This window comes from Mycobacterium sp. NGS68, assembly GCF_059812195.1.
This window is the reverse complement of sequence record NZ_JCALCE010000023.1, coordinates 57,015-97,532: the sequence shown is the minus strand read 5'-3', so window position 1 is coordinate 97,532 and position 40,518 is coordinate 57,015. Positions and strand designations below refer to the sequence as shown.

The following is a 40,518-nucleotide window of genomic DNA, read 5'->3' as shown; positions in this document are numbered from 1 at the left end:
GAACGACCCGTTCTAAGGGGCTTTTGCGTCTGCTCGCGCAGGAGTGCTCGCGCACGCCGCCTTACGGCCGCATCGCCGCGGGCGGATCGCCCAGCCACTGGTGTCCCCAGTAGCTGTCGGCGGTGATTTCCTCTGCCGTGTAATAGGTTTCGTTGACACGAATGCCGTCGGTGCCGAACTCGATGTCCCAGTCGCCCGGCGTGCGCACATAGAACGACACCATCTTGTCGTTCGTGTGGCGCCCCAGCGTCGATGAGATTCGCACCGCGTCGGAGGCGGTGACGCGGTCCAGCGCCGCGCCGACCGCGTCCAGCGTGTCGACCTCGACCATGACGTGAATCAGGCCCGGGTCTTTCAGGCTCATGGCCGGGCAGATCGCAAGGCTGTGGTGGCGTTCGTTGATCCCGAGGAAGCGCACGCGGATCGGACCGAACTCGGGCGGCAGCGGCACCCGGAACGCGCCGCGGGACCGGAAGCCCAGCACCTCGGTGTAGAACTTGAACATCGCGTTGGGGTCGGTGGCCGGCACGACGACGTGGCCCATGCCCTGAGCGCCAGTGACGAACCGGGCGCCGTAGGGCGTGATCACCGGGCTGTGGTCCAGCACCGCGCCGTGGAACACCTCGAGGCTTGTTCCGGCGGGGTCCTTGAACGCGATCACTTCTTCGACGCGACGCGCTTCGGCTTCCTGGAGCGAGAGCTTCGTGTACTCCACGCCAGCGCCGTCCAGCGCCGCCCTGACGCGCTTCAGCGCGGCGCGATCGCGGACCTCCCAGCCGACGGTCCCGACCCGTTCGGTTTCACCGGGGACGACGACGATGCGGGCCGCGCGCTCGTCCATCCGCAGGTACAGCGCGGACGGATCGGGCCCGGAGCCCTCGGCGAAGCCCAGCACGCCGAACGCGAACTCACGCCAGCGCTCGATATCGGTGGTCGAAATGGTGATGTAGCCAAGGCTTTTCAAATCATTCATGTCAGCCCCGACTAGATCAGAGCCCGCAGGGGACCCATCGGCGGTTCCACGCCCAGCGAGCTCAGCGCCGACGCGTGGTACACGGTCCCGGGCACGTGGATGGCGTGCATCTGGCCGACGTGCACGTCACGCCAGTACCGCTGCAGCGGCTTGTCCATCCGGGCCGCGTTGCCGCCCGAGCGCGCGAAGATCTCGTCGACCGCCGACACCGCGCGCCACACCGCGCGGACCTGGGTGCGACGCCCGGCCGCCCGGTCCGCGAACGACACCTCCTTGCCGGCGGCGACCATGTCGTAGATCCGATCGGCGTTGGCGAGCAGCTCCTGCCGGGCGGCGTTGATGTCGGCCGCCGCCTCGCCGATGGCGTGCATGACGTACGGGTCGTCCTTGATCGCGGTCCCGGTGGCCCCGACGCGCTCGCGCTGGTAGTCCAGGTGCGCGGCCAGCGCCCCCTCTGCGATGCCGATGGTGGCCGCCGAGATGCCCAGCGGGAACATCGTCGACCACGGCATCAGGTACAGCGGCTCGGTCATGCCCGCCTCGCGTTGCGCGGTGCCGTCCATCACCTTGGTCGCGTCCATGGTCCGGTACGCCGGCACGAACGCGTCCTTGACGACGACGTCCTTGGAGCCGGTTCCGCGCAGTCCCACCACGTTCCACGAATCGTCGATGATCTGGTAGTCCTTGCGGGGCAGGATCATGTGCAGCATCTGGGGCGGCATCAGCGGCCGGCCTTCGGCGTCGCCCAGCATGGCGCCGAGGATGATCCAGTCGCAGTGGTCGGTCCCCGAGCTGAACTGCCAGCGGCCGTTGAAGACGTAGCCGCCGCCTTGATCGTCGACGGGCCGGGCGACACCCTGCGGCGCGTACGGCGACGCCATCCAGGTGTCGACGTCGTCGGCCCAGATCTCCGCGGGGACCTTGGGATCCGCGTATGCCAGTTGATAGGGATGCACGCCGACCACACCGACGATCCAGCCGGCGGCCGGATCCAATGCCGCGGTGGCCATCACCGTCTCGGCGAACTCGCGGGGGTGGGCCTGGAAACCGCGGTACTGCTTGGTCTGCAGCAGCCGGATCAGTCCGGCGGCTTTCATCATCTTGACGGTCTCGTCGGTGAGGCGGCCGATGTTTTCGGCCTCGGCGGCCTGCGCGCGGAGCTGGTCGGCCAGCGCGACCACGTGGTCAAGTACCCGCTCGGTCATGGCGTCGTCCTTACGTGTGTGGGCTTCCTAAAGGTGTACCGCAGTGCGCTGCCGGCCTTGCGACCGCTCCCGGTGACCGGGACGGGCCCCGGGCGCGACGGCATGCAGGCCCTACCGTGGGCGCCTGTGAACGGTGAACAACCTCTCGACGCGGTGGTGGTGGGCGCCGGCTTCGCCGGCCTGTATGCCCTGCACAAGCTGCGCGCCCAAGGGTTGTCGGTGCGCGTCGTCGAGGCCGCGCCGGAGTTGGGCGGAACGTGGTACTACAACCGGTATCCCGGCGCCCGATGCGACGTCGAAAGCGTGGACTACTGCTACTCGTTCTCTGACGAACTGCAACAGGAATGGAACTGGACCGAGAAGTACGCCACGCAGGCGGAAATCCTCGCGTACCTGAACTGGGTCGCCGACAAGCTCGACCTGCGCCGCGACATCGCGTTCGACACCCGCGTGGTGTCGGCCGTGTTCGACGAAGAGACGCATCGCTGGACGCTGGCCGCCGACGACGGCCAGGCGCTTACGGCGCGCTATGTCCTGATGGCGACGGGACCGCTGTCCGCCGCGCTGACCCCGCCCTTCGACGGCCTGGATACCTTCGCGGGCGAGATCTACCACACCGCCGCGTGGCCGCATGAGCCCGTGGACTTCACCGGTAAGCGGGTGGCCGTCATCGGCACCGGATCGTCTGGCATCCAATCGATTCCGATCATCGCCGAGCAGGCCGCACACCTCTACGTGTTCCAGCGCACCCCGAACTACAGCGTGCCGGCGGGCAATAAACCGTTGTCCGCCAACGAGCTCGCCGCCATCAAGGCCGACTACGCGCAGCGGCGCAGCCTGTCGTGGCGCAGCGGCGGCGGGTCACCGCACATCACCGCGCCCCGGCCGACGATGGAACACACGCCGGCGGAGCGCCGCTCGGCGTTCGAAACACGCTGGCAGCTGGGCGGTGTGCTGTTCTCCAAGACCTTCCCGGACCAGATGATCGACCCGGACGCCAACGAAGAGGCGCGGCGGTTCTACGAGGAGAAGATCCGCGCCGTGATCGACGACCCCGCCGTCGCCGAACTGTTGATTCCCAACGATCACCCGATCGGGACCAAACGAATCTGCACGGACAGCAACTACTTCCAGACCTTCAACCGGCCCAACGTGAGCTTGGTCAGCGTGCGCGACACCCCTATCGAATCCGTCGACGGCACCGGCATCAACACCTGCGACGCGCACTACGATCTCGACGCGATCGTGCTGGCAACGGGTTTCGACGCGATGACCGGCGCGCTGGCCAGGATCGACATCGTCGGACGCGGCGGCACCCGGCTGCGCGACGAGTGGGAGCACGGACCGCGCACCTACCTGGGACTGGGCGTCGGCGGGTTCCCGAACATGTTCCTGATCTCTGGTCCGGGAGCGCCGGCGGTGCTGGCCAACATGGTGCTGCACGCCGAGGCGCAGGTGAATTGGATCGCGCGGGCCATCACCCACCTCGACGAACACGGTTACGCCGCTATCGAAGCCACCGCGGATGCCGTCGACAATTGGGGCGACGAATGCGCGCGGCGCGCCGAAGCGACCCTGTTCACGAAGGCGAACTCCTGGTACATGGGCGCCAATGTGCCGGGCAAGCCGCCGGGTTTCATGTTGTTCGTCGGGGGATTTGCGACGTACAACGACATCTGCGACGAGGTGGCCGCTGCCGGATACAAGGGATTCGACCTGGTAAAGAAGACGTGATGACGGGATTGCTCGACAAGGTGGTGCTGGTGACCGGCGCGAGCCGGGGCACCGGACGCACGCACTGCCTGCGGTTCGCCGAGGAAGGCGCCGACGTCCTCGCGCTCGACGCGGCCGACGCCGCCGACGGGTTGGCCGGCCTGGCCGCCGAAATCGAGGGGCGGGGCCGACGCTGCGTGACCGGGCTGGCCGACGTCAGTGACCTCGACGCGGTGACGGCCGCCGTCGATGCCGGCGTCGCCGCCCTGGGCCGCCTCGACGTCGTCGTCGCCAACGCCGGGATCCACCACGCGGGCGCGCCGTCGTGGGAACTCGACCCGCAGGTCTGGCACCGCACGCTCGACATCAACCTCACCGGGGTGTGGCACACCGTCCGGGCGGCCGTCCCACATATCGGAGAGCAGGGCGGTTCGATCATTATCATCAGCTCCACCAACGGGCTTCGCGGCTCGGCCAACTCCGCGGCCTACACCGCCACCAAGCACGCGGTGGTGGGACTGGCACGCACCCTGGCCAACGAGCTGGGCCCGCGCTCGATCCGGGTGAACACCGTGCACCCCGGGGCGGTCGCGACCCCGATGGTGCTCAACGAGGCGACGTTCCGCCGGTTGCGGCCCGACCTGGAGAACCCGACCGCCGACGACGCCGCCGAGGTGCTGCGCGCGCGCAACCTACTGCCGGTGCCGTGGGTGGAACCGGTCGACATCGCCAACGCGGTGGTGTTCCTGGCCTCCGACGAGGGCCGTTACATCACGGGCACCCAGCTCGTCGTCGACGCCGGCCTGACCCAGAAGACATAGGCGCGTCGGCATGACGGACGTGGCCAAGTACGGTCCGTGGGCGGTGATTGCGGGCGGCTCGGAGGGCGTCGGCGCGGAGTTTGCGCGGCAGTTGGCCGGCGACGGCTTCAACCTGGTCCTGATCGCCCGCAAGCCGGGGCCGCTGCGGGACACGGCGCAACAGTGCCGCGCGCTGGGCGCCGAGGTGCGCACGCTGGCGTTAAACCTGCTTGACCCCGAGGCGGTTTCGGCGATCGCCGCCGCTGCCGCGGACGTCGAGGTGGGGCTGCTGATCTACAACGCGGGCGCCAACACCTGCCGCGCACCGTTTCTGGACGCCGAGCTAGCCGATTTCGGTCGCGTGGTCGACCTCAACGTGACGCGGGTGATGGAACTCGTCCAGCATTTCGGCCGACCCATGCGCGCACGCGGCCGGGGCGGGTTGCTGCTGGTCGGATCCATGGCGGGCACGTACGGGTCGATGCGGCAATCGGTGTACTCCGGCGTCAAGGCGTTCGGGCGGCTGTTCGCCGAGAGCCTGTGGCTTGAACTGCGCGAACACGGCGTCGACGTGCTGGAACTGATGCTGGGTGTGACGCGCACGCCGGCCATGGAACGGGCCGGGCTGAACTTCGACGCGCCCGGGGTGTCGGTCGCCGAGCCGGCCGACGTGGCCCGCGAGGGTCTGGCCCACCTGGCGAACGGCCCGGTGTACATCGCGGGCGGCAACGCCGCGGCCGTCCACCGCGCCGGCGGGCCGGACCGCGCGGCGATCGTCCTGGGCGCGCACCGGACCGTGCAGCGGCTGCTGGGCTCTGGCGAAACGTCAGACCCGGGTTAGGTCTTCGTCCTTGGCCGCCTGCTCCGCCGGTGCCGGCCAGGGCGAGGGGACCGGGCGTTGCCGGACCCGCTGCGGCCACCAGAACCACTTGCCCAGCAGCGCGGCGATGGATGGCGTCATCAGTGAGCGCACGATCAGGGTGTCGAACAGCAGGCCCAGCCCGATCGTGGTGCCGACCTGCCCGATCACGGTCAGCTCGCTGACCGCCATCGACATCATCGTGAAGGCGAACACCAGTCCCGCCGAGGTGACCACCGACCCGGTGCCGCCCATCGCCCGGATGATCCCGGTGTTCAGGCCGGCGTGGATCTCTTCCTTGAACCGCGACACCAGCAGCAGGTTGTAGTCGGCGCCGACGGCCAGCAGGATGATCACCGACATCGCAAGCACCATCCAGTGCAGTTCGATGCCGATCAGGTGCTGCCAGATGAGCACCGAAAGCCCGAACGACGCACCGAGGGAGAGCAGCACGGTGCCCACGATCACCGCCGAGGCCACCACGCTGCGGGTCAGGACCAGCATGATGATGAAAATCAGGCACATGGAGGCGATTCCGGCGATCAACAGGTCGTAGTTGCTGCCGTCGCGCATGTCCTTGAAGGTGGCCGCGGTCCCGCCGAGCAGGATCTTGGAGCCCTCCATCGGGGTGCCCTTGAGCGCCTCGTAGGTGGCCTTCTTGATCGCGTCGATGTGCGCGATCCCGTCCGCTGACAGCGGGTCGCCGTCATGGCTGATGATGAAGCGCACCGCGTGGCCGTCGGGGGAGATGAAGTTCTTCATGCCCTTCTTGAACTCGGGGTTGTCGAACGTCTCCGGGGGCAGGTAGAACGAGTCGTCGTTCTTCGACGCGTCGAAGGCCTTGCCCATGGCGGAGGAGTCGCGCTGCGCCCGCTGCTGCTGTTCCAGCAGACCCTTCTGGGTCGAATACATGGTCAGCATCATGGTTTTCATGTTCTTCATGTTCTGGATCATCTCGGGCATCAGTGCCACCATCTTGGGCATCAGCGTGTCGAGGTGATCCATGATCGGCATCAGGCTCTGGATGTCGTCGGTCATCGTGTCGACGCCGTCCAGCGCGTCGAAGATCGACCGCAGTGACCAGCACACCGGGATGTCGAAGCAGTGCTTCTCCCAGTAGAAGTACGCGCGGATAGGCCGGAAGAAGTCGTCGAAATCCGCCATGTGGTCGCGCAGTTCGGCGACGTCCATCGTCATGGCGTGCATCTTGCCGACCATGATGTGCATGTCGTCGGACATCTGCTTGGTGATGCTCTGCATCTTGAGCATGCTGTCGATGGTCGTCTGCATCTCGTCGGCCTGCTTCAGCATGTCGGCGATCTGATCTTCCTGGTACTTCTGCGTCATCTGCTGGCTGACGCCCTGCATGCTGATCTGGAACGGGATCGACGTGTGCTCGATGGGTGTGCCCTGCGGCCGGGTGATGGCCTGCACGCGGCTGATCCCGGGCACCCGGAAGATGGACTTGGCGATCTTGTCGATCACCAGGAAGTCCGCGGAATTGCGCAGATCGTGGTCACTTTCGATCATCAGCAGCTCCGGATTCATCCGGGCCTTGGAGAAGTGCCGGTCCGCCGCCGCGTAGCCGGCGTTCGCCGGGAGGTCGGCGGGCAGGTAGTTGCGGTCGTTGTAGTTGGTCCGGTAACCGGGCAGGGTGAGCAGGCCGACGAGCGCGATCCCGATCGTCATGACCAGGATCGGCCCGGGCCAGCGGACGACGGCGGCACCGATCTTGCGCCAGCCGCGAATGCGCTGGGCGCGCTTGGGTTCCAGTGTCTGACGGAAGCGGGAGGCCACCGAGATGACCGCCGGGCCCAGTGTCAGCGCCGCCAGCACCACGACCACCATGCCGATGGCCAGCGGGACGCCCAGGGTCTGGAAGTAGGGCAGGTTCGTGAAATGCAGGCAGAAGGTGGCGCCGGCGATCGTCAAACCCGACCCGAGCACGACGTGTGCCGTGCCCTCGAACATGGTGTAGTACGCGTCTTCTCGCGATTCGCCGATGGATCTGGCTTCCTGATACCGGCCGATCAGGAAGATCGCGTAGTCGGTGGCGGCCGCGATCGCCAGCGTCACCAGCAGGTTGGTGGCAAACGTGGACAGGCCGATGATCTGGTGGTAGCCGAGGAAAGCGACGGCGCCGCGAGCGGCGGCCAGTTCGAAAACGACCATCCCCAACGTCAGCAGCACCGTGACGATCGAACGGTAGACCATCAGCAGCATCGCGATGATCACCGCAAACGTCGCGAGCTCGATCATCTGCATGCTGCGGTCGCCGGCGATGTGCTGGTCGGCTTCCAGCGCCGACGGACCGGTGACATAGGCCTTGACGCCGTGGGGCGGCGTCATGCCCTTCACGATGTTCTGGACGGCCTCGACCGAGTCGTTCGCCTTTGATTCGCCCATGTTCCCGACGAGATACACCTGGACGTACGCGGCCTTGCCGTCATTGCTCTGCGCGCCGGCGCCGGTGAGCGGATCACTCCAGAAATCCTGAACGTGCTCAACGTGTTTGGTGTCGGCGTCGAGCTTTCGCACCATCTCGTCGTAGTAGGCGTGTGCGTCGGCGCCCAGGGAATTCTGACCCTCCAGCACGATCATCACCGAGCTGTTGGACTTGTATTCGCCGAACACCTCGCCGGCGCGCTTGGTCGCGATCACCGATTGCGCGTCGTCCGGGCTCATCGAGACCGAGCGCATCTTGCCGACCTCGTCGAGCTGGGGCACGACGGTGTTCAGCACGGCTATGAGTGCGACCCAGCCGAGGATGATCGGCACGGCGAACGTGCGGATGAAGTGCGCGATCTTCGGTCGCGCCGCGTGAGCGGCGACGGGCGCGGCGGGGAAGGGGTCAGGATCTGATGGTGATGAGCCGCTTCGCCCGGCTCCGCCGGGCTCGCGGTCACCACGGGGGGCGTCTTGAGTGGGAGCGCTCATGCGGATTTCACCAGGCAGGAGGTCAGGGCGTGGACGCCGTTGGATGTTTGCTCGTCTTTCACTTCGTCGTCGACGGTGATGCGGCAGGTGAGGCGATCACCGTCGCTCTGCGCCGAGATGTTCGGAAACACCGACGGGGCGGTGGTGCTCAGCACCAGCGTCCACGGCAGCGGCGCAAGATCGACGCGCCGCGGCTCCGCACTGAGGTCCAGGTAGTTCACATTGGCGTGGCTGGCCGACCCGAAGATCTCGTACTTGACGACCTTCGGCTTGAATGGCTTGGAGTCGTCCACCCGCGCGCTGGTCAGGGTGTCCGCGTTGTCCGCGGCGTAGAACGACTTGACGCGCACCACCGCAAAGCCGCCGACTGCCACCACCGCCGCGATCAACAGCGGCAACCAGGCATGCCGGACGATCTTGGCCATTTGCACCTACCCGAGCCTTCCTGGTTGCGCGACGAGTTTCGTTGCCCTACAAGTGATCCGATGAGTGCGTACGTCTGCGCAGCCGGTTCCCACCGACGCGCTGCCTACCCGCCGGTAACCGAACTACCAGTACATCATCTGCATAGTTTGCAGAGTATGCAAGTTTTTGTGTTTCCGGTCACGCCATCATTTTGTGAAGATGCTGTTGACCAGCGCGGCGGCGCGCTCCACGTACGGCATCGGCGTGTCGTGCTCCTCTTGGGAAGCGTCGGCCGGCGTGCTGCTGGACCAGCGCTCGATGCCCGAACGCACCGCGGTCAGCGCCAGCGCGGAGATCAGCGCGGGTATCTCGTCGTCGGACGGCATGCCCTGGCGTTTGGCCACGATGTCGGTCAGCTGCGTCTGGAAGCGTTCCAGGTCGGCAAGGAAGGCTGCCAGCACGCCGGGGGTGGTTTTGGCCAGGTCAAGCATGCAGACGGCCTGTTCGCGCTGCGGCGGCATGTCCCGGAGATGGTGTGCGGCCAGGGTGATCAGCTCGGCGAGCACCACCGAATACGGGGCGGGACCGGCGTGGACGAATTCGTCGGCCAACTCGGCCGGTAGGTCCGAGGGGCCGTAGGCGATCGCGGCCTCTTTGTTGGGGAAGTAGTTGAAGAACGTGCGGGTCGAAATGCCGGCTTCGGCACAGATGCCCTCGATGGTCACCTTGTCCCAACCACGCTCCTGCGCCAGGCGCACGACGGCTCCGCGGATGTCCGCGCTGGTCTGCCGCCGGCGGCGCTCGCGCAGACCGATCTGATTCGCCATGACATTCATAGTTGCACGAACTGCACGTTTTGCACGAAAACCGGACTTAACGCAACGTGGCGCTATCCGCGCAGCAGGAACGCCAGGACCGTGCTTTCGAACGCCGCCTTGGCCTCGATCATCGCCCAGTGCCCGCACTTGGGGAAGATGTGCAGCTCCGCGTTGGGAATGGTGCGCATCGGGATGAGCGCCATGTCGGGCGGGCTCACCCTGTCGTCGCGGCCCCAGGTCAGCAGCGTGGGCGCGGCCACCTTGTGCATTACGGCCCACGGCATCGGGCCGTCGGAGGCCTCCATCGCCGCCGTCATCGCGGCGAACGACGCCTTGGAGTACATCCGCCGCGCGGCCGCCAACGTGTCCGGATCGGTGGCCAATTGCCAACGCTCCTCGATCAATTCGTCGGTGACCAGGGCCTGGTCGTACACCATCGACTTGAGCCAGTCGACGAGTCGCTGCCGGGTGGGGTCGTCGGTGAACTCCTGAAGCAGCCGGATGCCTTCGCTGGGACCGGGACTGAAGATGTTGGTGCCGATCCCACCGATGGTGACCAGGCGGTCGATGCGGCCGGGGTTTCGGATGGCGAAATTGATGCCGACGCCGCCGCCCATGGAGTTGCCGACGATGCTGACCCGGTCCGTGCCCAGCGCGTCCAGGAACGGCACGACGGCGCGCTGGGCGGTGACCATCGGGTGGCCGCCGAAGTCGTCGCTGACGCCGAACCCGGGGAATTCCAGGATCAGGCAGCGGAAGCGCTCGGCGAACGCCGGCAGGATGCCGCGGAAATTGCGCCAACCGGTGACGCCGGGCCCCGAGCCGTGCAGGAACAGCAACACCGGGGCGTCCGTCGGCCCGGCGTCCCCGACATCGTAGTAGCGCAAAACGCCAGCCGGAGTGTCGATTTCACGCAGGTCTGCCTCGCCGACGCCGGATGCGGAAGTGTTGGTCACGGATGTCACCCTGCCATGCCGCCGACGACAGGATCAGCCGGCGTCCGCGTGGCGGGACAGGAAGTCCAGGACCGCCTGGGCGAAGAGATCGTTGCGGTCCCCGGCGACCATGTGGCCCGCGCCGCGGACGTCGACGAATTCGACCGCGGGGAACCGCGCGAGGAACTCGTCGGCGCGCTCCTGGCTCACCAGATCACTCACCTGCCCGCGCACCAGCAGCATGGGGACGCCGTCGCGCAGGATCGCGTCGACGGCGGCATTCATCCGGTCGGTGTCTGTCACCTCGATCGGCGGGAATCGTGAAGCGCCGCTGATGAATTGCGGGTCCCAGTGCCAGTACCAGCGGTCACCGCGCCGGCGCAGGTTGGTGCGCAGGCCGTCCAGGTCCGTCGGCCGTGGCCGGTGCGGGTTGTACTCGGCGATCGCGTCGGCGACCTCGTCGAGCGAGTCGAACCCCGAGGCGACGCGGTCGGCCATGAAGGCGTGAATCCGGCTGGCCCCGGACGGATCCATGTTGGGCACGATGTCCACCAAGACGATCGCGCCGGCGATGCCGGGCGAGAGTTCGCCCGCGAGCAGCATCGAGGTGAAGCCGCCCAGCGAGGCGCCGACCAGCACCGGCCGCGGCGGCAGCTGCTCCAGCACCTCGCCGATGTCGGTGGCGAAGCTCACCACCCGGTAGTCGCCGTCGTCCGACCAGTCCGATTCGCCGTGGCCCCGCAGGTCCACGGTGATCGCCTGCCACCCGCGCTCGGCGACGGCACCCGCCGCGCGACTCCACGACCGCCGGGTCTGCCCGCCGCCGTGCAGGAACACCACGGCGCGCGCCGCGGGGTCGCCGAGCCGATCGGACACGATGCGAACCCCGCCCGGCCCGTAGGTCGAGAACAGTTCGGGCGTCCCGGGAGCCACGGTCATCTTCGGATCGTAAGCAGTGTTCGGCCGGCGCCGCAGCGAACACCCCGCACAGGCCGCGTGCCCGAGCCTGCGCTGGCGGCGTCGACCCTGCGGTGAGGGCGGGGGCCGGGGTCGCTGCGGAGCCCTGGACGCAGTCTGGATGCCCCGGGCGCAGTCTCGCCGGGCCTGACGACGCCGTGGCCGCGGCTCGAAGAGGTCAGAGGCCGGGGATGGGCAGACCCGACTTGTTGTCGGCCGTGTTGAACAGGCCCGACGCGGTGGAACCGGAGTTCAGGGCGCCCGACGAGCCGTCGCCGCGGTTGATCACGCCGGAGTCGTCGTCGCCCGTGTTGCCGAGACCGGCGTTGAAGTTGCCTCCGTTGCCGGCGCCCGAGTTGGTTCCGCCCGAGTTGGCGAGGCCCGAACCGGAGGTGCCCGAGTTGAAGAAGCCGGAATTTCCGGTGCCGGTGTTTCCCAAGCCGGAGTTCGGGCCGGCGCCGTCCGACGAGCTGCCGATGTTGGTGTTGAGGTTGCCGGAGTTCCACAGGCCGGTGTTGACGCTGCCCGAGTTGTACGCGCCAGTGTTCGTATCGCCCGAATTCCAGGCGCCGCTGTTGGTGTCCCCGGAGTTGTACGCACCGGTGTTGTGATCGCCCGAGTTCCAGGCGCCGAGGTTGGTGTTGCCCGAGTTGTAGACGCCCGTGTTGTGGTTGCCCGCGTTGTAGGCCCCGGTGTTGGCGACGCCCGCATTCCACGCACCGGTGTTGTAGTCGCCCGCGTTGTAGAGGCCGGTGCTCGCGTGCCCGGCATTGGCCATGCCCAGGCTGTGGACGCCGGAGTTGAACAAGCCGATGCTGTTGTCGCCCGAATTCCCGATGCCCCAGTTTCCGTTGCCGGAATTGAAGAAGCCGACGTTGTTGGTGCCCGAGTTGCCGAAGCCGATGTTGCCGCTGCCGGAGTTCAGCCCGCCCGCGAGGTTGATGCCCACCTGGTTGTCGCCGGTGAGGCCGATCCCGATGTTGTGGTTGCCGGTGTTCCCGAAGCCGATGTTGTTGCTGCCGGTGTTCCCGAAGCCGATATTGGACGACCCGGCGCCACCGCCGAGACCCCGGTTTCCGGAGCCGAAGTTGGTGTTGCCGATGTTTCCGCTGCCGAGGTTTCCGGTGCCGATGTTGCCGTCACCGTAATTGGTGTTTCCGATGTTGCCGTTGCCCATGTTTCCGGAGCCGATGTTGCCGTTGCCGGAATTCGTGCTTCCGACGTTTCCGGCGCCCGTGTTAACGCTGCCCCGGTTTCCGGCGCCGGTGTTAGCGCTGCCGTAGTTTCCGTTTCCGATGTTTGTGTCGCCGTGATTTCCATTACCGACGTTCGCGGCGCCGGTGTTTCCGTCACCTAGGTTGAGGTTGCCGAGGTTACCGCTGCCGAGGTTTACATTGCCGTTGTTTCCGCCCGCCAACTTCAGCGTGGGGGTGATCGGAATCCCACCCAACAACGGGTTGGGCGTGAATTTTATGGTCACGGCCAGGTTCCCGATGCCGGTGTTGCCGAGGCCGATATTGGCGATGCCGTTGTTGCCCAGGCCCGCGTTGAGGTAGCCGGAGTTGTTCAGGCCCGCGTTGGCGATGCCGGTATTGCCGAAGCCCAGGTTCACCTTGCCCAGCAGCGCCAGCACGGACGACAGATCCGCGGCCGCGGCGGAGGCTCCCGCGTGGTAGCCGAACATCGCCGCCGCGTCCTGCGCCCACATGGCCTCGTAGCACGCCTCGGTGGCCGCGATCGCCGAGGCGTTCTGGCCGAACAGGTTGGCGGCGACGAGCCTGAGCACCTGAATCCGGTTGGCCGCGACCGCCGTTGGGTGAACCACCGCCGCCTGCGTCGCCTCGAACACCGACGCGACGGCCCTGGCTTGCGCCGACACGGCCTGGGCGCTCGTCGCCGCATCGGTGAGCCAGCGCAGGTAGGGCGCGGCCGCCGCCGCCATCGCGACGGAGGCCGGACCCTGCCACGCCCCGCTCGCCAGTCCCGACGTGAGGGAGTTGAAGGACGCCGCCGACGCCGCGAGCTCGCCGGCCAACCCGTCCCATGCGGTCGAGGCCGCCAGCAGCGGCGCCGCCCCGGCGCCGGAAAAGATCCGGGAGGAAGTGATCTCCGGCGGCAACAGCGAGAAATTCATCGCCACTGTCCTTTCGCAGGCCTTCCCCCCTTTCGCCCTGCACCCTACGACAATCGCGAGGGAATATCGCGCGTTCCGCCGAATCGGTTTCGCCCTCCGCCAAGGTGCCTCCAATTTGTGAAAATGATGCCGGTGTTACGGCGACGGCACCGAATTCGCGAGTAAGAAGCGCGGCAATTAGCGCACCCAGGGGGCGTGGTTGGCGCCCGGCCCCGCCGTCGGCGGGTGCAGCGGTACCAGCGGCGCCGGCCGGAAGAACAGCGAGCCCGCGGCGGCGCGATTGCGCAACGCGGCCGCACGCCAGGTGTGCACCGGGTGGGATGACAGCATGTTGGCCAGCCACGGGAAGAAGCCGGTCTCGGAGGTCGCCCGATCCGCCATCGAGTGGAAATCGACCGACCGGAGCAGATACTTCCCGGCACTCAGCACGCCGATGGCGCGCGCGGCCCCGCCGGGACGAAGCGCGTAGCCGTAATTGTCGGCGGTGTATTCCATCGACCGCGACAGGGAGTGGCCGAGGAACGGAATCTTCACCGCCAGCTGACTGAGCTGGCGCCAGTAGGACGCGTGCCCGGCGGCGATGTGGCCGACCTCGTGGCCGATGACGAAGGCCAGCGCGTCGGGGTCGCGGCTCTGGCCGCCGATCTCGAACAGGTCGCTGTACACCACGACATAGCGGCGGAAGCCGTGTCCGCTCGCGAAGGCGTTGATCTTGCCGTTGCCGAGGACGACGTAGGCGTCGGGCACCTCGGCCAGCCCGAAGCGCTGGGCCGCCTCGACGACCAGCCAGTAACCCTCGGGGAACTGCGTGGGCGACATCTTGACGCCGTTGACCCGCTGTCGGCCGTACATCAGGCCGCGGCCGAAGTACATCAACACCGGCGCGAACACCACCGACAGCCACACCAGGCTGGAGTGGCCGGTGAGCACCACGACCAGCGCGATCAGGTAGAGGACCACGCTGGACCCGATGACCAGGACGAGCAGCCCGATCTCCCACGGATGGCGGTGGGGTCGATCCGGCCAGGACGGAACGGGCTGGTGCTGGTGTCCCGGCAGTTGCACGGTGGTCATGGGCGCGTGGACTCCCTCTGTGGGGTTGTGATGTCAGGGCAGACTTCACAGTCCACGGGCGTCCTTGGCGGATTCTCTACGAATCCTTGGCGTCGGCTGGCGGTCGGGAGATCACGGCTCGGCCGGCCGGTTCGTCCATTCCCGGTCGGCCCGCCGCGACGTGCGGTACCACCCACCCGCGGCGCCGGTCCCGCCGTCGGTGGGGATGGTATGGCCGGTGACGAAACCCGCCAGGTCGCTGGCCAGGAACAGGATCACGTTGGCCTGGTCCTCGGGCAACCCCATCCGTCCCAGCGGAACCCACTGCGGCCACTGCGCCTGCTCCTCGGGCGACAGCCACTGCGAGTACGGCACCTGCAGTGATTCGGTGACGTCGGGACCGATCGCGTTGACCCGGACGCCGTCGCGGCCCACCTGGACCGCGAGGCTGCGGGTGAAGTGGATGACGGCAGCCTTGAACGCGGCGTAGACGGGGTCCTCCGGGTAGCCGCGCAGCCCTTCGACGGAGGTGACGTTGACGATCGACCCGGCGCGCCGGTCGATCATGGTTGGCAGGAAGGCGCGGGTCACCAGGAAGACGTGGTGCAGGTTCACCCGGTAGAGCTCGTCCCAGAGCCCGGGGTCGGTGCCGGCGAACGGGCCGGGGTGGCGCACCCAGTGGCCCACGTTGTTGACCAGCACATCCACCCGCCCGTGCCGGTCCAGCACGGTCTGCGCCAGCGCGTCGACCTGGTCGGGCTCCCGCACGTCCACGGTCAGCGCGGAGCCCCCGATCTCGTCGGCAACCGCGCGCCCGCGCTCGGCGTCGATCTCGGCGACGACCACCCGGGCGCCGTGCCGGGCGAACAGCCGCGCCGTCGCCGCGCCGATGCCGCCACCGCCGCCCGTCACCACCGCCACCCGGTCGGTCAGCAACTGGCCGGGCGTCACAGGTGACCGACCGCGAAGTCCGCGGCCTGACCGACCATGCCGTTGAACGGATAGGCGCCGTGCGCGCGGCTGGGCGGCCCGCCGGGAGCGCCGTCGCAGATGTTGTCGCCGGGGGCGCACAAATCGATGGTCTTGCCCGCGAACTGCGGCCCGACGAGCACCGGCGGGTTGCCGAACGTGCGCATCCAGTTCGGCGACGGCTTCCCGAACAGCGCGACCGCGGCGACGTGGTTCGCCGCATCGGGCGACACCCCATCCGACGTCATGTCACCGGTCAGGGCCGCGCCCTGGGAGTAGCCGCCGACCACCAGCCGGGTGTTGGGGCAGTTGGCCGCCATGAACTGGATGTGGCCGCGTTCGTCGCCGATCCCGTCGGTGAAGGTCTGTCGGAAACCGGGATTGCCGAAGGCGCCGCTGGCCGCGTAGTTGACGCCGTACACCCCGACCGATCTGCCCCCGGCCCGCCCGCGCACGGCGTTGACGAACGCCCCACCGATGCCGCCGACGCCGGGCGGCTCGCCGGTGCCGCGGGCGAATATCACCTCGATGTCGGGACACGCTTGCGCGGACGCCACCGGGGCGGGTCCGCCCAGCAGGCCCGACCCGGCCGTCACGGCGGCAACCAGCGCGGACGGACGGATCAACTACCGTTCCCTTCGCTGTGCAGGCGCACCAGCCGGGTGGTGCTGCTCTCGTCGAGGTCGACGATGCCGCTGCGGGAACGCAGGAAATCGCTGAATGACTTGAATCCCAACGACTTCTCGCTGAACGACGGGTCCATCCGCTTCATCTGGGCCTTGACCACGGAGTTGTGCAGCCAGTCGGCGTCGTCCTTCTCGTGGCTGATCCGCAGGGCGCGCTCGAGCAGCCCGGTGGCGGCGGCCTGCGTGTCGGGCTCGTCGCTCGGGGCGTCGTCGTCGGCCTCGGTGGTGCTGGCGTGGCGGCCACGCTTCTTGGGCTGGCGCGCCGGCGCGGCGGTGGTGGGTATCCCCGGCAGCGTGTCGTAGGTGACGAACTCGTCGCACGCGGCGGCCAGCGACTGGCTGCTGGCGCCGGCCACCCCGATGCCGACGACGTAGCGGCCGAGACGCTTGCAGCGCTGGGCCAGCGCGATGTAGTCCGAGTCGCCTCCGACGATCACCACGTGGGTCAGGTCGGGCAGCCGGAACATGTCCTCCACGGCGTCCACCGCCAGGCGGATGTCGGCCCCGTTCTTGCCGTAGACCGTCGCGGGGAACAGCTGCACCAGATCGACCGCGCGACCGACCAGCTGGTCGTGGTAGCGGGCGTTGACGTCGGCGGACCAGTCCGCGTAGGCACGGGTCAGCACCAGGGTGCCGAACGACGACGCGAAGTCCATGATCGCGCCGAGGTCGACCGTCGCCAGTTGCAGCCGCTCGGGTTCCAGACCTTTCGCCTTGTCGCGCTGGAACGCGTTGCGGCCGTGCACCCGGTCGTAGTGCGAGATGACGATGTTGTCGAAATCGAAGTACACCGCCACGCGCGTCGCGCCGGATTCGGTCATTCGGTCATCGTGCGCCTCGTCGTCGGATCTCTTCAAGCTAGGGTCGGGAATCGGCGATGCAGACGTTGGTCGGACATCTACGACACGGGAGCCCGAATGGATTTCGAACTCGATGCCGGGCAGCGCGCCTGGCTCGACGAGGTCCGCGAATTCCTGCATGCCAACGTCACGCCCGAACTGCGGGCCGAACTCGCCGAGCACGATCTGGAGTTCCCTCACGGTGAAGTAGCACGATTTCGCCGCGCGATCGGTTCGAAAGGCTGGTTCGGGCTGAACTGGCCGCGCGAGTACGGGGGTTTGGGGTTCGGCGCCCGCTACCAGCACCTGCTCATGAGCGAGTTCGAATACTGGGGCGTGCCGGGGCCGGACCTGACGGTCACCTCGGTGGCGCCGATGATCATGCGGCACGGCACCGAACGGAACAAGGCCGACTGGTTGCCGCTGATCGCCAGGGGCGAAATGATCTGCGCGGTGGGCTATTCCGAGCCCGACGCCGGCACCGACCTGGCCAGCCTGCGCACCCGTGCGACCCGCGACGGCCAGGAGTGGGTAATCACCGGCACCAAGACCTGGAACAGCGGCGCGCAGCGCGCCACCCACGAATGGCTGTGCGTGCGCACCGATCCCACCGGCGCGCGGCACCGCGGGATCTCGGTGATCATCGTCCCGATCGACAGCCCGGGCGTGCGGATCCGCCCGCTCTACGCGTGGTCGGGCTACCGCACCAACGAGGTGCACTTCGACGACGTTCGGGTCCCGCTCACGAACCTGATCGGTGAGGAAAACCGCGGCTGGACCTACATCACCGGCGCCCTGGATCTGGAGCGCGGCGCGCTGACCAACGCGGGCGACCTGCGCCGCGCGGTGGACGACCTGCGGGAACTGGCGCGCCGACCCCGGCGCGACGGCAGCGTGCCCGGCGATGACGCGGCGCTGCGCCGCAGGCTTGCGCGGGCCGAGGCCGACGTGGAGGCGGCCACGCTGATGGGCTACGAGGCGGCGTCGATCCTCGACAGCGGCGTCATCCCCACCGTGGAGGTCAGCGTCGAGAAGGTGTTCACCAGCGAGCTGCGCCAGCGCATCGCGGTGCTGGCGCTCGACCTGCTCGGCCCCGACGGGCTGCTGGCGCACCGCAGCGCGGACGCCCCGCTGGCCGGGAAGTTCGAGCGGCTGTACCGGGCCGCGCCGCTGATGCGGTTCGGGGGAGGCACCAACGAGGTGCTGCGCGACATCATCGCGCAGCGCGGCCACGGAATGCCGTCCTATGGGCGGTGATGGATGCGCGTGATGCCCACCGCCGAGCAGCGCGATTTCGGCACCGCGTTGCGTGCGCTGCTGGCCGCCCAGAGCCCGCCGAGCCTGGTGCGGGCGCTGCACGAGCCCGGCGCCGACCGCCGCACCCCGGCGCTGTGGCGGGCGCTCGCCGACGCCGGCGTGTTCGGGCTCGCGGTCGCCGAGGAGTACGGCGGCGCCGGCGGGTGTCTCGACGACCTCGCCGTCTTCTTCACCGAGGCCGGTCGCGCGCTGTGCCCGACGACCGTGCACAGCACGGTCGCGGCGGTCCTGGCCATCGACCTGCTCGGCTCCCTGGCCGCCCGGGCCGTGTGGCTGCCGGCGCTGGCGAGCGGTCAGGCGCGCGGCACGTCGGCGCTGTGGAGCGCGCGCGATGCCGCCGTCGTCGCACCCGTACTGCGCGCCGAACCCGACCCGGCGGGCGGGTGGCGGCTGAGCGGCACCGCGGACTACGTCGCCGACGCCGACGTCGCCGACCTGATCGTGGTGTCCGCCGCCGCGCCGGGGCACACGACCGTCTGCGTGGTCGACGCGCGGGCGCCGCGCGTGAACCTGCGGCCGCTGACCATCGCGGGCGGGCGTCGCGCATTCACCGTGCGCTTCGACGACGTGCCGGTGGGCGCGGACGCGGTGCTCGACCGCACGGCCCCGTCGGCGCTGCGCCGGGTGGCCAATGCGATGGTGGCCCTCGAGTCGCTCGACCTGGTCGGGGTCGGGCAGGCGGTGCTGGATCGCACGGTCGACTACGTCAAGCTGCGCCACCAGTTCGGCCGGTCGATCGCGTCCTTCCAGGCGGCGCAGCACCTGATCGCGAACATGCACATCGCCCTGGCCGCAGCGCGCTTGGCGGCGCACTCGGCGGTCTTCTGGATCGCCCGAGGCCGCACGGCGACCAGGGAGACGGCCATCGCGCGAATGCACGCCGCGACGGCGGCCCGCCTGATCACCCTGGACGCCCATCAACTGCACGGCGGGATCGGCTATGTCACCGAGACGGATCTGCATCTGTGGAGCGAACGGGCGCGGCTCGGCTCGACGCTCGGCGGCGGTGCCGACGTGGCCGCGGGATGGCTGGAGGAGGGCCTGAATGAGTGATGAGTCCTTGATCGACGCCGCAGCGGCGTCGCGGGTGGGGACCGTCGCGGCGTCCGCGACCGGGGAGGTGAACCGGCGGGACTGGCAGCGCTGGGCCGCGGCCGTCGGCGACCACAACCCGCTGTGGTTCGACCCGGACTATGCCCGCGCCAACGGCTATCGCGACATCGTCTGCCCGCCGCTGTACCTGCAGTACGCCGTCCTCGGTGTCGCCCGCCTCGACGCGCTGCGGCGCGACGGGTCGTCCGGCGCGATCTCCGGCGCACTCGCGTTTCCCCGCGCTCCCAAGCGGATGGCCGGCGGCGAGAGCTTCACCTTCCACCAGCCGGCCTATCACCGCGACGAGCTGGAGATGGTCCGCACCATCGAGTCGATCGTCGAAAAGCAGGGCCGCTCAGGACGATTCGTGCTGGTGACCTGGCGCACCGTGTATCGCAACCAGGACCGCCACCTGCTCGCCGAGGCGTCGACGTCCATGATCGCCCGCCCCTAGGAGTGTGATGACCGACCAACTGTTCTACGAGGACGTCGACGTGGGCTCACAGATCCCCGAGCTGACCGTCACCGTCGACGAAACCCAGATGTTCTTCTTCAGCGCCGCCACCTACAACGGTCACCGCATCCACTACGACAAGCAGTGGGCCCGCGAGGTCGAAGGGTACGACGACGTGCTGGTCCAGGGCCCGCTGCAGGCGGCGCTGCTGTCCCGCGCCATTTGTGACTGGATCGGGGGGCGCGGACGCCTGGTGTCGTATTCGGTGCAAAACCGTGCGGTCGCCTACCCGGGCCAGCCGCTCACCTTCGGCGGCACCGTCACCGCCAAGCGCATCACGGACGACGGCTACGGGGTACGGGGGCTGGTCGACCTCGACCTCGTCGGCCGCCGCGACACCACCGTGCTGATGCCGGGGACGGCGACGGTGCAGCTGCCGCGGCGGGAAACGCCGTCGTGACCGGGCTGCGGGGCGAGGCCGCGATCATCGGCATCGCCGAGCTGCCCGCGCAACGCCGCCCCAGCGGGCCACCGCTGTTCACGCTCGACCAGTACGCGCTGCTGGCGAAGTTGGTCGTCGAGGACGCCGGCGTCGACCCGGCAAGCGTCAACGGCCTGCTGACCCACGGGATCGCCGAATCGGCGATGTTCGCACCGGCCACCCTATGCGAATACCTCGGCCTGCCACTGGATTTCGGAGAGCGCGTCGATCTGGGCGGCGCGACGTCGGCCGGCATGGTGTGGCGGGCCGCCGTGGCCGTCGAACTCGGCATCTGCGACGCGGCCCTGGCCGTGGTGCCCGGTTCCACCGCCGTACCGCAATCCGCCGTCCGCCCGCCCCCGGCGCCGAATTGGTTTGGCGCGTCGTCGAACAACTACGGCTCACCGCAGGCGGAGTTCGAGATTCCCTACGGCAACGTGGGCCAGAACGCGCCGTACGCGCAGATCGCCCAGCGGTATGCCGCCGAGTTCGGCTACGACCCGGCCGCCGTCGCCAAGATCGCCGTCGACCAGCGCACCAACGCGTGCGCGCATCCGGGGGCGGTCTTTCACGGCACGCCGATCACCGTCGACGACGTGCTGGCCAGCCCGATGATCGCCGACCCGATCCACATGCTGGAGACGGTGATGCGGGTGCACGGGGGAGTCGGCGTGCTGATCGCCAACGCGGACATCGCGCGTCGCGGCCGGCATCGGCCGGTATGGATCACCGGGTTCGGTGAACACATCGCCTTCAAGACCCCGACGTACGCCGACGACCTGCTGCACACCCCGATCGCGCGGGCGGCGGACAAGGCGTTCGCGATGGCGGGCCTGAGCCACTCCGACGTCGACGTCGCCTCGATCTACGACTGCTACACGATCACCGTGCTGATGAGCCTGGAAGATGCCGGCTTTTGCGCCAAAGGCGAAGGCATGTCCTGGGTTAGCGGGCACGACCTGACCTACCGCGGCGACTTCCCGCTCAACACCGCCGGGGGACAGCTGTCCTACGGCCAGGCGGGCATGGCCGGGGGCATGCACCACGTCGTCGACGGTGCGCGGCAGATCATGGGCCGCGCCGTCGATGCCCAGGTGCCGGACTGCCACACCGCCTTCGTCACCGGAAACGGCGGCATCATGAGCGAGCAGGTCGCGCTGCTCCTGCGAGGAGACTAGATGGACACCGAAGCTCGCCCGGTGCCTGAGCCGACGCCCGTCTCGCGGCCCTTCTGGGACGCCCTGGCGCAGCACCGGATCCTCGTCCAGTACTCGCCGTCGTTGCGGCGCTACGTGTTCTACCCGCGCACCCTGGCCCCGGGGACGCTGGCCGACGACCTCGAATGGCGCGAAATCGACGGCGCCGGAACCCTGTACACCTTCACCGTCGCCCGCCGGCCCACCGGGCCGCCCTGGGTCGACGCGGTGCCGCAACTGCTGGCGGTGGTGCAGTGGGACGCCGGGCCCAGGATCAGCACCGAACTGGTCGACGTGGGGCCCCTGAATCTCGAAGCCGTCCGGGTCGGAATGCGGGTGCGGCCGGTGTTCTACGATCTGCCCGAAGCCGGAATCACCTTATTGAAGTACCGTCCGGAGTAGCCCGGAGGCCCACATGGACGACGCCGTGCAGGCGATGTTGCGCGAGCTCGACGCCGGGTTTCCGCGTGTCCAGAGCATGACCGGCACGCAGGCCCGCGCCGCGCTGGCCGAACGCCGGATCCGCCCCACCAACCTCGACGATGTGCGCAGCGCCGTCGACCGTACGATTCCCGGCCCCGCCGGGGAGATTCCGGTGCGGATCTACCACCCGCACGGCGACCCGGCCGGCGCCCGTCCCGGGATCGTGTACTGCCACGGCGGCGGTTTCGTGTTCTGCGACCTCGACTCCCACGATGGGTTCTGCCGTGCCCTGGCCCGCGGCACTGGGGCCGTCGTCGTCTCGGTCGACTACCGGCTGGCCCCCGAACACCGCGCGCCAGCGGCGGCTCTCGACGCGTTCGCGGCCTTCTGCTGGGTGGTCGAGCGCGCCGCCGAGCTGGGTGTCGACGCGGCGCGGACGGTCGTCGCCGGCGACAGCGCGGGCGGGAACCTGGCCGCGGTCACCGCGATCCTGTGCCGCGAAGGGGGATACGCCCCGCCCGCCGCGCAGCTGCTCATCTACCCCGCGATCGACCCGTCGTTCGCCACCCCCAGCTACCAGCGCTACGCGAACGGGTACGTCAACACCCGTGCCGCGATGATGTGGTACTGGCGCCAATACCTCGGCGGAGATGAGGTTTCCGACCCGCCGCACCTGGTGGCCCCGGCCCGCGCGCAGTCTCATGCGGGCCTGCCGCCCGCGGTCATCGTCACCGCCGGCCTGGACCCCCTGCACAGCGAGGGATGCGGCTACGCGGCCAAGCTGCGCGACGCGGCGGTGCGGGTCGTGCACCGCGACTTTCCCGGGCTGTTCCACGGGTTCATGACGATCCAGCAGCTGCCCGCGGCGGCGTCCGCGCTGCGGCTGGCGTGCCGGGACCTCAGGGAGTTGCTGCGCGCATGACCGACGTGATGGTTATCGGCGCCGGCTTCGCCGGCCTCTACGCCGTGCACCGCGCGGTGTCGGCCGGCCTCTCGGTGACCGCGCTGGAGGCGGCGCCCGACGTGGGCGGCACCTGGTACTGGAACCGCTATCCCGGCGCCCGCTGTGACGTCGAAAGTGTCGACTACTCTTACTCTTTCGACGACGCGCTGCAGCAGAGCTGGCAGTGGAGCGAGCGGTTCGCCGCGCAACCCGAGATCCTGGCCTACCTGCGCCACGTCGCCGAGCGCTACGACCTGCGCCGCCACTATCGGTTCGGCTGCGACGTCGTGTCCGCCGAATTCGACCCGGCCACGGGTTGCTGGCGGGTGCACACCGGTGCCGGCGACACCCACAGCGGGCGCTTCCTGATCTGCGCGACCGGCTGCCTTTCGGTGCTGAATCGCCCCGACATCCCCGGCGTCGACGACTTCGCCGGCGACGTCTACTTCACTGCCGCCTGGCCGCGCGAGGACCCCGACCTGAGCGGCAGGCGCGTCGGCGTCATCGGCACGGGTTCGTCTGGCATTCAGGCTATTCCGATCATCGCCACGCAGGCCGAGTCGCTCGTGGTGTTCCAGCGGTCGGCCAACTACAGCATCCCGATGCCCAACCACCCGTGGTCGGCCGAGGAGCAGCTGCAGATCCAGGCCGACTACCCGCAGCGGCGGCAGGCGTCGGCCTACGCGTCGGCTGGCACACCGCACGGCACCTACCACAAGAAGGCCGTCGCCACCGACCCGCAGGAGCGCGAGCGCGCCCTCTGGCAGCGCTGGCGCGAGGGCGGCGTGCTGTTCGCCAAGACGTTTCCCGACCAGAGCACCGACCTGGCGGCCAACGACATCGCCCGCGAATTCGCCGAAGCGCGCATCCGCGAGATCGTCGACGATCCCGCCGTCGCAACCGATCTCATCCCGGTCGACCACCCGATCGGCACCAAACGGATCTGCACCGACGCCGGCTACTACGCCACCTTCAACCGCGACAACGTCCGGCTGGTGAACCTGCGCCGCGAGCCCATCGACGCGATCACCGCCGAGGGGGTCCGGACCAGCGCCGGCGACTATCCCTGCGATGTGCTGGTCTTCGCCACCGGATTCGACGCTCTGACCGGCGCGTTGACCCGCATCGACCCGGCCGGGCCCGGGGGAGAACGGTTGAGTGAGCTCTGGGCCGACGGTCCGCTCACGTTCCTCGGGCTGATGGTGCCGGGCCTGCCCAACCTGTTCACCATCAGCGGGCCCGGCGCACCGTCCGTGCTGGCAAACATGGTGTTGCACGCCGAAATTCAGATCGACTGGGCGATCGACCTGATGCTGGCCGTGCGGCGACTCGGGGCCACCGAGGTCGAACCGCGGCTCGACGCCGCCCGCGAATGGACCGACCACGTGGCCGCCGCCGCCGCGCAGACCCTGTTTCCGAGGGCGGCGTCGTCGTGGTACCTGGGCGCCAATATCGATGGCAAGAAACGGATCTTCATGCCCTACGCCGGCGGATTCGGCAACTATCGCCGCTACTGCGAGGACGTGGCCCGCCGCGAGTACGCGGGCCTGGTGTTGACGACCCGGTTCAACGCCGGCGGAAAGTAGCGGCGGTGCCGGAGACCGTTCAGCAACTGCTGCGAGAGCGCAGGCACGACGACACCCCGGCCGTCGCCGCCGGAGATCGGGTCTGGACCTGGCGTGAATACCTGGCGGGCGCCGAGGCCGAAGCTGCCGCGCTGATCGCGCTCGCCGACGCGACCCGGCCGCTGCATGTCGGCGCGCTGCTGTCCAACTCCCCGGCGATGGTTCGGGCAATGGCCGCCGCGGCGCTCGGCGGCTACGTGCTGTGCGGCCTCAACACCACCCGGCGCGGGGCCGGCCTGGCAAACGACATCCGCCGCTCCGACTGCCAGCTCCTGCTCGTCGACACCGAGCACCTGCACCTGCTGAATGGCCTGGATCACCAGGCCCTCAACGGGATTCGCGTGCTGGACGTGGACGGCACGGACTACGCCGACGCAGTGGCGACGGCGCCGCCGCTGGTGGCCCACCGCGAGGTCACCGCCACCGACACCCTGATGCTGATCTTCACGTCCGGTACCAGCGGTGACCCCAAGGCCGTCCGGTTGGCGCACGGGATGGTCGTCATGTGCGGTGCCAGCCTGATCTACCAGTACGACGTCACCGCCGACGACGTCTGTTACCTGTCGATGCCGTTGTTCCACTCCAATGGCGTCGCGGCGGGTTGGGCGGTGGCGGTCGGCGGCGGCGCGACGATGGTCCCGGCGCGGTTTTCGCCATCGCGGTTCCTCGACGACGTGCGCCGCCACCGGGTGACGTACATGAACTACGTCGGCAAGCCGCTGGCCCTGATCCTCGACACGCCCGAACGCCCCGACGACGCCGACAACACGCTGCGGATCGCGTTCGGCAACGAGGCCTCCGACCGCGACATCGACGAGTTTGCAAGGCGTTTCGGCTGCCGCGTGGTGGACAGTTTCGGGTCCAGCGAGTTCGCGGTGATCGTCGTGCGCGAGGACGGCGCGCCGCCGGGGTCCATCGGCAAACCCTATCCCGGGGTGAGCATCTACCACCCGGACACCGTGCGAGAGTGCGCGGTTGGCGAGTTCGACGAGCACGGCGCCCTGACCAACTTCGACGATGCCGTCGGCGAACTCGTCAACACCGCGGGCGCGGGCCCGTTCACCGGCTACTACAACGATCCGGCGGCGACGGCCGAGCGAATGCGGCACGGCATGTACTGGTCCGGCGATCTGGCCTACCGCGACGCCGACGGCTGGATCTACCTCGCGGGCCGCACCGCGGACTGGATGCGGGTGGACGGCGAGAACCTGGCCGCGGCGCCGATCGAGCGGATCCTGGCCCGGCTGCCGCACGTCAGCCAGGTCGCCGTCTACGCCGTGCCCGACGACCGGGTCGGTGACCAGGTGATGGCGGCGCTGGTGATGCGCGACGGGATATGCTTGCAGCCAACCGAATTCGCGGACTTCCTGGCGGCTCAACCCGACCTCTCGCCGAAGGCGTGGCCGCGCCACGTGCGCATCAACAACGACCTGCCGGCGACGGCCACCAACAAGGTCCTCAAACGCCGGCTGAGCGAGGCGGGTGTCGACGCGGAGGGTGGGATGCTGTGGACGCGCCCTGCGCGCGGCACTACCTATCTGCCCGCGGGTGAATCAGCCCCGCGGGCATAGCGGTCAAGTCCGAACCGGCACATACTTCTGTTCGTGAGCATTCGATTCGCGCTACAGCCCTGGTGGGTGCGGTTTCTGGTCTACCTGCCGGCATCGGCCGTGCCCTACGTGGCGCTCACGCAATTGATGTGGCGCTCTCCGCACGGGATCCGGGCCAGCGTGGTGTCTGGGCTCCTGTTCAGCGTGGCGATGGCGGCGATGTTCGCCTATCAGGGCCGAATTGTGCGCGGGCGCCTCCTCGAAGCCGTCGCGGGCCTCGATGATGCCGGGCGTTCGGAAGCCCTCGCCGCCGTCAAGAACGGCGTCGTCCCCGCCGATGCGGCGGTCAGATCAGCCGCCGCCAGGGTCGGCAGGGTGTGCCTCGGCGGCAAGAACTTCGAGCAGTTGAAGCGCCGCGAATCGGTCAACTGGATCATCACCTCTATCGTCGTCGCGCTGTTCGTCGTTGCGGCGGCGGTTCAACCAAGCGTGCTCGGCGCCGTCTACTTCCTGGTAATCGCGTTGATCGTGCTCATTGCGCTGCCGCTGGGGATACTGCGCAGCCGCCGATTGCGACGCAACGTCGCCCTGCTCACCGAGAGCCTGCCGTCGTCATAGCGAGGGCCGCGCCTGCCCCGGGCCTTAACCCGCTTCTTCGGTTTCGGCGGGCGCTTCGCCGAAGCGGGCCAGCACCAGCGTCGCGGCGATCGCCACCACGAATCCGGTGACGACCAGCCAGCCGAGGCCCTCGCGGGCGGTGTCACCCAGCCACAGCACGCCGACGAGGGCCGGGGCGACCGTCTCGCCGACCACCATGGCGGCCACCGTGGTGGTCACCGACCCGCGGTGCAATGCCGACGTGAGCAAGAGGAACCCCGCCGCCCCGCCCGCGGCGGCCGCGTACAGGGCGGGGTTCTGGTAGAAGGCGAGTTTGGTGGGATCGAGCACGTCGATCAGGCGCACGCCGATCTCCACGACACCGAAGCCGCTTCCCGCCCCGAGGCCCAGCGCCAGCGCGCGGGGGCGGTCGTTCAATCGGCCGGCGGCCGCGCCGGCAACGAAAATCACGGCGACCACGCCCAGCAGCGCCCAGCCGAGTCCCGCTGGGCCGTGCCGAAAGTGGCCGGGTCCGGCGGCCAAAGCGAGCGCGGCCAGGCTGGCGCAGACCACGCCCACCGCGGTCCACTCGGCCCGCGACAGCCGCGCCGAGAGCACCCATGCGGAGACCACGCCGGTGACCGCGATCGAGGCTGCCAACGCGGTCGCGACCACATAGATCGGGACCATGCGCAGCGCCAGCACTTGCAGCGCAAACCCAAGGGTGTCGAGGCCGATACCGGCCAGGTAGCGCCACTGCCGGACCGCGCGCATCAGCAGGACGGCGTCGACGCCCGAGGTGCTCCCGGCTTCCACCTCCCGTGCCCCGGCGGCCTGCAGGACCGACGCGGTGCCGTAACAGACCGAGCAGCCCAGCGCGAGCAGAAAACCAAGGAGCATCCGCCGACAATAGCCCGCGAGCCTGGCCCGCCGTCGGCGCCGTTGCGCGGCCGACGATTTCGGTGCGCGCAGGGATTCTGACGTGCGGGTTGCCGCCGACGCGCCTACACTGGGAAACCGTGTCGAACCGCATCGGCAGGACGATCAGCGCGCTGTGTGCGGGTGCGGTCGCGCTCGCGGTGTGGGTGCCCGGCACCCCGACGCCGCCCGCGCCGCCGAACCCCGGCGGTTCCACGCCCGTGCATCCCGCCGGGGGCATTCCCTGCATCGTCGGTCTCAATTGCGGGCCCATTCCAAACCGCACCGCGCCGCCGCGACACCACGCCCCGACCCCCACGCCGCCGCGCCCTTAACTGCTTGCCGGCGGGTGCCGCACCGCGTCTACCTGCGATCTGCAACATGTTCGTAACATCGGTACGCTGGAAAAGTATGACGAACCGCAGAGGCAGGACAGCAACGGTGCTGTGCGGTGGGGCGGCTGCACTCATGCTGGCGCCCGACTGGGCACCGGAAGTATTGACCGCAAAGAGCATGGCCACCGCCACGCACGGCATCACAGCGACGTCCGCCCCACCCATCCCCGGGCGACCCACCTCGACGGACGCTTTCGGGGTAATTCTGCCCTGCATCGCCGGCCTGAACTGCGGCTGTGTTCCCGCCAACAGCTGCGGCCCGCCGCGCAAACGTCCCCGAGTCGATCCCGACGCGGAGACCAGACGCCCGCCGCAGGCTCCCGCGCGGCGTTAACAGTTTCTGACGCCGCGGCTGCGCGCATCGCGTTGCCTATGATCTGGTGATGAGCGTCGGAGATCTGCAGATCCCGGGCTCGCCGGCGTCCACCGCCCCTGACGCGGCCCGGTATCGAGCGCGGGGCTGGTGGTCCGACCTGACGCTGTCCGCGGCGGTGCGCGTTAATGCCACTGAAGCGCCCGATCGGGCCGCCTACATCGACCTACCCGGCTCGGCGTTGACCTGGCGCGAATTCGACCGCGCCGCCAGCACTCTCGCGCGGCAGTTGGCCGGTGTCGGGGTCACCAGGGGAGACCGCGTCGCGGTGTGGCACGGCGATTCCGCCGCCGTTCACGCGCTGTTCGTCGCCGTCGAACGATGCGGCGCCGTCGTCGTCGGCGTCGGCGCGCGCGCCGGCACCCGCGAGGCCACCGCGATATTGCGCACTGCGCAGCCCAAGCTCCTGATCGTCGACCGGCAACGCGTCGGTGCGGGCGAGGGGGTGGCCGACGACCTCGGCCTGCCGCTGCGGGTCGTGCACCGCGACGCGGAAACGCTGCGGCTGCACCCGCATCCCGAGCCCGGCGCCCCGGCGGCCGGGTCCGAACTCGGCCCGGACGACGTTTTTCTGATCAACTCCACTTCCGGCACCACGGGGTTGCCCAAGTGCGTCGTGCACACCCAGAACCGGTGGTACTACTTTCACCAGAAGGCGGTCGCCAACGGACTGCTGACGGCCGAAGACATCTTCCTGCCGGTGATCCCCATGCCGTTCGGCTTCGGAATCTGGACCAGCCACACCACGCCGATCTACCTCGGCGCCACCGCGGTGATCATGGACCGCTTCACCTCCGCGGCGGCCTGCCGGGCGATCGCCGACCACCGGGTCACCGTGTTGTGTTGTGTCAGCACACAATTGACGATGCTCATGGCGGACCCCGCCTCCCGCAGTCACGACCTGAGTTCGCTGCGTGTCGTGTTCGCGGGCGGCGAGGCGTTGCCGTATCGGCCGGCCGCGGAGTTCGAAGAACTCACCGGCGCCACGATTCTGCAGTTCTACGGTTCGAACGAGACCGGGATACTCAGCGCGACCACGCTCGCGGACCCGCGCGAGCGTCGCCTGCGCACGGGCGGCCGGATCGTTCCGGAGATGGCGGTCCGCCTCTTCGACGGCGACCGCGACGTCACCGCGACGGGTCGCGGCCAGCCCGCGTGCCGCGGCCCCGCGACCAGCCTCGGCTATCTCGGCGGCACCGACCACGACAAGCTGTTCACCGCCGACGGGTGGATGCGGATGGGCGACATCTGCGAGATCGACGCCGACGGCTACCTCAGCGTCACCGGCCGCACTTCCGACTTCATCCTGCGTGGCGGCAAGAACATCAGTGCGGCACAGGTCGAGGATGCCGTCACGATGCATCCCGCGATCGCGGTGGCCGCCGCCGTCGCGATGCCCGACCCGGTGTTCGGCGAAAAGGTCTGCGTATACGTCGAACTCGCCGAATCGCACACCATCGATCTGAGCCGGCTGACCGAACACCTGTTGGCGCTGGGGGTTTCCAAGGAACTGCTCCCCGAACGGCTCGTCGTCGTCGACGAGCTGCCCCGGTCGTCGGGCGGTAAGGTTGCCAAAGGCGCGCTCCGCGAAGACATTCGAGGCAGGATGGAGGCCAATCATGAATGCCCCTGACGCACGTCGCGGTGGCCTTGAAGTGTGGGCGCCGTCAGTGGTGCCCCCGATCGGGGTCGAGCTGACCAGCGAGCAGGCGCTGGCCGTGGCCTTCCGCCATCTCGCCGCGATCGGGTTCGCCGAGAACATGGCCGGCCACATCACCTGGCAGCCCGACGGGCAGACGGACATGTACGTCAACCCGTGGGGTCTGTGGTGGGCCGAACTCACCGCGTCGGACATCTGTGTGGTGGACAGCGACGCGCGGGTGGTCCGTGGCCGCTGGGACGTCACGCCGGCCATCCACATCCACACCGAACTGCACCGCGTGCGCGACGACGCACGCGTCGTGGTCCACAACCACCCGTATTACGTGTGCGTGCTCGCCGCGCTGGGGCGGTTGCCGGAATTGGTGCATCAGACCGGCGCGCTGTTTCTGGACGACCTGTGCATGGTCGACGCCTATGACGGCGAAGTCGACAGTCCCGCGCGCGCAGCGGAACTCGCGGCCCGCATCGGCGGCGCCAACCTGACGATCCTGGCCAACCACGGCGTTATCGCGACCGGCCGCAATCTGGCCGAGGCGGTGTATCGGGCGGCCTCGATCGAGCGGGTATGCAAGCTGGCCTACGACGTGCTGCTGACCGGTGCGGAGCCGGCGCGGATGAACTGGTCCGACATGGCGGGCATGCAGCGTTCGCTGATCGAACGGGCCGCCGACGTGTACTGGGCGGGCGCGGCTCGGATGACCATCAAAGCGGACCCCGATGTGCTCACCTGACCTGCCAAGCAGACGCAAAAGCCCCCAAATCGGGCCGGATTCGGGTGATCTTGCTGGGGGCACCTCCCGCTTGCGGGGGACTGCTCGCCCTGATACTGCAGCCATGAAGTCGATCGACGAGCTGGCCGAAAACCTGAGCTTCACCACCGCCAAGACCGGCGCCGAACGCTCGGTCACGTTCCTGCCGGACCCGCCGCGGGCGCCGCGCCGCTACACGGTGATCTCGGCCGACGACCACATCGTCGAACCGCCGGACACCTTCGCCGGCCGCGTGCCGCGCAAGTTCGCCGACCGCGCCCCCAAGGTCGTGGACACCGATCGTGGCGGGCAAACGTGGGTCTACGACGGCAGGGAACTGCCGAACGTCGGGTTCAACGCCGTGGTCGGACGGCCGGTGTCCGAATACGGTTTCGAACCGGTCCGCTTCGACGAAATGCGCAGGGGTGCCTGGGATATACATGCACGCATCAAAGACATGGACCTCAACGGCATCTACGCGTCGCTGAACTTCCCGTCGTTTCTGCCGGGCTTCGCCGGCCAGCGGCTGCAGCAGGTGACCACCGACCGCGACTTGGCGCTGGCGTCGGTGCGGGCGTGGAACGACTGGCACCTCGACGTCTGGGCGGGGTCGTACCCGGACCGAATCATTCCGTGCCAGCTGCCATGGCTGCTGGACCCCGAGCTCGGCGCCGCAATGATCCGCGAGAACGCCGACCGTGGCTTTCACGCGGTTACGTTCAGCGAAAACCCCGCCATGCTCGGATTGCCGAGCATCCACTCGGGACATTGGGACCCGATGATGGCGGCATGCGCGGAGACCGGCACCGTGGTGAACCTGCACATCGGATCGTCGGGCTCCTCACCGTCCACCACCGAGGACGCGCCGCCGGACGTGCAGGGCGTGCTGTTCTTCGCGTACGCCATCTCGGCGGCCGTCGATTGGCTGTACTCGGGTCTGCCGAGCAGGTTCCCCGACCTCAAGATCTGCCTCTCGGAGGGCGGAATCGGCTGGGTCGCCGGGCTGCTGGATCGGCTCGACCACATGCTGAGCTACCACGCGATGTACGGCACCTGGCAGGCGCTGGGTGAGACGCTCACTCCCGCAGAGGTTTTCACGCGGAACTTCTGGTTCTGTGCGGTGGAGGACAAGTCCTCGTTCGTCCAGCGTGACCGGATCGGCGTGGACAACATCATGCTGGAGGCGGACTATCCGCATTGCGATTCAACCTGGCCGCATACGCAGGAAACGATCCATGACGAGATCGGCGACCTACCGCCCGACGTGATACGCAAATTCAGCTGGGAGAACGCTTCTCGGCTCTACCAGCACCCGGTGCCGCTGGAAATCCAGCGGGACCCGGAAGCGTTCTGACGCGCCGCCGCATCCCGGCCCTCGTTCGGCGCAGCGCTGAAAGCCCTAGACGCAGCCGCTGACGCTGACGCGGCGACCCACGTTGGCGCAGACGTTGACGTGCGGCGCCGGCGGTGGCGGCGGAGGATAGTCCTCCGGCAGGGGCGCGTACGCGGCCGGCGGCGGGACGTACGGTGCGATCGCGTCGCCGACGTTGGTGCATCCGCTCACTGAGATGCGCCTGCCCGCGTTGACGCATACGTCGGCGCGGGCCACGCCGGAGGGCTGCAGGAGAGCGAGCACCTCCGGAACGGCCGTGAACGCCAGTATCGCGATGGCAAATGCGACCTTCCGCCGATTCCAGGGACTCATCGAGATCTCCTTGCCGCTCCGGATTCCCCGCCAGTTGCCGCCTTTAAGAGCACTCCGCGAGCAGGGACGAGAAATGGTGGGCATCGAAGTATATCCGCATCGACCGCCGCCCGCCGTCGTTTGATCAGGACGTGCCGGCGCAGCCCGCGGGAGCGGCCGCGATGCGGGAGACCCGGTCCGTACCATTGAAAACGGCTGGTGGAGGGCGAGTTCCAGCGTCAACACGCAATTTGTATTCAATCCGGCAGTGCGCGACGGCGAATTGCGATGATCCGGTCTCGTGAATTCCTTTCGACTCGCAAAGAGATTTCGGGGAAAAGCGGATGTCACGGCGTCGATACCCATAGAGTCTTTTGCTGCTGGACTGCTCGAGCGACCGGGCAGTCGTCCGAGTCTCGGTGGAAGGCGCGCGATGGTGTCCGTAGTTACGCGGGCGGCAGGTATCGGGAACCTGTGTCCGCCGCGCGCCAAGGGGAATCGAGAGCAGAGCGGGCAGTGGTTGGGGGCTGCGAGGTGATCATGGTGGCCGCCGCCGGATGGGCGGTCAGGCGACATTGGCCAACTGTTGGCCAACCGACGAGGGACGTGCCGAATGAATTTTTCGCTGTTGCCGCCGGAGATCAATTCGGCGTTGATGTATTCCGGTGCGGGATCGGCGCCGATGCTGGCGGCGGCGTCGGCGTGGGAGGGGCTGGCGGCTGAACTGGGTTCGGCGGCCGCGTCGTTCGGGTCGGTGACCTCGGGGCTGGTCGGTGGGGCGTGGCAGGGCCAGGCGTCGGCGGCGATGGCGGCTGCGGCGGCGCCGTATGTGTCATGGCTGCACGCCGCGGCGGCCGGCGCGCAGGGCACATCCGCCCAGGCCAAGGCCGCGGCGACGGTGTTCGAGTCCGCGCTGTCGGCCACGGTGCACCCGGCGGTGGTGGCGGTCAACCGGACCCGGCTGGTGCAGCTGGTGGCCTCGAATCTGTTCGGCTTCAACGCCCCTGCGATCGCGGAGGCCGAGGCGAATTACGAGCGCCTGTGGGCCCAGGACGTGGCGGCGATGTTCGGCTACCACTCCGGGGTGTCGGCGGTGGCCGCGCAACTGACGTCGTGGCAGGGCGTGCTGCAGAACCTGCAGGGGTTGACCAGCCAGGTCAGCGCGGCGGCGGGCCTGGGCGGGTTGTTCCCTCTGAACAACGGCATCTTGAACCTGGGCCTGGGCAACACCGGGCATGTCAACCTGGGCAGTGGCAACACCGGCTCGGCGAATCTGGGCAGCGCGAACACGGGCTATGCGAACTTCGGCAACGGCAATACCGGCTCCGCCAATGTGGGCAGCGGGAATTCCGGCTCATTCAATCTAGGTAGCGGCAACATCGGCTCGGTGAACCTGGGCATCGGCAATAACGGCTATTTCAACCTGGCCAGTGGCAACATCGGGAACGTCAACCTCGGCAACGGGAACATTGGTGACCTGAACTTCGGTGGCGGCAATCTGGGTTCCTACAATTTCGGCAGCGGCAACCTGGGCACGCTGAACTTCGGGTCGGGCAACCGCGGCAGTTATAACTTCGGCTTCGGCAACGACGGCAACGGCAACATCGGTTTCGGGCTGCAGGGCGACAACAAGTTCGGCATCGGCGGGCTGAATTCGGGCACCGGAAACATGGGTTTCGGCAACTCGGGCAACAACAACATCGGCTTCTTCAACTCGGGCAACGGCAACATCGGGTTCTTCAACTCCGGAGACAACAACACGGGCTGGAGCAACGCGGGCTCGACGAACACCGGGTTCGGCAACGGCGGCAGCACCGACTTCGGGTTCCACAACGCCGGTTCGACCAGCATGGGTATCGGCAACGCGGGCACCGGCAACCTGGGCAGCTTCAACTCGGGCCTGGACAATAAGGGCCTGTTCAACTCGGGGTCCGGTGGATCCAACGCGGGCTGGTTCAATTCGGGCGCCTCCAACACCGGCTGGTTCAATTCCGGTGACAGCAACACCGGCTACCTCAACTCGGGCTCGCTGAACACCAGCATTTTCCAGTGGGCCACCCAGAACGTCGCGAACTCCGGGTTCGGCAATTCCGGCACCGGGAATTCGGGCTTCTTCAACTTCGGTGATCACAACGCGGGCGCGCTCAACATCGGCGACAACAACGCGGGCTTCCTCAACGTGGGTGACCACAGCACCGGACGCTTCAACTTCGGCGATCACAGCACCGGCTTTTTCAACATCGGCGATCACGACGCCGGCATCTTCAACATCGGCAACTTCGACTCGGGCGTCCTCAACAACGGCGATGGCTACTCAGGCTTCCTGAGCAACCTGAACATCAGCGTGTCGGTCGCCAGCTACAAGATTCTGCAAATCGGCAGCGCGAGTGCGACCTCGGGCGCTACCGGCCTGGCCGTGGCCTACGGCGCCAACAGCACCGCGACCGCCACCGGCGCGTGGAACGGCTCACTGGCCTGGGGCACCAACAGCAGCGCCTCCGCCAGCGGCGGAGACTTCAACCTGGCCGCCGTGGTCGGCACCAACGACCACGCCACCGCCGGCAGCAACTCCTGGAACCAGGCCATCATCATCGGCAGCAACAACGACGCCCTCGCCGGAAACAGTCTGGGCAACACCGCCCTGGTCGTGGGCGCCTTCAACCACGGCGTCGTCGCGGGCGCCACCGGTGCCGGCGCCACCGCGCACGACAACATCGTCAACATCGCCGCGGTGGTCGGCAACAACAACACCAACGTCGTCGCCGGGGCCAGTGGCACCAACGCCAGCAGCCACAACAACATCGTCACCACGGCCACCGTCGTCGGCTCCGGCAACACCAACGTCATCGCCGGCGCCAGCGGCAATGGGGCCGTCGCGCACAACAACATCCTCACCACGGCCACGGTCGTCGGCGAAGGCAACGCCGATGTGGTCGCCGGGGCCATCGGCAACGGCATCCTCGCCCACGACAACATCGGCACCCTGGCCACCGTCGTCGGCAACCAAAACAGCGCCGTCTCCGCGGTCGTCGACGGCGGAAACAACTACGGCACCGTGGCCACCGTCGTCGGCGACCGCAATGCCGACGTAGTGGCCTCGGTCGCGGGCGACGGCAACTGGGCGACGCTAAGCACCGTGGTCGGCAGCGACAACATCAACAGCGTCCACGCCACCGTCAGTGGCAGCGGCAATATCCTGAACGCGACGACGGTGGTGGGCGACGGCAACCAGGGCATCACGGCCGGCTCGCAGGGCGATCGCAACATCGGCGTTGTGAACACGGTCGTCGGCAGCGGCAACGTTAATGTCGGGGCCCAGGTCGTCGGCGACGGCAACTACGCGACGCTCACCACCGTGGTCGGCAACGACAACGTCAGCGGGGTCAGCGCCGGGGCCCAGGGCGACGGCAACATCCTGACCGCGATGACGGTGGTCGGTGACGGTAACGGTGCCCAGGCCCTGGCGACGGGCAACAGCAACATCGGCACCGCGGCCACGGTGGTGGGTTCGCTCAACAGCGGGATCGCCGCACTGGCCGTGGGCAACAACAACTACGCGACGCTGGCGAACGCCATCTTCGACGACAACAGCGAGGTGGTGGCCACCGCCAACGGCTCGGGCAACATCGTCACCGCCGCCAGCGCGGGCGGCAACGGCAACAGCGCCATCACGGCCACCGCCGCGGGCGGCGACATCGTCACGGTCAACACGGTGGTCGGCAACGACAACACCGACATCGCGGCCAGCGCCGCCGGTTCCGGGGGCAACATCGTCACCGTCACCACGGTGGTAGGCAACGACAACGACCACATCAGCACCGACGTCAACGGCGGCGGCAACATCGTCACCGCGGCCACCGTGGTCGGCGGCGGCAACAGCGGCGTGGTCGCCACCGCGCACGGCGACGGCAACATCCTCACGGTGAACACCGTTGTGGGCGACGGCAACACCGGCGAAGCCAGCGCTGTCGGCAACAGCAACATCGGGACCATCGCGACCGTCGTGGGCGACGGCAACACAGACTTCGCGGCCAAGGATGTGAGCAGCGGGAACTGGGCGACGATCACCACGGTGGTGGGCGACAACAACACCGGAACGATCCTGGCCAACGCCGCCGCCAGGGGCGACATCCTGACCGCGACCACCGTGGTGGGCGGCGGCAACGAGGTGACGGCCAGCGCGGTCGGTGCCAGCAACATCGGTACCGCGGCCACGGTGGTGGGTTCGGGCAACAGCGGCATCCTGGCCGAGGCGCTGGGCAGCGGCAACTGGGCGACGCTGTCCAACGTCGTCTTCGACAACAACACCGACGTGGTGGCCACCGCCGCCGGCTCGGGCAACATCGTGACCGCGGCCAGCGCGGGCGGTAACAACAACAGCGCCATCACGGCTAGCGCCTCCGACCGCAACATCGTCACGGTCAACACCGTGGTGGGCAACGACAACAGCGGGGTTGAAGCCAAAGCCGTTACGGGCGAAGGCAATATCGTCACGGTTGCCACGGTGGTCGGCAACGGCAACGACACCGTGGGCGGCATCATCGCCAATGCCGAGGGCAGCGGCAACATCGTCACCGCCACCACCGTGGTCGGCTCGAACAACAATGTCGAAGCCAGCGCGGTCGGCAACAACAACATCGTCACCGCGGCCACCGTGGTGGGGTCCAACAACAGCGGGATTCTGGCGGAGGCGTTGGGCGACGGCAACATCGTCACCCTGGCCACGGTCGTCGGCGACGGCAACACCGGCATCGTTGCCGGCGCGCAGGGCGGCGGCAACATCTTCACCGCCAATACCGTTGTCGGCGATAACAATACAGGCGAATCGCGCTCAATCGGTGACGGCAACATCGGTACCGTGGAGACCGTGGTCGGCAGCGGCAACACCGATGTCGAAGCCACCGCCTCCGGGACGGGAAACTGGGCGACGCTGAGCACCGTGGTGGGCAGCGGCAACACCAGCAGGATCCTGGCCAGCGCCGACGGTTCGGGCAACATCCTGACGGCCGCGACCGTCGTGGGCAGCGGCAACGAGGTGGAGGCCAGCGCGGTCGGTGGCGGCAACATCGGTACCGCCGCGACGGTGGTGGGATCGGGCAACAGCGGGATCCTGGCCGAGGCCGTGGGTGACGGCAACTGGGCGACCCTGGCTAATGCCGTGCTGGACAACAACACCGACGTGGTGGCCAGCGCCAACGGTGTCGGCAATATCGTCACCGCGGCCAGTGCGGGCGGCAACGGGAACAGCCAAATCACCTCGACCGCTTCGGATCACAACATCGTGACGGTGAACACGGTGGTGGGCAACGGCAACACCGACGTGAGCGCGAACGCGACCGGGTCGGGCGGCAACATCGTCACCGTGACGACGGTGGTCGGCAACTCCAACATCGCCGGAATCAGCACCAACGCAGACGGTTCGGGCAACATCCTGACGGCCGCGACCGTGGTGGGCGGCGGCAACAATGTCGAGGCCAGCGCGGTCGGTGGCGGCAACATCGGTACCGCGGCCACGGTGGTGGGTTCGGGCAACAGCGGGATCCTGGCCGAGGCCGTGGGTGACGGCAACTGGGCGACCCTGGCTAATGCCGTGCTGGACAACAACACCGACGTGGTGGCCAGCGCCAACGGTGTCGGCAATATCGTCACCGCGGCCAGTGCGGGCGGCAACGGGAACAGCCAAATCACTTCGACCGCTTCGGATCACAACATCGTGACGGTGAACACGGTGGTGGGCAACGGCAACACCGACGTGAGCGCGAACGCGATCGGGTCGGGCGGCAACATCGTCACCGTGACGACGGTGGTCGGCAACTCCAACATCGCCGGAATCAGCACCACCGCCGACGGCGCCAGCAACATCGTCACTTCGACGACGGTGGTCGGCGACGCCAACGAAATCGAGACCACCATCACCGGCAACAACAACATCGCGACCGCGAATACCGTTGTCGGCGACGGCAATACGGGTATCGTGCGAGTGCTGAGCGACGGCAACAACGGCACCGCTGCCACGGTGGTCGGCAACGACAACGACAACTACCAGGTCAACGTGCTCGGCGGCGGCGACTGGGCCACGCTCCTCACGTCGGTCGGCAACAATAACGACAGCCTGGTCACCACCGCCCAGGGTGGCGGCGACATCCTCACCGCGACAACGGTGGTGGGCAGCGACAACCAGGCGGCCGCGTATGCGCAGGGCAGCGGCAACATAGGGACCGCTGCCACGGTGGTGGGTTCCCACAACAACACCGTCTATGCGCAGGCGTCGGGCGACGGAAACTACGCGACGCTGGCGAACGCCATCTTCGACGGCAACACCAACGTGGTTGCCAATTCACTCGGCGACGGCAACATCGTCACGGCCGCCACCGCCGCGGGCAACGGCAACGATCAGATCTCCGCGACATCCCTCGACCGCAACATCGTGACGGTTAACACCGTGGTCGGCAACGACAACGGCAACGTCACTACCAACGCGGCGGGCGCCGGCGGCAACATCGTCACCGCGACGACGTTGGTCGGCAGCGGCAACACCGCCGGCATCGGCACGCACGTCACCGGCGCAGACAACATCGTCACCGGGACCACGGTCGTGGGCAACGGCAACGGCGCCGAAACCACCGTGACCGGCAACAACAACATCGTCACCGGTGCCACGGTGGTCGGCGGCAACAACACTGGCATCACCGCCGAGGCGCTGGGCGACGGCAACATCGCGACCATCAACACGCTCGTCGGCTCCGGCAACACCGACATCAGCGTCGGCGCCGCCGGCACCAACGCGGCGTTCGACAACAACATCGCGACGCTGACCACCGTCGTGGGCAACGACAACACCTCGGTCGGGACAGGCGCCAACGCCGCCAACTCCGACTTCCACAACAACATCGCGACGGCGACCACCGTGGTCGGCGGTGGCAACGACGGGGTCAACACCGGCACCAACCTTGCCGGCGCGATCGCCCACGACAACATCGCGACCGGCGCCGTCGTGGTCGGCAGCAACAACAACGCCGTCGGCGCCGGCCTCAACGGCGCGAACAACATCGCCACCGGCACCGTCGTCGTCTTCGACGGCAACTCGGCAGCGGCCAACGCCAGCGGCAACGGGAACATCGCCACGTTTGCCACCGTCGTCGGCAACTCCAACACCGGCGTCGTCGCCAACAGCGTCGGCGGCAACATCGCGACCGCGAGCACCACCGTCGGGACCGGCAACGACGGCGTCCTGGCCGACGGCGGTGCCGCGGGCAACTTCGGGAACGCCGCCGTGGTGGTCGGGAACAACAACGACAACGTTTCCGCCGGGCGGGGCAACATCAACGCCGCGGTGGTGGTCGGCAGCGACAACACGGCGGTGGCCGGCGGCGCCGGAGTCGGCGACCAGGGCAGCCGAAACTTCGCGGTCGTCGTTGCCAGCAATGCCGCGGCCAAGGCATTCAACGGCACTAACAACATCGCGGTCGCGTGGGCCAAGGGCGCCTCGGCGACTGCGGGTCCGGGCAACAACCACATCGATATCGATCCGTCGCTGCTCTGATCGCCTGCGCTCGCATGTAGTTTGCTAGCGTCCGCGCTAGTCCAGATGATTTCGTGGTTCTTCATTTGCTGAGCACAATGCGCAAAAGCTCAAAATCGCTCGTTGCGTGGCTATTGCGCACAAGCGAGTCACCGCCCCCACCCGTCCGTAGGTTCGAGCCAACAGAGCTGTCGGGGAAGCCCCGGCGGCGATCCCAAAAAGATCTGAAGGGGGGCTCGTCATGTTCGCTCAGC

The 40,518-nt window shown here is 68.3% G+C and carries 32 protein-coding genes; 18 read left to right on the top strand and 14 right to left on the bottom strand.

Going from position 1 to position 40,518, the window contains the following annotated elements; genetic code table 11:
* Nucleotides 1–61 precede the first annotated feature (61 nt).
* Both AC5Y5V_RS22580 and AC5Y5V_RS22575 read right to left on the bottom strand, forming a co-directional pair.
* Nucleotides 62–973, bottom strand: coding sequence for a VOC family protein (locus AC5Y5V_RS22580; protein WP_499940136.1), 912 nt, complete (start codon nt 971–973; stop codon nt 62–64).
* 11 nt (nt 974–984) lie between these two features.
* Nucleotides 985–2,178: an acyl-CoA dehydrogenase family protein gene (locus tag AC5Y5V_RS22575; protein WP_499940135.1), complete on the bottom strand. Its 1,194-nt coding sequence runs from the start codon at nt 2,176–2,178 to the stop codon at nt 985–987.
* Between the two features lie 102 nt (nt 2,179–2,280).
* Here AC5Y5V_RS22575 and AC5Y5V_RS22570 point away from each other — a divergent pair, with 102 nt between their 5' ends.
* Genes AC5Y5V_RS22570 through AC5Y5V_RS22560 form a run of 3 tightly spaced genes read left to right on the top strand, consistent with a single transcriptional unit; the run spans nt 2,281 to nt 5,532 of the window.
* Nucleotides 2,281–3,912 carry a flavin-containing monooxygenase gene (locus AC5Y5V_RS22570; protein WP_499940147.1) on the top strand — a complete coding sequence of 544 codons (1,632 nt, stop codon included), beginning with the start codon at nt 2,281–2,283 and terminating at the stop codon, nt 3,910–3,912.
* Nucleotides 3,912–4,712 (top strand): mycofactocin-coupled SDR family oxidoreductase, encoded by an 801-nt coding sequence (locus AC5Y5V_RS22565; RefSeq protein WP_499940134.1) that lies wholly within the window; start codon nt 3,912–3,914, stop codon nt 4,710–4,712. Before AC5Y5V_RS22570 ends, AC5Y5V_RS22565 begins: the two co-directional genes overlap by 1 nt.
* 10 nt (nt 4,713–4,722) lie before the next feature.
* Nucleotides 4,723–5,532, top strand: coding sequence for an SDR family NAD(P)-dependent oxidoreductase (locus AC5Y5V_RS22560; protein ID WP_499940133.1), 810 nt, complete (start codon nt 4,723–4,725; stop codon nt 5,530–5,532).
* Here AC5Y5V_RS22560 and AC5Y5V_RS22555 read toward each other — a convergent pair.
* From AC5Y5V_RS22555 to AC5Y5V_RS22510, 10 genes are all read right to left on the bottom strand, one after another.
* Nucleotides 5,518–8,487, bottom strand: a complete 2,970-nt coding sequence (locus AC5Y5V_RS22555) for an MMPL/RND family transporter (RefSeq protein ID WP_499940132.1) — start codon at nt 8,485–8,487, stop codon at nt 5,518–5,520. The two genes, AC5Y5V_RS22560 and AC5Y5V_RS22555, sit on opposite strands and share 15 nt — an antisense overlap.
* Nucleotides 8,484–8,912, bottom strand: coding sequence for an MmpS family transport accessory protein (locus AC5Y5V_RS22550; RefSeq protein ID WP_499940131.1), 429 nt, complete (start codon nt 8,910–8,912; stop codon nt 8,484–8,486). Before AC5Y5V_RS22550 ends, AC5Y5V_RS22555 begins: the two co-directional genes overlap by 4 nt.
* Before the next feature lie 186 nt (nt 8,913–9,098).
* Complete coding sequence (locus AC5Y5V_RS22545; RefSeq protein WP_499940130.1) at nt 9,099–9,719, bottom strand: TetR family transcriptional regulator; 621 nt, start codon at nt 9,717–9,719, stop codon at nt 9,099–9,101.
* A 62-nt stretch (nt 9,720–9,781) separates the two neighbouring features.
* Nucleotides 9,782–10,666 carry an alpha/beta fold hydrolase gene (locus tag AC5Y5V_RS22540; protein ID WP_499940129.1) on the bottom strand — a complete coding sequence of 295 codons (885 nt, stop codon included), beginning with the start codon at nt 10,664–10,666 and terminating at the stop codon, nt 9,782–9,784.
* Between the two features lie 33 nt (nt 10,667–10,699).
* Nucleotides 10,700–11,584, bottom strand: coding sequence for an alpha/beta fold hydrolase (locus tag AC5Y5V_RS22535; protein ID WP_499940128.1), 885 nt, complete (start codon nt 11,582–11,584; stop codon nt 10,700–10,702).
* A gap of 196 nt (nt 11,585–11,780) precedes the next feature.
* A complete protein-coding gene (locus tag AC5Y5V_RS22530) occupies nt 11,781–13,736 on the bottom strand; it encodes a PPE family protein (protein WP_499940127.1) in 1,956 nt (651 codons plus the stop codon).
* A gap of 177 nt (nt 13,737–13,913) precedes the next feature.
* Nucleotides 13,914–14,810, bottom strand: coding sequence for a M48 family metallopeptidase (locus AC5Y5V_RS22525; RefSeq protein ID WP_499940126.1), 897 nt, complete (start codon nt 14,808–14,810; stop codon nt 13,914–13,916).
* A gap of 111 nt (nt 14,811–14,921) precedes the next feature.
* Complete coding sequence (locus AC5Y5V_RS22520) at nt 14,922–15,740, bottom strand: SDR family NAD(P)-dependent oxidoreductase (RefSeq protein ID WP_499940125.1); 819 nt, start codon at nt 15,738–15,740, stop codon at nt 14,922–14,924.
* Entirely contained in the window at nt 15,737–16,384 is a 648-nt protein-coding gene (locus AC5Y5V_RS22515) for a cutinase family protein (protein ID WP_499940124.1), read from the bottom strand. The genes AC5Y5V_RS22520 and AC5Y5V_RS22515 overlap by 4 nt, the downstream gene beginning before the upstream one ends.
* Nucleotides 16,381–17,265 carry an NYN domain-containing protein gene (locus AC5Y5V_RS22510; protein WP_499940123.1) on the bottom strand — a complete coding sequence of 295 codons (885 nt, stop codon included), beginning with the start codon at nt 17,263–17,265 and terminating at the stop codon, nt 16,381–16,383. Before AC5Y5V_RS22510 ends, AC5Y5V_RS22515 begins: the two co-directional genes overlap by 4 nt.
* A gap of 96 nt (nt 17,266–17,361) precedes the next feature.
* Between AC5Y5V_RS22510 and AC5Y5V_RS22505 the strand changes: the two genes are divergently transcribed.
* The 10 genes from AC5Y5V_RS22505 to AC5Y5V_RS22460 are packed head-to-tail and all read left to right on the top strand — an operon-like array spanning nt 17,362 to nt 26,982.
* Complete coding sequence (locus tag AC5Y5V_RS22505) at nt 17,362–18,540, top strand: acyl-CoA dehydrogenase family protein (protein ID WP_499940122.1); 1,179 nt, start codon at nt 17,362–17,364, stop codon at nt 18,538–18,540.
* A 3-nt stretch (nt 18,541–18,543) separates the two neighbouring features.
* Nucleotides 18,544–19,653: an acyl-CoA dehydrogenase family protein gene (locus AC5Y5V_RS22500; RefSeq protein ID WP_499940121.1), complete on the top strand. Its 1,110-nt coding sequence runs from the start codon at nt 18,544–18,546 to the stop codon at nt 19,651–19,653.
* Nucleotides 19,646–20,146 (top strand): MaoC family dehydratase, encoded by a 501-nt coding sequence (locus AC5Y5V_RS22495; protein WP_499940120.1) that lies wholly within the window; start codon nt 19,646–19,648, stop codon nt 20,144–20,146. The genes AC5Y5V_RS22500 and AC5Y5V_RS22495 overlap by 8 nt, the downstream gene beginning before the upstream one ends.
* A 7-nt stretch (nt 20,147–20,153) precedes the next feature.
* A complete protein-coding gene (locus AC5Y5V_RS22490) occupies nt 20,154–20,606 on the top strand; it encodes a hotdog family protein (protein ID WP_499940119.1) in 453 nt (150 codons plus the stop codon).
* Nucleotides 20,603–21,805 (top strand): thiolase family protein, encoded by a 1,203-nt coding sequence (locus AC5Y5V_RS22485; protein ID WP_499940118.1) that lies wholly within the window; start codon nt 20,603–20,605, stop codon nt 21,803–21,805. Before AC5Y5V_RS22490 ends, AC5Y5V_RS22485 begins: the two co-directional genes overlap by 4 nt.
* Nucleotides 21,806–22,225 (top strand): Zn-ribbon domain-containing OB-fold protein, encoded by a 420-nt coding sequence (locus AC5Y5V_RS22480; protein ID WP_499940117.1) that lies wholly within the window; start codon nt 21,806–21,808, stop codon nt 22,223–22,225.
* A gap of 13 nt (nt 22,226–22,238) precedes the next feature.
* On the top strand, nt 22,239–23,168 hold the full coding sequence (locus AC5Y5V_RS22475) for an alpha/beta hydrolase (protein ID WP_499940116.1): 930 nt from the start codon (nt 22,239–22,241) through the stop codon (nt 23,166–23,168).
* Complete coding sequence (locus tag AC5Y5V_RS22470; protein WP_499940114.1) at nt 23,165–24,775, top strand: flavin-containing monooxygenase; 1,611 nt, start codon at nt 23,165–23,167, stop codon at nt 24,773–24,775. Before AC5Y5V_RS22475 ends, AC5Y5V_RS22470 begins: the two co-directional genes overlap by 4 nt.
* Before the next feature lie 5 nt (nt 24,776–24,780).
* Entirely contained in the window at nt 24,781–26,385 is a 1,605-nt protein-coding gene (fadD1, locus tag AC5Y5V_RS22465) for a fatty-acid--CoA ligase FadD1 (RefSeq protein ID WP_499940112.1), read from the top strand.
* 33 nt (nt 26,386–26,418) lie between these two features.
* Nucleotides 26,419–26,982, top strand: a complete 564-nt coding sequence (locus AC5Y5V_RS22460; RefSeq protein ID WP_499940107.1) for a hypothetical protein — start codon at nt 26,419–26,421, stop codon at nt 26,980–26,982.
* Between the two features lie 24 nt (nt 26,983–27,006).
* Here the strand turns inward: AC5Y5V_RS22460 and AC5Y5V_RS22455 are convergent, their stop codons facing one another.
* Nucleotides 27,007–27,861 carry a DMT family transporter gene (locus AC5Y5V_RS22455; RefSeq protein ID WP_499940104.1) on the bottom strand — a complete coding sequence of 285 codons (855 nt, stop codon included), beginning with the start codon at nt 27,859–27,861 and terminating at the stop codon, nt 27,007–27,009.
* A gap of 119 nt (nt 27,862–27,980) precedes the next feature.
* Here AC5Y5V_RS22455 and AC5Y5V_RS22450 point away from each other — a divergent pair, with 119 nt between their 5' ends.
* From AC5Y5V_RS22450 to AC5Y5V_RS22435, 4 genes are all read left to right on the top strand, one after another.
* A complete protein-coding gene (locus tag AC5Y5V_RS22450; RefSeq protein ID WP_499940100.1) occupies nt 27,981–28,214 on the top strand; it encodes a hypothetical protein in 234 nt (77 codons plus the stop codon).
* Between the two features lie 443 nt (nt 28,215–28,657).
* Entirely contained in the window at nt 28,658–30,280 is a 1,623-nt protein-coding gene (locus tag AC5Y5V_RS22445; protein ID WP_499940098.1) for a class I adenylate-forming enzyme family protein, read from the top strand.
* Nucleotides 30,267–31,040 (top strand): class II aldolase/adducin family protein, encoded by a 774-nt coding sequence (locus AC5Y5V_RS22440; RefSeq protein WP_499940096.1) that lies wholly within the window; start codon nt 30,267–30,269, stop codon nt 31,038–31,040. The genes AC5Y5V_RS22445 and AC5Y5V_RS22440 overlap by 14 nt, the downstream gene beginning before the upstream one ends.
* 103 nt (nt 31,041–31,143) lie before the next feature.
* Entirely contained in the window at nt 31,144–32,412 is a 1,269-nt protein-coding gene (locus AC5Y5V_RS22435) for an amidohydrolase family protein (protein WP_499940092.1), read from the top strand.
* Between the two features lie 45 nt (nt 32,413–32,457).
* On the opposite strand, the gene AC5Y5V_RS22430 is transcribed toward AC5Y5V_RS22435, so the two are convergent.
* Nucleotides 32,458–32,763, bottom strand: coding sequence for a hypothetical protein (locus AC5Y5V_RS22430; RefSeq protein ID WP_499940089.1), 306 nt, complete (start codon nt 32,761–32,763; stop codon nt 32,458–32,460).
* Between the two features lie 592 nt (nt 32,764–33,355).
* On the opposite strand from AC5Y5V_RS22430, the gene AC5Y5V_RS22425 reads away from it, so the two are divergent.
* Complete coding sequence (locus tag AC5Y5V_RS22425) at nt 33,356–40,285, top strand: PPE domain-containing protein (protein WP_499940086.1); 6,930 nt, start codon at nt 33,356–33,358, stop codon at nt 40,283–40,285.
* The last annotated feature ends 233 nt before the right edge of the window (nt 40,286–40,518 follow it).

Excerpts from the sequence above, each read along its gene's own strand:
- AC5Y5V_RS22440 (WP_499940096.1), top strand. The coding sequence starts at position 30,267 with ATGAATGCCCCTGACGCACGTCGCGGTGGCCTTGAAGTGTGGGCGCCG.
- AC5Y5V_RS22575 (WP_499940135.1), bottom strand. The coding sequence starts at position 2,178 with ATGACCGAGCGGGTACTTGACCACGTGGTCGCGCTGGCCGACCAGCTC.
- AC5Y5V_RS22580 (WP_499940136.1), bottom strand. The coding sequence starts at position 973 with ATGAATGATTTGAAAAGCCTTGGCTACATCACCATTTCGACCACCGAT.
- AC5Y5V_RS22445 (WP_499940098.1), top strand. The coding sequence starts at position 28,658 with ATGAGCGTCGGAGATCTGCAGATCCCGGGCTCGCCGGCGTCCACCGCC.
- AC5Y5V_RS22425 (WP_499940086.1), top strand. The coding sequence starts at position 33,356 with ATGAATTTTTCGCTGTTGCCGCCGGAGATCAATTCGGCGTTGATGTAT.
- AC5Y5V_RS22435 (WP_499940092.1), top strand. The coding sequence starts at position 31,144 with ATGAAGTCGATCGACGAGCTGGCCGAAAACCTGAGCTTCACCACCGCC.
- AC5Y5V_RS22545 (WP_499940130.1), bottom strand. The coding sequence starts at position 9,719 with ATGGCGAATCAGATCGGTCTGCGCGAGCGCCGCCGGCGGCAGACCAGC.
- AC5Y5V_RS22570 (WP_499940147.1), top strand. The coding sequence starts at position 2,281 with ATGCAGGCCCTACCGTGGGCGCCTGTGAACGGTGAACAACCTCTCGAC.
- AC5Y5V_RS22430 (WP_499940089.1), bottom strand. The coding sequence starts at position 32,763 with ATGAGTCCCTGGAATCGGCGGAAGGTCGCATTTGCCATCGCGATACTG.
- AC5Y5V_RS22475 (WP_499940116.1), top strand. The coding sequence starts at position 22,239 with ATGGACGACGCCGTGCAGGCGATGTTGCGCGAGCTCGACGCCGGGTTT.
- AC5Y5V_RS22565 (WP_499940134.1), top strand. The coding sequence starts at position 3,912 with ATGACGGGATTGCTCGACAAGGTGGTGCTGGTGACCGGCGCGAGCCGG.
- AC5Y5V_RS22490 (WP_499940119.1), top strand. The coding sequence starts at position 20,154 with ATGACCGACCAACTGTTCTACGAGGACGTCGACGTGGGCTCACAGATC.
- AC5Y5V_RS22470 (WP_499940114.1), top strand. The coding sequence starts at position 23,165 with ATGACCGACGTGATGGTTATCGGCGCCGGCTTCGCCGGCCTCTACGCC.
- AC5Y5V_RS22525 (WP_499940126.1), bottom strand. The coding sequence starts at position 14,810 with ATGACCACCGTGCAACTGCCGGGACACCAGCACCAGCCCGTTCCGTCC.
- AC5Y5V_RS22455 (WP_499940104.1), bottom strand. The coding sequence starts at position 27,861 with ATGCTCCTTGGTTTTCTGCTCGCGCTGGGCTGCTCGGTCTGTTACGGC.
- AC5Y5V_RS22550 (WP_499940131.1), bottom strand. The coding sequence starts at position 8,912 with ATGGCCAAGATCGTCCGGCATGCCTGGTTGCCGCTGTTGATCGCGGCG.
- AC5Y5V_RS22510 (WP_499940123.1), bottom strand. The coding sequence starts at position 17,265 with ATGACCGAATCCGGCGCGACGCGCGTGGCGGTGTACTTCGATTTCGAC.
- AC5Y5V_RS22560 (WP_499940133.1), top strand. The coding sequence starts at position 4,723 with ATGACGGACGTGGCCAAGTACGGTCCGTGGGCGGTGATTGCGGGCGGC.
- AC5Y5V_RS22505 (WP_499940122.1), top strand. The coding sequence starts at position 17,362 with ATGGATTTCGAACTCGATGCCGGGCAGCGCGCCTGGCTCGACGAGGTC.
- AC5Y5V_RS22555 (WP_499940132.1), bottom strand. The coding sequence starts at position 8,487 with ATGAGCGCTCCCACTCAAGACGCCCCCCGTGGTGACCGCGAGCCCGGC.
- AC5Y5V_RS22495 (WP_499940120.1), top strand. The coding sequence starts at position 19,646 with ATGAGTGATGAGTCCTTGATCGACGCCGCAGCGGCGTCGCGGGTGGGG.
- AC5Y5V_RS22530 (WP_499940127.1), bottom strand. The coding sequence starts at position 13,736 with ATGAATTTCTCGCTGTTGCCGCCGGAGATCACTTCCTCCCGGATCTTT.
- AC5Y5V_RS22535 (WP_499940128.1), bottom strand. The coding sequence starts at position 11,584 with ATGACCGTGGCTCCCGGGACGCCCGAACTGTTCTCGACCTACGGGCCG.
- AC5Y5V_RS22500 (WP_499940121.1), top strand. The coding sequence starts at position 18,544 with ATGCGCGTGATGCCCACCGCCGAGCAGCGCGATTTCGGCACCGCGTTG.
- AC5Y5V_RS22480 (WP_499940117.1), top strand. The coding sequence starts at position 21,806 with ATGGACACCGAAGCTCGCCCGGTGCCTGAGCCGACGCCCGTCTCGCGG.